Here is a 44,466-nt window from a genome sequence, read left to right on the forward strand (position 1 = left end):
CCTCACCGCGGATGCGCGACCTCAGCAGGCGGGGGTCAGCAGATGGCGGGGGTCAGCGGGCCCAGAGCGCCCGGGCGCCGGAGTCGCCGGTCCGCACCGTCCAGAACGTGGCAGCGGCGCTGGCGAGGATGGACACGATCACCGCGACCGGACCCAGGGAGCGGTGCCGGCGGGTGACCGCGACCGCGGTCGAGGCCACCAGCATCACCAGGGCGAACAGGGGCAGGAGAGAGCCGATCTGGCCGTGCTCCAGGGCGATCTTGCCACCCAGGGTCTTCTGGAGGTCCTCGCCGCTCTGCTTGGCCAGGATGGTGGTGCCGAGGATGACCGCGTTGCCGGCGACGACCCACCAGGCGACCCTCTCGCGCAGGCTCTTGCGGACTCCGACCAGCACGGTCAGCACGGCCATCAGGGGCAGCAGGACGACGACGGCATGGATCACGAGCGGGTGCAGCGGGAGGCCGGTGATGGTCATCGGTCTGGCTCCTCGGTCAGCAGGGGATGGGCGTGGTCATCGGGGGAGACGACCGTCGCACCGAAGGGGTTCAGCGCGCGCTCACGCTCTCACCCGGTGCCGGGTCCGGGGCCGCCCGCGACGCCCGTGTCATCCTCCCGACCGTCTCCGCGGTCGACGCCGGAGCGGGCGCGCAGCAACCGTCGCAACGAGTCGAGGCGTGCGGGCCCGGCCGGCCCGGCGTTGCCCGCTCTGACGAATGCGTCCAGGGCACAGTCGGTTTCGTCGTGGGTGCACCCTCGCGGACACTGGTCCGTGCCCGGCTCGAGGTCGGGGAAGTGGACGATGATCCGCTCGAGGTCGACGTGGGCCAGCCCGAAGGAGCGGATCCCCGGGGTGTCGACCACCCACCCGGCGTCCTTCCCGGGGAGCCGCAACGCCACCGCCGAGGTCGACGTATGCCGCCCCCGCCCCGTCACGTCGTTGACGTCGCCGGTCGCCCGACGGGCGTCGGGGACGAGGCTGTTGACGAGCGTCGACTTGCCGACCCCGGAGTGCCCGACCAGGACGGAGATCCGCCCCGCCAGCCGGCCGCGCACCTCGTCCAGGCCGGCGAAGCCGCTGACCGCCGTCTCCTGCCCGGCGACCTGGTGGGAGGCCCCACCCCAGGAGGTGACGACGTAAGGCACCTCGAGCGGCGCATACGTCGTGAGGAAGGGCTGGGGGTCGACGAGGTCGGACTTGGTGAGCACCAGCAGCGGGGCGAGGTCGGCGTCGTATGCCGCGACGAGACACCGGTCGATGAGCCGGGGTCGGGGCTCGGGGTTGGCGAGCGAGGAGACGATGACGAGCTGGTCCGCGTTCGCCACGATGACGCGCTCGACGGGGTCGGTGTCGTCGGCCGAACGGCGCAGCACGGACCGCCGGGGTTCGAGGCGGACGATCCGGGCCAGGGCGTCGGCGCTACCGCTGGTGTCGCCGACGAGGGAGACGTCGTCCCCGACGACCACGCCCTTGCGGCCGAGGTCACGGGACTTCATCGCCGTGACGAGACGCTCCGGCCGGTCGCGACCACCGACCCCCGCCGCGACGAGGACGGTGTAGCGGCCCCGGTCGACGGCGACGACGAAGCCGAGCACCGCGTCGTCGTGGGCGGGTCGCTCCTTGGTGCGACGGCGTGAGCCCCGGGGGTTGGGGCGGACCCGGATGTCGGACTCGTCGAGGTCGTGCCAGCTCACGCGGGGGCCCTCGCGGCTGACCTCACTGAGACCTCACTGAGACCTCATCCGGACCTCATCCGACCCGTCATCACGTCGCCATCATCGCTGTCCACAGTCCGGTGAAGTCGGGCAGCGTCTTCGTCGTCGCCCCGATGTTCTCCACCGTGACCCCGGGGACCACCAGCCCGAGCAGCGCTCCCGCAGTAGCCATCCGGTGGTCGTGATAGGTGCGGAACCGCCCACCGTGCAGGCGGGCCGGCGAGATCCGCAGGCCGTCCTCGGTCTCGGTCGCCGCGCCACCCAGACGGTTGATCTCGGCCACCAGCGCGGCGAGGCGGTCGGTCTCGTGCCCACGGATGTGGGCGACCCCCCGGATCCAGGTGGGGGACTCCGCGAGCGCCGCCAGCGCCGCGACCACGGGGGTCAGTTCGCTGGCGTCGTGCAGGTCGATGTCGATACCGCCGATCGCGCCGTTGCCCCCGACCGTGAGCCCGGTCCGGTCGAAGGAGACGTCGGCCCCCATCGTGTCGAGGATGTCGCGCAAGGCGTCACCGGCCTGCGTCGTGTGCTGCGGCCAGTCCGGCACCCGGACCCGACCTCCGACCGCGAGGGCGGCGGCGAGGAACGGCCCGGCGTTGGAGAGGTCCGGCTCGATGAGCACGTCGAGCGAGCTGATCTCACCGGGCTCGACGCGCCAGGTGTTGGGCTCGGAGTCGTCGACGTCGACCCCGGCGTCGCGGAGGGTCTCGACGGTCATCGCGAGGTGCGGCTCACTCGGCACCGGCTTGCCGTCGTGGTGGACGGTGACGCCCTCGTCGTAGCGGGCGCCGGCGAGCAGCAGACCGGAGATGAACTGGGACGACGCCGACGCGTCGAGGGTCACCGCCCCCCCACGCACGGAGCCGACGCCGTCGACCGTGAGCGGGAGGGTGCCGCGCCCCCCGTCGTCGATCTGCGCGCCGAGGGTGCGCAGCGCGGAGAGCACCGGACCCATCGGGCGGACCCGCGCGCCCGCGTCGCCGTCGACGTGCACGGGTCCGTCGGCCAGCGCGGCGACCGGTGGCAGGAACCGCATGACCGTGCCCGCGAGGCCGACGTCGATGGTCGCGCCACCGCGCAGGACGGCTGCCGGCGTGACGATCCAGTCCATGTCGTCGGCGCCCGCCGCTCCGTCCGGACGGACGTCCTCGATCCCGGTCCCGAGGGCCCGGAGGGCCTGCGCCATGAGCAGCGTGTCCCGCGACCGCAGGGGGATCCGCAGGCGGGACCGGTCGTTGGCCAGCGCCGCGAGGACGAGGAACCGGTTGGTCAGCGACTTGCTGCCCGGCAGCACGACCACGGCGTCGAGGGGACCGGCGGCGACCGGCGCCGTCCAGTCGCCGGGATGCGGAGGCTCGTCGGCCGCGCTCGCGCCGCCGGGGTCATCCAGGGGTGCGCTCACGTCGGCCACGCTCAGCCCAGGGCGTCCTGGACGCTGAGGTGGGCCTGCTGGGTGGCGATCTTCGCCTCGCGCCTCGCCGTCTTCGCGGCGTGCCGCGCCTCGCGGCGGGTGACCTTGCCCGCGTTGCGGGCCCGCCAGGCCAGACCCGGCTTCCCCTCGGTGTCGACGGCCGCGAGCAGCGCCCCACCGATGAGGCCGACGTTCTTGAGGAACTGGGTGCGCTGCATCGCGCGTTCCTTGGCGTCGGTCTTCTCCCAGAACGCGTGCCCCGCCAGCGTCGTCGGGACGAGCGAACCGGCCACGAGGATGCCGCCCACCCTGGAGAGCCGACCCGTCGCGATCATGGCGCCTCCGAGGAGCTGCGCCGCGCCGTTGGCCCGGACCAGCATCTCCTTGTCGTCGGGCAGGCCGAGCGCCGGGATCATCCGGTCGAGGAACGGTGTGGCGGGGCCGACCTTGGAGGCCGGGTGCCGCAGCTGGTCGATCCCCCCGACGACGAAGATGGCAGCGAGCATGGGACGGGCGATGCGACGAACGATGGACATGGGTGGCGGATCTCCTCGGGTCTCGGTACTGCCACCACCGTAGTTGCTCGGCGGCCCCGGCAGCACCCGGGCGGACGGTGGGCCGCAGGCCGCCGGCATAGGTTGACGCGCATGTGTGGCCGGTATGCCGCGAGCAAGGACCACGCGGACCTCATCGACGAGCTCGACATCGAGCTCGACGCCACGGGCGAGCCGGGCCGCAGCATCCTGGTCAACCCTCAGCACCCGCCGCCCGGCCTGCCCGACTGGAACATGGCGCCCACGAAGCAGGCCCCGGTCGTGGTGACCAGGGTGCCCCGCGGGGCGGCGGACGGCACACCCGCCGCGCGCCAGCTCCGTCTGCTCACCTGGGGCCTCGTGCCGAGCTGGGCCAAGGACACCAGGACCGGTCTGCGGATGATCAACGCGCGCGCCGAGTCGGTGCTCGAGAAACCGGGGTTCGCCCGTGCGGCAGCCTCGCGCCGGTGCCTCGTGCCGGCCGAGGGCTGGTACGAGTGGCAGGTGTCGCCGACCGTGACGGACGCCAAGGGCAAGCCGCGCAAGCAGCCCTTCTACATGCACCGCCTCGACGGGGAGGTCGTCGCGCTGGCCGGCCTCTACGAGTTCTGGCGCGACAAGGAGGTCGCCGACCCCGACGACCCGCTCGCCTGGTTGACGACCTTCACGATCATCACCACCCGCGCGGAGCCGGGGCTCGACCGGATCCACGACCGCCAGCCCCTGGTGCTCGAGCGCGACGACTGGGCCCGGTGGCTCGACCCGGCGTCGAAGGACCTCGCCGTCGTCGGTGAGCTGCTCGCCTTCGAGCAGGCCGGCCGCTTCGACGCCTACCCGGTCTCCAGCGCCGTCAGCAGCTCCCGCAACAACGGCGAGCAGCTGCTGCTGCCGCTGGCCCGCGAGGAGCTGCGTGGCGTGGTCGACCCGGTGACCGGTGAGGTCGTCGGCGCGTGACCCCGGGAGCCGCGCCCTCGACGACGGTCGTCGACGTCGACACCCCCGCGGGTCCGGCCCGCGTCCACGTCACGCGACCCCGCGGCGCGCGCGGTCTGGCCGTCCTCGGGCACGGCGCGGGCGGGGGCCTGGGCTCGGTCGACCTCACGGCAGCCGCGACCGCGCTGACCGGGGCAGGCTGGGCGGTCGCGCTCGTCGAGCAGCCGTGGCTGGTGGCCGGCCGGCGGATCGCCGGACCGCCGAAAACCCTTGATGCGGCCTGGATCCCGGTCGTCAACGCGCTCCGCTGTCGTGGTGGGGCGCTCGCCACGGTCTGCGGGCCGCTGCTCCTCGCCGGACGCAGCGCCGGCGCCCGCGTCGCCTGCCGGACCGCCGACACCCTCGGCGCCGACGCCGTCCTCTGCCTCTCCTTCCCGCTGCATCCTCCCGGCCGGCCCGAGCGGCTGCGGGCCACCGAGCTCGCGCTGGTCACCGACGCCGACCGCGCGATCGCCGTCGTCCAGGGGGAGCGGGACCCCTTCGGCGGTCCGGGTGAGGTCGCGGCATACCTGCCCGGGCTCGGGACCGGCCGCCAGCACCTGTATGCCGTGCCGGGCACCCACGCGATCCCGCGGAGCAGCGCTGCGCTCGTCGGGTTGGTCGTCGTCGCCTTCGCCAGCACCGTCCTTGCCAGCACAGTCGGCTGACCTTCGCACCCCACCGGGAATGGCCCCTCGTCCGGTGACGTTGACGAGCGCGACAGGCGACCACCCGATCGGGCGGCTGCTCCCCAGCTCCAGGAGGCGTCACCCCGTGCTCATGCTCTCCGTGCCCGCGGTGGGAGGCCCCCTCAGTCCGGGCACCGGCCTGTCCGGGACAGCGGCCGCGAGACTAGGCTGGGGGACGATGACCGACGACACCCAGACCCCGCTGGAGAACCCCACCGAGGTCCAGCCCGACCCCAGCGAGGTCAGTGAGCAGCGGCTCGCCGACGACGTCGTCGACGTCGCCTCCGAGACCACGTCGGAGCGCCGCGCGAGGTTCGAGCGTGAGGCCATGCCGCTGCTGGACCAGATGTACTCCGCCGCGCTGCGCACGACGCGCAACCCGACCGACGCCGAGGACCTCGTCCAGGAGACCTACGCCAAGGCCTACAACGCCTTCCACCAGTACCGGCCTGGCACCAACCTCAAGGCCTGGATGTACCGCATCCTCACCAACACCTACATCAACACCTACCGCAAGAAGCAGCGCGAGCCACTGCAGTCGGACGCGTCCGACGTCGAGGACTACCAGCTCCATCGCGCCGAGTCCCACAGCTCGGCGGGCCTGCGGTCGGCCGAGGACGTGGCGCTCGAGCACCTGCCTGACAGCGACGTCAAGCGGGCCCTCCTCGAGATCCCGGAGGACTTCCGCCTCGCGGTCTACTTCGCCGACGTCGAGGGCTACGCCTACAAGGAGATCGCCGAGATCATGCAGACGCCGATCGGCACCGTGATGTCGCGTCTGCACCGGGGGCGCCGGCAGCTGCGTGAGCTGCTCAGTGAGTATGCCGCCGATCGCGGGTTCGTCCGCGCTGACGCGACCACGAGCACAGGAGCCGATCAATGACGCACGGCGACCACGCACGGCAGGACGGGATGATGAGCGACAGCGACTGCTCCGAGGCGTTGCTGCGCGTCTACGAGTACCTCGACGGCGAGATGAGCACCGACGACTGCCGCAAGATCCAGGCCCACCTCGACGACTGCGGCCCCTGCCTGAAGCAGTACAACCTCGACCAGGCGCTGAAGGCCGTCATCAAGCGGTCCTGCGCCTGCGAGGAGGCTCCGCTCGAGCTGCGCGCGACGATCCTCACGAGGATCACGATGATCCGGATCGGCTCGCCCGACTGACTGACTGACCGAGGTAACCCCGGCCTCGACTAAGGTGAGGGTCACCTGACCGGTCCGGTCGGACGACGTCGAGCGGAAGGGGTGCAGTGCGCTCGCCGTTCCCCCGATGGGTCGATCTGGCGCTCGTGCTCCTGTTCGTCCTCTTCGTCGCGCTGGTGCTCGGTCCGTCCCTCATCGGTCGCGACCTCGCCATCGACGTCAACCTGCTGACCGAGTTCCAGCCGTGGAAGGCCGTGAGCGGCGTCGCCGTCGGGGCCGTCAACACCTGCCGCTCGGACACCGTCGACACCGGGCTCCCGGTCATCAGCGAGATCCGGCGCATCCTCTACTCAGGGCACTACCCGACCTGGGTGCAGTACAACGTCGGCGGCGCCCCCATCGCCTCACCCAACAACGGCCAGTTCTCACCCCTGGCGCTGCCGTACTACCTCGTCCCGCTCTCGCTGGCCCCGGCATTCGTCAAGCTGGCCCAGTTCGCCGCCGTGCTCGTGGGCATGGTGGCCTTCCTGCGGCGACTCGGCCTCAGCATCGCCTCGGGGGTCCTCGGCGCCATCGTCTACTGCGCTTCCGGCTTCATGATCTCGTGGTCCAACTGGCCGCAGACCCTCGTTGCGGCGCTCATCCCGGCGCTCTTCTGGTCCGTCGAGCGCTTGGCGCAGGAGCGACGGGCCCGGGATGCCGTGCCGCTCGCCCTCGTGGTCGCCAGCATGGTTCTCGGCGGCTTCCCCGCCGTGACGGGGATGGCGCTCTACCTCGCGGCGCCCTACTTCCTGGTGAGGGTGATCACCCTCCATCGCGGCCACGTTCGCGAGATCGGCCGCCGACTCGCGCTGGCCGTCACGGGCCTGGCTGTCGGCACCCTGCTCACGGCATTCCAGCTGGTGCCGTTCGCCAAGCAGCTCGCCGACACCGACCTGTCCTACCGCCAGGTGGTCAAGGGAGAGTCCGCTCCCCTCGACACGCTCCTCACCCTGGTCTCGCCGGACGCCTTCGGGACGTGCGTCGGCGGCGAGGTCCGCGGCGTCCACAACCCGATCGAGACCATCGCCTTCGTGGGTGCGGCCGCCGTCGTCCTGTCGGTGGTGGCCGTCCTCTGGTCCGGGAGGCGGGGCCGGACGGACGACCGCGCCGCCGGGGTCGCCGGGTTCTTCGTGATCGCCGCTGCCACCGTCGTCGTCGTCGGGTGGCTGGGCGGTCCCCTCCTCGCCGCTCTCCAGGTCCTCCCGGTCTTCTCCAACAACTCGATCTGGCGGATCCGCTCGATCCTCGGTTTCGTGCTGGCCGTCCTCGCCGCATTCGGCTTCGAGCGCCTCGTCCGCCAGGTCAGCCGGGCACGGACCGGCGGCAGCGACCCGGGCCCGCCGGGCCCGCCGGGCCCGCCGGGCACGTCCGACGACGAACGGATCGACGCCGACCACCCGTCCCCGCGCCCGGTTGGCAGCAGGTGGCTGCGCATCCTCGGACGGGTCGTCGTCCTGGCCGCCTTCCTGGGCCTCGGGGTCGCCATCGTCCTGATGGCCCGCCACGAGTCCGTCGAGGAGGGCTTCTACCCCATCGTGCGGGACCGGATCATGGTCGCGGCCGCACTGATGGGGGCCACCACGGTGCTGGTGCTCATCGTCCGCCTCGCCCCGCGAGTCGTCGCGATCGTGGCCGTCCTCGGCGTGGCCGGTCTGGTGGTCGGTCAGTCCAGCAGCTTCGGCGCCGAGGACATCGGGGGGAGCGACGTCAAGAACTTCTACCCTGTCACCCCGACGCACGTCTTCCTGCAGAAGAACCTCGGGGAGGACCGGTTTGCCTCGTCCAACCTCCTGGCGCTGCCGCCGACGGCCACCTACTACGACATCCGGACGCCGACCGGGCACCAGTTCAGCACGCCCGAGTGGTTGGACCTGCTCACGGCCGTCGACCCCAAGGTCGCCGCCAGCCCCACCTTCTCCGACTTCACGTCGGCGTCGCTGCCGCTGGCGAAGGTCGGTCGGCAGCCGCTCCTCGACCGGCTGTCCGTCAAGTACTGGCTGAGCCCGGACGACGCGGTCTCCGGTGCGGTCGACCTCGCTCCGGCCGGGGACGGCACGGCCCCGGTCGACGCCACCCACCCGGCGACCTGCACCCTACCGGGTGGTCCGGTGCGCGGGCTGGTGGTCCTCACCACCGGGCCGCTGGTCGCCAGCGCCGGACGCGGCGCGTCCCTCTCGGTGTCGGTCCGCACGGCCGACGGGAAGACGGTGACCGGTGGCCGTTACCTCGGCCCCGGACTGCCCCTCCCCACACAGATCTCCATCGCCTTCCCCGGCGAGGACCTCGCTGCTGCCGGCCCCCTGACGGTCACCGTGCGAGCGGACGGCGTCTCGAAGCCGGTCCCGTTGGCCACCGTAGGGGGCGCCCTCTCGTGCGGGTCGGTCGCCGCCGCCGACGACGGGCTCAGGCTCGTCGACTCCGAGGCGGGAGCGCTGGTCTGGGAACGCCTGTCGAGCCTCCCTCGCATCCGCTGGGCGGAAACCACCGTCGTCGTGCCCGACCCCGCGCAGCAGGTCTCCCGGTTGGCGGCCGGCATGAGCCCCGACACGATCGTCGTGGCCTCCGGGACCGCTGCCGGACCCGCGACCCCGAGCGCCACGGCGACCCCCGTCACCGTCGACGAGGACGACGGGCCCACCATCCGGGCAACCGTGACCGCGGCCGCCGCCGGTCATCTCGTGGTCGCCGACTCGCTGCGGCAGCCCGGCTGGACCGCCTCCCTCGACGGGCACTCGGTGCCACTGGTCGCAGCCGACCACGCCTTCGGCGCGGTGGCCGTCCCGGCCGGCACGCACACCGTCGAGCTGCAGTACGAGCCCCCGGGGCTGGACCTCGGGGTCCTGCTCAGCCTCGTCGGGCTGCTCAGCCTCGTCGGGCTGCTGCTGGCCGATTCTGCCCGGCGCTGGCAGCAGCGTCGACGTGCTGGCCGGCCCCGCCCCCTCGTCCCCGACGGACGCCCGACGAGCTAGGCGCGGGAGGACCGAGAGAGCCGACGACCATCCGGTCGTCGGCTCCGTCGTTGCTGCTTCGGGGGCGCGGGCTCGGCGCGATGCCATGGTGCCTGCACCGGTGGTGCCGCGTGTTGCGACGTGATCAGGCGTTGGGCTTGCGGCCGTGGTTGGCGGCGTTGCCCTTGCGTGAACGGCGCTTGCGGGCGCGCTTGCTCATCATGTGCTCCAGTCGATCGGGATTGTCAACGGAAAGCATCCCACACCGGCCGAGGGCGCCGAAACGGCGCAATCAGGGTCCAACCGGGTCCAATGTCAAAGAGTTACAGCCGGCTTGTGTCAATTCTTGTTAAAGAAACTGCTGGTGCGAACCCTCTCCCCCCATCGTGCGTCGGCGCTGTGTGAGTCTGAAAAACGTGGCCGTGGCCCATCGCGACGGCCACGTCCCAAGAAGTCACCCCTGTTGCCCCGGCTCCCGAAAGCCAGGGCAGAAAAGAGACACACCGAAATGATGCTTCGTGCCACGGATTGCCCGTCCATCCTGACGCCCGCCAGCGACGTACCCACCCGGTCCTGGTCCTGGAACCCGAAGATCCCCTGACCCCACCCTCCCTCCAGCAGCACGACCTGTCGTCGCGGCACCCGAGAGCCGCGACAGAAAAGAGCACCCAGCCATGAAGCACTTCACCAAGGTCTTCGAGTCCATGCTGACGAACCCGACCACCCCCACGTGGACGACGACGCCGCCCACCCCCGGTCCCACCCAGTCCTGGTCCTGGAACCCCAAGATCCCCTGATCCCGACGGCTCGGTGGTCCTGCGCGCCCACGAAACGGGCGTGCAGGACTTACCGTTAGCGCATGAGCGACCACGGGAGCGGCAGGCTTCCCTTGCCGCGGCCGCCGCTGGCCCTCTCGCTGGGGACCTACATCGGTGGCACCGTGCTGTTCGCCATCGCCCTGGTGGTCCTCAGCTCGGTCCACCTGGGGCCACCGCGCGATCTCGTGGCCCTCGTCGTCCTGTGCGGCATGGGCCTGCTCAGTCAGGTCCTCGCGGAACCCAACGTCGGGTCCAGGGTCGCGTTCTCCTTCCTCAGCATCATCCTGCTCGCGAGCATCCCCATCGTCGGACCGGTCGGGTGCGCGGTCGTGGCCGGTGTCGCCATGGGCCTGCAGCCCGGTCACGTCTTTCCTCGGGTACGCCTGTTCAACACGGCGATGCATGTCGTGGTCGGCGCCCTCGGGGGTCTGCTCTACCTCGCCTGCGGTGGGGCTCACGATCTGCACACCGTGAACGGCGCCGGACCCCTGCTGCTCCAGGTCGGCCTCCCGCTGCTCGTCGCCGACGCGGCCCAGATGCTCGTCAACGCGGCCCTGCTCGCGGGCATCATGCACGTCGACAGCGGGGTGCCGTGGCGGGTCATCTTCGTCCGGATGGCCACCAACTCCGGCGTCGCCTACCTCGGCTACGGCGTCATCGGCTTTCTCTTCGTGACCCTGTGGGTCCCGGCCGACGTCGGCCCGTTCAGTGCCCTCCTCATCCTCGCGCCGCTCTTCGTGGCCCGATGGGCCTTCGTGCAGTACGGCGATGAGCAACGCTCGCACGAGAGTGCCCTCAGTGCCCTCGTCAGTGCCGTGGAGACCAAGGACCCCTACGCGGCGGGCCACAGCGCACGGATGGCGATCCTGTGCCAGTGGATCGCCGAACCGCTCTCGCTCGGCGCCCAGGAGGTCCAGGCCCTGTGGTTCGCCGCGATGCTGCACGACGTGGGCAAGGTCGGGCTACCGACGAGGATCGTGCGCCGCCCGGGGGAGATGTCACGGGGCGACCTCGCCGTCCTCGAGAAGCACCCCGACCGCGGCGCCGACCTCGTGTCGGGGATCGACTTCCTCGCCGACTCCCTCGAGGGCATCCGGCATCACCACGAGCGCTACGACGGGCGCGGCTACCCCACCGGCCTCGTGGGGGAGGCCATCCCCCTCGCGGCGCGGATCATCGCCGTCGCCGACGCCTTCGACTCGCTGACCATGCCCCGGCCCCACCGCCCGGCTCTCGACATCGCCGAGGCGCTCGCCGAGATGGAGCGGCGGTCCGCGATCCAGTTCGACCCCCGGGTCGTCGAGGCGCTGCGACGGGCGACCGAGCGGCACGACTGGACGCCCGGCGACGTCGACGCCGACACCCTCGCCGCGATGACGGGGTACTTCGACCACGACGACCCCGAGGCCTCCGACCTCGCGGCCCGGCTCCGGACGCTGGAGGATCCCTCCGCCGACTCCGAACCCGTCGCGCCTCAGCTGCCGCAGCTGCCGCAGCTACGGCAGCTGAGGTGAAGCCGGTCCTGCGGTTCGGGCGGCGGCTGCGGGTGGAGGCGGTGCTCGCGACGATCGGCGCGCTCGTCGCCGTCTTCGCGCTGATGCGGGTGCTGGTCGACCCCTTCTGGCTTGCCTCTCCGGCCGGGCAGGCGACCGGGCCCCCCCTCGATCTCGAGCTCGGGGTGCTGCTCGCCTTCGTCGTGACGATCGCCGTGGGTGAGCTCAACCGGATCACCCTGCCGGGGGCGCGCGAGAGCGCCCCGATGTCCCTTGCCGCCGCCTTCGCCCTGGCAATGACCTCGGGAGTCGGATCGGCCCAGCCGTTACGGTTCGACGCCTGGGTCGCCATCGTCGCCACCGCCCTGGCCATGCTGATCGGCACCGGGGTGTCGGCCCTCGTCCATCGCCCGACCCGGCCCGACGACCTCGCCGCACGCTTCCTCTGCGCCGCCGTCCTCGCGGTCCTCTTCCGGCAGGTGCCCCTCTCGGGCGGGAGCACGCTGCTCACGCTCCAGACCACGTGGACCCAGCAACGGTGGCTGTCGGCGATCAGCATGCTCCTCGCGTCGGCCGTCGCCCTGGTCGTCCAGAGCCTCATCACCGCGACCGGCACCGCGCTACGCGAACACCTGTCCTGGCGCCAGTCCGTCGTCGACGAGCTCCGTCGGGCGGCCGGGCTGAGCACGGCTCTCGCCGCCTCCGGCGCCCTCATCGCCCTCGCGGAGCACCCGCTGGGGATCGTCGCGATCCCGGTCTTCCTCGTTCCCCTGGTGCTGACGCAGTTCGCCGTGCGTCGCTTCGCCAGTGTGCGGCAGACCTACGGCCAGACGATCCGCACCCTGTCCCGCCTGACCGAGATCGGCGGCTACACCCCCACCGACCACCCCACCCGCGTGGCCGACCTCAGCGTCGGGATGGCCAAGGTCATCGGGATGTCGGAGCGGGACACCCTCGAGCTGGAGTATGCCGCCCTGCTCCACGACATCGGGCAGGTCGCCCTCCGGACGCCCATCCCCGGGGGGGCGACGATGCTGGCTGCGCCGACCGACCAGGACCGCATCGCCCGTGACGGGGCCGAGATCGTCCGGCAGACCGGGGTGCTCGACGACGTCGCGACCATCCTCGAGGCCCAGGCGAAGCCCTACCGCCACGTCCGCGAGCTCGGTGAACCGATCCCGATCTCGAGCCGCATCATCAAGGTGGCCAACGCCTACGACGACCTCGTGGGCGACAAGCCCACGCCGGCCAGCCAGGCGAGCGCCATCGAACGGATCCACCTCGGCCTCGGCTACGAGTACGACCCTGCGGTCGTCGACGCGCTGTCGCGGGTGCTCGCGCGGCGCGAGGGGCGCGAGGGGCGCGAGGGGCGCGAGGGGCGCGAGGGGCGCGAGGGCCGGACCTGATGCACGGCAACGACGGGCACACGCGGCGCGCACGGGCACACACGGCGCGCACGGGCACGCACGTCACGCACGGGCACGCATAGCACGCGTGGCACGTGATGGCGGGTGACGGCTGCCAGAGCGTGGACTGGCAATGTGCGACCAGTTGCGGAGCAAGAGGCAGGACTCCGATCCCATGACGCTGAAAGGATAAATTGGTCACGGGTCTGAAACCAGCGCAGACATCCCCCGGCCGCCCTGGCCGGGAAATGGTGGCCTCGGCCGGTGAGAGGACGACGGCCCCCACGGCGTCACGACGAGGGGCTAGCGGGCCTGGATCACGATCCCCCCTACAGGGTGCGGGCCCTTGCTCCCCCTGGTCTCGGTGTGGCGGCGGCACCCACAGCACCCCGTTCTTGTGGGAACGGAGGTGCTGCTGTCGACGATCTCGCCATGAGCGCGCCAACTCATCGCAACGGCGCTGCTCGTCCTGGCTCTCGTGGAAAGACGTCGGAGAGAGGAAGAAACGACTGCTGCCAACGGTCATTGACCAGGCCCCCAGAAATCCGCGTTTCCGGCAGGTTTGACCACTGACCGCATACGGGGTGGCCGTTTGCCCACGTCGGCATGGCAGGCCAGGGCGACCTCTGGGTGGAGGTGGCGGGAAATGGTCGCCCTCCCGTGCTGTGTCCAGCACCGCCGAGCCGAGCAACCGACCCCGCCACCGCCTCGAGTGAACCACCCCCGTCGAGACTCTCCACCGGCTACTGTCGAACTCTCCAGTCCAAGAGCCCCTTGCGTCGAACTCCCTGATCCCAAGCGGTGTGTGCCTGGAGAAATCCTGATAGTCGGTTACGGCTCGGGCCATCGGCTCAGCACTCAAGGGGTACCAACCGTGAAGACCTTCCGCCATCCGGGCGCCGCAGCAGTCGTCCTGTCCGTCCTCGCTCTCACAGCGTGCAGCCATTCTCCTGGCGCCACCGTGCCGCCCGGCTCCGCGGAGACCCCCCCTTCGTCGGCGACCACCATCGCGCCCACCATCGACGCGGCGGCCTCGTCGTACGCCGCTGTCGTCGCCGTGGCTGCTGCCCAGGCCCAGGCCCTGGCCCAGACCCAGGCTCAGTTCCAGGCTCAGGCCCTGGCCCAGGCTCATACCCAGGCCCAAGCCGCCGCATCTGCCAAGGCCGCAGCCCAGGCAGCAGCGAAGGCCAAGGCGTTGGCGACGGCCCAAGCCGCACAGGCCGCGAAGAAGGCGGTCACCGAGGCCCAGAGCACGGCCGCCGCCCAGGCCCGATTGGCAGCGGCCGCCGCGAAGAAGGCTGCGGCCAAGGCGAAGCTCCCCACAGGAAAGACGCCCGCAGCCGTCGGGGCTTAATGCCACAAACCAGCACACCCAGCCCCTACTGGCAGCTGGCAGGGACTCCCGGATCACATCTCGACGACGACGCCTACGCTGAACGGCGTCGCGCGATCCGGAACCACGTCGACGCGATGGCGGCCGCCGCAAAGGTTCTCAGCCGAGAACTCTCACACGTCGTCGCGATGGCCGTTGGTGACTTTGTGCATGTGAGAACCGATGGCAACGCGATCACGTCGATCCATGGGCTGGCATCTGATTGCCGGGGGAGCGTCTGTCAAGTACAGACCGTCCCGGGCCATTCATCCGCAGCGATCACGCTGCGTGGGTAAGGCCACCTCTGACCGGGAGACGACGACCGCACCCGGTCCAGTATCGACGCGATGTTTCTGCGCGATGCGGACCAGGTGCGGACTGAGCCGAGCGGCTGAGTCGATCCATGCAGGACGGAGGCCCCGGAGGGGTCAGGCCGCCTGCTTGGTCTCCCAGAAGATGCCCGAGATCTCCTCGATCTTGGCCAGCAGCTGGTCGGCGACCGCCTCGTCCCAGGACGCCTTCGTGCCACCGGCACCGGCGAGCTTGGTCGCCTCGTTGAAGAGCCCGTGGAGCTGGGGGTACTTCTCGAAGTGCGGGGGCTTGAAGTAGTCGGTCCACAGCACCCACAGGTGGTGCTTGACCAGGTCGGAGCGCTCCTCCTTGACGATGAGCGCGCGGGCCTTGAAGTCGGGGTCGGCATTGTCCTTGACCTTGGTCATGCAGGCCTTGACCGACTGGGCCTCGAGCTTGGCCTGCGCCGGGTCGTAGATGCCGCACGGCAGGTCGCAGTGGGCGCTGACGTCGATGGAGCGGACAAAGAAACGCGAGGACATGGTGATCCCTTCGGGGTGTAGGGGGGCAGCGGAAAGTCGTCGCTGTCCCGCCCAACCTACCCCCGCGTCCCGAGGCGCCTACCCCCGCGTCCGACGACGCACACCCGGTGGTCGAAGTCGCCGGAGTCGGTTGGGTATCCGGGCGACGACGACGCCCTTGACGTGCTGGCGGGAGATCGGGCCCACCAGCCAGGAGTCCACGCCCTCGGCCGGGTTGTCCCGCTCCACCCACCAGCTCGTGGGGTCACCGGGGGCGTGCCCCGTGACCCGCTTGATCGCCAGGGGCCGTGGTCCGGCCTCGGAGTCGGGGAGACGGACCACGGCCAGCCTCCCGGTCACCGGACGGATGCCGTAGACGACCACCACCCGGTCGCCCTCGTGGAGGGTGGGCTCCATCGAGCGGCCCCGCACGCACGCGATCCCGATCGCCGGCCACCTCATCCTGTCATCCTCGCACCATCCGCGGTCCCGCCCCCGACTGGTGCGCGCGACCCGGGTCACGCGGGCGTGGCGGGACGCGGCAGGGTCTGGCATCATTGGCCTCAGCGGGACATCACCCGCAGTTGTTGTGCGTTGACGTGGCCACCACCTCGGCCTGCGAAGTTGCAGACATCCATGCCGTGTGGTCCAGCAAGTGCCGCTCCGCCTTCTCGTCCCGATCACGGCCCTCCGGCCTCGCGACGACCTGCCCCGAAGGGGATCTCTCCTCCCATGTCCGCCATCCCGACCGCCATCTCCTCACCCGATCCCGCTCTGATGGACTCCGCGCTGGACCACTCCGCACTGGACCATTCCGCGCTGGACGACCCCGCCCTGGACGACCCCTCCCCGGGCGCGTTCTTCGACCCCGCCGACCCGGTCTTCCGGGCCCACGAGGGCGGCAAGATCGCCACCCGTCCCACGCAGCCGCTGCGCGACGCCGCCGACCTCTCGCTGCTCTACACCCCCGGAGTGGCCCGGGTCTGCCTCGCCATCGCGGCCGACCCCAAGCTCGCCGCGACGTATACCTCGCGGCGCAACACGGTCGCGGTCATCACCGACGGCACCGCGGTCCTCGGACTCGGGGACATCGGGCCGCTGGCGGCCATGCCGGTGATGGAGGGCAAGGCCATCCTCTTCAAGCACTTCGCCGACGTCGACGCCGTGCCGCTGTGCCTCGAGACGGGCTCCGCCGACGAGCTCGTCGAGGCGATCACCCGGGTGGCCCCGACCTATGGCGGCATCAACCTCGAGGACATCTCGGCGCCGCGCTGCTTCGAGATCGAGCGTCGGCTGCAGGAACGCCTGGACATCCCCGTCTTCCACGACGACCAGCACGGCACGGCGATCGTCACTCTGGCTGCGCTGGTCAACGCCGCAGCCGTCGTCGGGCGGACCCTGGAGTCGCTGTCCGTCGTCGTCTCCGGGGCCGGGGCCGCGGGCGTCGCGGTCACCAAGATCCTCCTCGCTGCCGGGGTGAGTGACATCGTCGTGATCGACTCGCAGGGCGCCATCCACCGCGGCCGGGTCGGGCTGGTGCCCCACAAGGCCGAGCTCGCGGAGCTGACCAACGGGCGCGGGGTCACGGCAGGCCTCGAGGAGGCGCTGTGTGGGGCCGACGTCTTCGTCGGGGTCTCGGGCGGCACCGTCCCCGAGTCGGCGCTCGCAGGGATGTCGGCGGACGCCGTGATCCTGGCGCTGGCTAACCCCGACCCCGAGGTCCACCCCGACGTCGCCCACCGTTACGCCCGGGTCGTCGCGACCGGCCGCTCGGACTTCCCCAACCAGATCAACAACGTCCTGGCCTTCCCGGGCATCTTCCGCGGGGCGCTGGACTCCGGGGCGACCCGGATCACCGAGGCGATGAAGCTCGCGGCGGCATACACGATCGCCGCTCTGGTCGAGCACCCGACCGCCCACGAGATCGTGCCCAGCGTCTTCGACCCCCGGGTCGCCCCCGCGGTCGCTGCCGCCGTCGCCGGCAACGTCTGACCCCCCCAGCACCCAGCCCCCCGGCCCCCGGCGCGCCGGTCGTCCCTCCCCATCGTGCGCTTGTTGCTCGTGATGCACCGTTCAGGTCCGAGATGTCGCGCGAAACGGTGCTTCTGAAGCAGGAAGCGTGGGGGGAGGGGCCGCCGTGGCCGCGTGGGATCGGCGGTCGGGGGATCAGGGCAGGGTGCGGCCCTCGCCGATCAGGCCCTTCATGTAGACGCCGTAGCCGCTCTTGACCAGCGGCTCGGCGAGGGCGTCGAACTGCGCGTCGCTGAGCCAGCCGTTGCGCCACGAGACCTCCTCGACGCAGCCGATCTTGTGTCCCTGCCGGGCCTCGACGACGTGCACGAACTGGCTCGCCTCGAGCAGCCCCTGGAAGGTGCCGGTGTCGAACCACGCGGTGCCGCGCGGCAGCACGCTCACCGTGAGGTCACCACGCTGGAGGTAGGCGTCGTTGACGCCGGTGATCTCGAGCTCACCCCGGGAGCTCGGCCGCAGGTTGCGGGCGATGTCGATGACGTCGTTGTCGTAGAAGTAGAGACCGGGCACGGCGTAGTTGGACTTGGGGACGGCCGGCTTCTCCTCGATCGAGCGCACCGTGCCGTCGGGGTCGAACTCCACGACCCCGTAGGCCGATGGCTCGGTGACGTGGTAGGCGAACACGTGACCTCCGGTGAGGTCGGTGTTCTCGCGCAGCGAGGTCCCGAGACCCACGCCGTAGAAGATGTTGTCGCCGAGGACCAGCGCCACCGTGTCGGGCCCGATGAAGTCGGCGCCGATGAGGAAGGCCTGGGCGAGCCCGTCGGGGCTGGGCTGCACGGCATACGACAGCTCGATGCCCCACTCCCGCCCGTCGCCGAGCAGGCGCTGGAACTGCTCGACGTCCTGCGGGGTGGTGATGATCAGGACCTGCCGGATCCCGGCCATCATCAGGGTCGAGAGGGGGTAGTAGATCATCGGCTTGTCGTAGACCGGCATGATCTGCTTGCTGATCCCGCGGGTGATGGGGTGCAGCCGTGTGCCCGAGCCGCCGGCGAGGATGATTCCCTTCATGGGCGCCGACCCTACCGGGCGACCCGGCGTGGTGACCGACGCCCGCGCTGCTCCGATAGCCTCGCCGGTATGAAGATTCTGGTCACCGGTGGAGCCGGGATGCTGGGTCACGACCTCGATGCGACGCTCACCGCCGCGGGCCACGAGGTCACGCTGGCCCCCCGCTCGGCGCTCGACGTCACCTCGCTGCCGGCCTGCGACGGTGCCGTCCACGGGCACGACGTCGTCGTCAACGCCGCCGCCTGGACCAAGGTCGACGACGCCGAGACGCACGAGGCGGCCGCCTTCGACGTCAACGCGACCGGCGCCGCCAACCTCGCCCTCGCGAGCCGCCGGGCGGGTGCCCGCCTGGTCCAGGTGTCGACCGACTACGTCTTCGCGGGCGACGCGACCAGCCCGTATGCCGAGGACTCGCCACTCGCGCCCCGCTCGGCCTACGGACGCACCAAGGCGGCCGGTGAGTGGGCGGTGCGCAGCATCTGCCCCGACAGCTACCTCGTCCGGACGGCGTGGCTCTACGGCGCGCACGGCCCCAACTTCGTCGCGACGATGGCCCGGCTCGCCGCCGAACGCGACACCGTCTCCGTCGTCGACGACCAGCGGGGTCAACCCACCTGGACCCACGACCTCGCGGCGGCGATCACCGTGCTGATCGGCTCCGACGCGCCCTTCGGCACCTACCACGGCACCTCGACCGGTGAGGCGACGTGGTTCGACCTCGCTCGCGGCGTCTTCGAGGTGCTCGGCCTCGACCCGGCGCGGGTGCTGCCCACGACGACCGACGCGTTCCCCCGGCCGGCTCCCCGGCCGGCCTACTCCGTCCTCGGGCACGACTCCTGGGCCGCGGTCGATGGTGGTCTGCTGCCCGACTGGCGCGAGTCCCTCGATCGCTCGGTCCCGCTGATGTCCAAGAGCGCCGCGTGAGCGCCCGACCCGGCACGCATCACACGGACGCGGCGGCGGTCCCCGGGCCCCGGACCTGGGACGACGCGGCCCCGATCCGGACCGGCCTCGTCTCGGTGGTCGTCGTCAACTACAAGGGCGCCGACGACACCATCACCTGCCTCGAGGGACTCGCGTCGCTCGACTGGCCGGCCGCCGACCTCGAGCTGATCTGCATCGAGAACGAGTCGGGCGACGGCTCGGCCGACCGGATCCGTGCCGCGCTGCCGGGGGTCACCCTCATCGAGTCGGGGGCCAACCTCGGCTTCGCCGGCGGCTGCAACCTCGGCGCCCGCGCCGCCCACGGGGAGTTCGTCGCCTTCCTCAACAACGACGCCCGACCGGACGCCCGCTGGGTGGCCGCGGCGGTCGAGGTCTTCCACGCCGACCGTGAGGTCGGAGCCGTCGCGTCCAAGGTGCTCGACTGGGACGGCCGGCTGGTCGACTTCGCCGACGCCTCGCTGACCTGGTGGGGAGGCGGCTACAAGCGCGAGGCCGAGCACGTCGACGACCCGGAGTACGACCGGCCCAAGGACGTCCTGTTCGGCACGGGCGCGGCGATGTTCGTGCGGGCCGCGGTCTACCGCGACCTCGGCGGCTTCGACGAGCGGTTCTTCATGTTCTACGAGGACGTCGACTTCGGCTGGCGGCTCAACGCGCTCGGGCACCGGTTCCGCTTCGTGCCGGCCTCGCTGGCCTACCACCGCCACCACGCGACGATGAAGAAGTTCGGCAGCTACCGCGAGAGCTACCTCCTCGAGCGCAACGCGATGCTGTCGATGTACAAGAACTACGAGGACGAGACGCTGCTCCGCACGCTGCCGGCCGCGTTCGCGCTCTCGGTGCGTCGGTCGGTGGCCCGGACCGGCCTCGACGCCCGGATGCTCGACCTGCAGGTCCGTCCCGGCGGCGACGAGGAGGAGGACGTCACCGTCCCCAAGATGGCGTTGACGGGGCCGCTGGCGATCGACTACTTCGTCGAGCAGCTACCCAGCCTGATGCCCGACCGGCGCGACATCCAGGCCCGCCGCCGCCGCTCCGACCTCGACCTGTTCCCCTTGTTCCGTCAGGCGATCGAGCCGGCATACCCCTTCCCGTCCTACCTCGCTGCGCACCAGGACCTGCTCGAGGCCTTCGGCATCGAGGAGGTCTTCAGCCGTCGGCGCCGGGTCGCGGTCGTGACCGGTGAGCCTCTGGGGGGGAAGATGGCCGGACCCGCCATCCGGGCCTTCGAGATCTCCCGCCTGCTCGGGGTGGAGCACGACGTCCGGCTCGTCACCACCGCCAGTCGCTGCACCCTCGACGGGGACGGCTTCGAGACGGGCACCGTCAACCGCCAGCAGCTGCACGGCCTCGTCGAGTGGGCCGACGTGCTGATCTTCCAGGGGCTGCTGCTGTCCTTCCACACCTGGATCGCCGACGCCGACGTCATCCTCGTCGCCGACGTCTACGACCCGTTCCACCTCGAGACCCTCGAGCAGGAACGCGCCCGCTCCGACGAGGAGCGGATGACGATCTCGCGCGACACCGTCGACGCCCTCAACCGCCAGCTCGCGCGGGCCGACTTCCTGCTCTGCGCGTCCGAGAAGCAGCGCGACTTCTGGCTCGGGCAGCTCGCGGGAATGGGCCGGATCAACCCCTACACCTACGACGAGGACGAGAGCCTGCGCGGCCTGATCGACGTCGCCCCCTTCGGCCTGCAGGAGGGGAGACCGGTCCAGACGCGGCACGCCCTCAAGGGCACCTTCCCGGGGATCGGGACGGACGACAAGGTCGTGATCTGGGGCGGCGGGGTCTACAACTGGTTCGACCCCCTCACCCTGATCCACGCCATCGACAAAGCCCGGCAGAAGGTCCCCGAGATCCGCCTGGTCTTCCTCGGGATGAAGCACCCCAACCCCGGGGTCCCCGAGATGGACATGGCCCACCGCACCCGGGCGCTCGCGGCCGACCTCGGGCTCGAGGGCACCCACGTCTTCTTCAACGAGCAGTGGGTCGCCTACGACGACCGCCAGAACTACCTCCTGGACGCCGACCTCGGCGTCAGCTGCCACTTCGACCACGTCGAGACCGAGTTCAGCTTCCGGACCCGCATCCTGGACTACCTCTGGGCCGGCCTGCCCATCGTCTGTACCGACGGCGACGCCTTCGGCGACCTCGTCGAGCGCGAGTCGCTCGGGGTGGCCGTGCCGCCGGAGGACGTCGACGCCCTGGCCGACGCCCTGGTCCTGCTGCTCACCGACACCGGGGCGGCCGCTGCGGCCTCGGCGCGGGCTCGCGAGATCTCCCAGCAGTTCACCTGGAGCCGGTCCCTGGCGCCGCTCGCGGCCTTCGTGCGTTCCCCACGCCGCGCCCCGGACGTCGTGGCCGAGCGCGGCGAGCTGTCGCTGCGGTCCGGCCGGGCGTTCCGGGCCGCGCTGCCCAAGGGACGGACCCGCGACGACATGTCCCTGGCGCGGCGCTACTTCGAGGAGGGCGGCGTGACCGAGGTCGCGCGGCGCGCGTCGGGCCGGGTCATCCGGATCATCCGGAGGGGCTGACTCAGCCGGAGGGGCTGACCAGCAGCCGGGCCACCTCGCGCCGGCGGGCGCGCATCGCGGGGGGCATGCCGCGCCGCTGCGCGACGGTGCGCGGCGCCATCCGGAGGAACCCGGCAAACGCGCGCAGGCGGGTCATCCCCACCGCACGCTCCGGGCCGCCACGGGCGATCCGGACCGCCGACATCACCGGGTGCCGCAGTACGACGGGCAGGACGGCGCCCCAGGGCGCGTCCTTGAGGAGCGTGGTCAGGCGGTTGCGCTCGTTGTAGTAGCGGAACCGCGGGCTGCCGATGCCCGACGAGGCACCGTGCTCGTGGTGGACGACGGCCCCGTGGACGTAGCGCACGTCCCAGCCGCCGAGGCGCAGCCGCCACGACAGGTCGGTGTCCTCGTAGTAGAGGAAGTATGCCGCGTCGAAGCCGCCCACCGCCCGGACGGCGGACGCCCGGAGCAGCACCGCGGCCCCACAGAAGCCGAAGACCTCGGCGGGGGGGCCGGGGGCGTCGGCCGGCACGAGGTAGTCGCGGTCGGCGCCGTTGCCGTCGCGGTGGACGACAACGCCGGTCGAGTTGACCCGGGCCGTCCCCTCGACGTCGGCCGCGAGCAGCACCCGCGCGGTCCAGGCCGCCGTCTGGGGGTGGTCGTGCCGCTCGGCGAGCATCCGCTCGAGGAAGTCGGGGGCGACGACGGCGTCGTTGTTGACGAGCACCACCCACTCGGACGCGATCTGCGCGAGGGCGGCCGAGCAGCCGCCCGCGAAACCGGTGTTCGTCGGCAGGACCTGCAGCGTCGCCTCCGGGAAGTCGCGCGCGACGGCCTCCGCCGTGCCGTCGTGCGAGGCGTTGTCGACGACGTGCAGGCGGACCCGCGCCGCCGGGGTCGTCTGGGCGGCGAGGGCGGTCAGGCAGCGGAGCACGAGGTCGCGGGCCTCCCAGGTGATGACGACGACCGTGACTTCGCGCTGCTCGCGCGGCGGGTCGTCGGTCAAGCGTCGACGCTCTGGACGGACGTCCGACCGATGGCCGCCAGCTCGTCGCGGGTGAGGAAGCGGGCCTCGCCGTCCGTCGTGAGGGACTGCGTGGCCCGGACCCGGAAGCCCGGGAGGTTGGCGCTGGCGATGAGGACGTCGCCGTGCCGGATGGTGAGGGTGAGGGTGACGTCACCGAGGATCTCGGGGAGCGCGCGCAGCCGCCACCTCAGCGACGAGGTCGTGCCCGCCCGGATCTCCTCCGCCGGGACGTGGAACGGCTGCGGGTCGACGATCACGACCACCTCGCCGGAGCCGGCCATCAGCTGGAGCTCGGCGACGACGTCGTTGCCGTCCAGGGTGTCGGTGTTGATCCAGTCGATGTCGGCCATCAGCATCGCCTCGCCACCCGTGGTGAAGCTCTCGGGGGTCTCGTTGGTGCTCGGGTCGACCACGGCCACCGCGGCGATCTTCGCGTAGCCCGCGTCGACCCGGTTGACCCGGTCGACGCCCATGAGCTCGTTGAGCCGGTCCGTGCCCTCACGGGTCGAGCCGTCGAAGATGACCCGGCCGTGCCCGAGCACGACGGCCCGGGTGCAGAGCGCCTCGATGAGCCCGGAGGAGTGCGAGACGAAGAGGATCGTCTTGCCCTGCCGCTGGAAGTCCTGGATGCGGTCGAGGCACTTCTTCTGGAAGGCCGCGTCGCCGACGGCGAGCACCTCGTCGACGATGAGGATGTCCGGATCGACGTGCACGGCGACCGAGAAGCCCAGCCGGACATACATCCCCGAGGAGTAGTGCTTCACCGGGTTGTCGATGAACTCGCCCAGCTCGCTGAAGGCCACGATCTCGTAGAAGAGGGCGTCGGTGTCGGCCTTCGGGACCCCGAGGAGGGCCGAGTTGAGGTAGACGTTCTCGCGCCCGGTGAGCTCGCCGTCGAAACCGGCCCCCAGCTCGAGCAGCGAGGCCACCCGGCCGTGGATCTCCACGGATCCCTCGGTCTCGCGCAGGATGCCGGAGAGCACCTTGAGCAGGGTCGACTTGCCGGAGCCGTTGGGGCCCATCAGCCCGACCGTCTCGCCGCGGCGGACCTCGATGTCGACGTCTCGCAGGGCCCAGAAGTCGTCGCGGCTGCCCTGCTCGCGCCGGACGACGCGCTCCTTGAGACTGGTCGCGCGACGGTGGAAACGGGTGAACCGCTTGCCGACGCCCTGGGCGCGGATGAGGACGGGAGCGTCATCGCTCAGCGGGGTGGAGGTCACGTCAGAGATCCTCGGCGAAGTCGGCGGACTGGCGACGGAACTGCATCGCCCCGATGGCGAGGACGACCAGGGACACGACGAAGCCGAGCCCGAGGACCTTGAGGTAGAACCACACCGAGTCGCTGGCCAGGATGAGCTTGCCGTCCGTGCCGTAGAGCTGGCCGTAGAAGGCGCGTTGGAAGGTAGCGGTCACCCCGGCCATCGGGTTGAGGTAGTAGACGTCGAGCTTGAGGCCGCTGCCGAGCCGGTCACGCACCAGGCTCGGGGTGTAGATGACGCCCGAGGCCCAGACCCAGGCGAACATGAGGATCTCGAGGATGTGCTGGGTGTCCTTGTAGCGCACGGTCGTCGCCGCGACCAACAGCGAGAGACCGAGGGTCAGCGTGACGACGACGACGAGCGCGGGGACGAGCAGGAGCAGCTCGGGCCGGATCGGGGCCAACCCCGCGACGCTCATCGCGACGATGAGCACGAGGTACTGGAGAGCGACCTGGACCCCGGCGAACCCGATCGAGGACAGCGGCAGGGCGATGTGCGGGAAGGGCACCTTCTTCACCAGGCCCGCGTTGCCGGTGATCGACGTCGCGGCTCCCATGACGCTCATCTGGAAGAAGTTCCAGATGAGCAGGCCCGACAGCAGGAAGAAGCCGAAGAAGCTCACGGTGTTCTTGAAGACGACCGTGAAGACGATGGTGTAGACCACCAGCATCAGCAGCGGGTTGGCGAGGGACCAGGCGAAACCGAGGGTCGACCCCTGGTACTTGATCTTCAGGTCCTTGCGGACGAGCTGCTTGATCAGCTGTGTCCGGAGCCGCGACTGGTCGGACCGTCGCCGGCTGACGACACTCATGGAGATCCTCTCGAGGGGGAGCCCTCACGATACCGGCTGGACCGGTGCCCTTCGGCATCTGCGACATCCACGGCCTGGCCCGCCCGCCGGCTCTCCACGATCCGACGTGACACCATGCCGCCATGGTGGCCGAGCTGTCCGAGCTGTCCGAGCTGTCCGTCGTGGTCGTGGGCACCCAGCTGTCGGCGCCGGTGCCCGGAGGCACCGGCCGCTACACGAGCGAGCTGCTGCGCACGCTGGCCGCCACCCAGCCCTCGCACGCCCGGTTCAAGGTCTTCCCCGTCGCGAGCAGCAGGCTGCCCTACCGCCTCCTGGCCCGGCTGTGGGACCGGGGCCTCCCGCCACGGGCCCCGGACGCCGAGGTCATCCACGCGCCGACCCTGCTGTTCCCCCCGGTGCGCCGCGAGTCCGCGCTCGTCGTGACCATCCACGACGTCGTCCCGTGGACCCACCCGGAGACGCTCACTCCCCGCGGGGTGGCCTTCCACCGACGGATGGCCCAGCGGGCCGCGCGCCGGGCCGACCTCGTCCTCACCCCGACCGAGGCGGTGGCCGAGCAGGTGCGCCGGCTCGTCTCACCCACCGCCCCGGTGCGCACCGTGCCCCCGCCGGTCTGGCCCCTCGACGTTCCGGCGGACGCGGCGGCATACCGGCTGGCCGTCGGGGTGGCCGAGCCCTACCTGCTCTTCGTCGGCACGGCCGAGCCGCGCAAGGGCCTCGACGTCCTCGTCGCGGCGCTCCGGGAGGCCGGGCCGCGGGTGCCGGACCTCGTCGTCGTGGGTCCGAGGGGCTGGGGCGACATCCGGGTGGACGACCTCGCGGCGCGGGCCGGGGTCGCGTCCCGCGTCCGCGTACTGGGGCGGGTGGACGAGGCCACGCTGGCAGCCCTGTATGCCGCCGCTGCGGCTGTCGCCGTCCCCAGCCTCGCCGAGGGCTTCGGCCTGCCGGTGCTCGAGGCCATGACCCTGGGCGTGCCGGTCGTCACGAGCGACGACCCCGCGCTGCTCGAGGTGGGGGCGGGCGTCCCGCTGGTCGCCCCGGTGGGCGACGTCCACACTCTGGCGGAGCAGCTCGCCGAAGCCGTCGCGCCGGGCCGGCGGGAGGCCCTGGCGGCTGCGGGACGCCGCCGCGCGCAGGACTTCTCGGCCGCACGGACCGGCGAGCTGCTCTGGGAGACCTACGCGCACGTCGCCGGTGACCGCCGTCCCCGAGGGTCTCGGGGTGGGACTCAGAGCACGGGCAGGTAGTCGTCCCGTCCGGGTCGGCCCCAGCGCGCCATGGTGTCGAGGTGCTCCCAGGACTCGATGGTGCGCGGACGGGTCCGCGACTCGAAGTGGTAGAGCTCGCAGCCGGCGACCCAGACGATGCGCAGCCCGGCGTGCCGGACCTTGTAGGACAGGTCGACGTCGTTGAAGTTGACCGGCAGGGACTCGCTCAGGCCGCCGATCTCGTCGAAGACGCTGCGGCGCAACGCCGAGCAGGCCGCCGTCACCCCGGACACCTCGCGGCTGATGGCGAGGTCGCCCAGCCGGCCGGGGTCGGTGCCCGGGACGCCGAGATAGGGGTGGGTGAACTGTCCCTCGGTGTAGCGGTGACCGGCGTGCTGGATGGTGCCGTCGCCGAAGTAGAGCTTCGCGCCGGTCATGCCGACGTCCGGCTCGTCCAGCGGCCCGACGAGCTGCTCGAGCCACCCGTCGCTGATGACGTGGACGTCGTCGTTGAGCAGGACCACCCGGGACCCGCGCGAGTGGACCACCCCGACGTTGATCTTCTCGCTGAAGTTGAAGGCGCGGTGATAGGGCACGAGGACCAGCCGTGACCCGGCGATCCGCCGCAGGTCGTCGAGCACGTCGGCGGGAGTGGGGTCGTCGTAGACGACGACCACCTCGAGGTCGGCGTGGGAGGTGTGCTCCAGGGCCGTCCGCACGGTCTCGGTGACGAACGTCCGGCGCTCACCCCAGACGATCCCGTCCTGTCCCCGGGTCGGGATGACGATGCTGACCGAGGTCCCGGGGGCGAGCCGACGGTCGACGAGGTAGTGGCCGAGCGCGAGCGGTGAGGTCCGGGCCCGCCCGTCGATCCCCCGCCGCTCGAGGCTCTCCTGGACGGCCCTCATCCCGGCCGTCGCGGCATAGGGCTTGGCCTGCGCGTTGCCAGCGGTCGACCCGGGCACCACCCGCCAGTGGTAGAGGATCTCGGGGATGTGCACGATCCGGCGGGCCCGCTCGGTGACCCGCAGGACGAGGTCGTGGTCCTGCGAGCCGTCGAAGCCGGTCCGGAAGCCCCCCAGGTCGACCATCAGCGTGCGCCGGACCACGGAGAGGTGGCAGGTATACATCTGGCCGAGCAGCCGCTCCGGCGACCACCCGGGCTTGAAGAACTCGTCGTAGTGAGTGCCCTCGTCGTCGACCTTGTCCTCGTCGGTGTAGAGGTAGTCGACGTCGTCGGTGCGCAGGACCATCTGCGCCACCTTCGCCAGGGCCTCCTCGTGGAGCAGGTCGTCGTGGTCGAGCAGGACCACGAACTCCCCGGTGGCCACGGCGAGCGCGTCGTTGGAGGCGGCCACGATGTGACCGTTGGTCTCGCGCTCGACGAGCCGGATCCGCCTGTCCTGGGCGGCCGCTCGGCGGATCGTCTCGCGGACCTGGGGCGATGGGGAGCAGTCGTCGACGAGGATCCACTCCCAGTCGGGGAAGGTCTGCGCCCGAACCGACGCGATGGTGTCGGAGAGGACGTCGAGGCCGGGCTCGTAGACCGGCGTGATGATCGAGAAGAGCGGCGCGGTCGACCCGGCGGTCACCGGCGGACCTGCCGCTTCACCGCGGCCATCGGGGACATCAGCGTGCCCCCGACGCGCCACCGCAGCGAGGCGCGGACGGCCTCCAGCTCATCGGCATACTCCCGGAGCGTGTCCAGCAGCTGATGCACCTCCTGCTTGAGCGCGCCGTTCTCCGCCGCGACCCGGGCGAGCTCGGCGCGGGCCGTGCCCACCGTCGCCTCGGCGCCGATGGCGTGGTCGCGCAGGATGAGCAGCTGGTGGCGCAGGTCCGCCACGACGGCGCCGTCCTCGAGCTCGCCGAGCTGGCGGTGCATGTCGAGCAGGGTGTCGCGCTTGACCGCGACCTCCTGCCGCAAGGGATACATCGCGGCCTCGTAGCGGTGGACGACGTCCCGGGTCCGGAGCGGCGCCTTCTCGACGTAGACGGCCCACGGAGAGAGGAAGGACAGGTCGACGTCGGTGCGGCGGTAGAACCCGCGAGCCGCGAACTCGGCGGCCCAGTCGGCCACGGGGTGGACGTTGACGTGGGTCGGCTCGTCGAAGTCGCCGGGGGTGGAGGAGAGGACCACGCGGTCGGTCGCGGCGCAGATGTTCTCGATCGTCGTCGCCGCGTCGGGCGGCGACAGGTGCTCGAGCACCTCGATGCAGGTCACGAGGTCGTAGCGACGTCCGAAGGGGACGGTGGCGCTGGCCACCCTCACCCGGTCGCGCACCTCGGGGTCGGCCTCGGCGATGGCCGTCTCCGACAGGTCGAAACCCTCGGCGTCGGTGCTCCCGGCGACGAGGAAGCCCTGGACGAGCAGACCCTTGGCGCACCCCACGTCGAGCACCGACCCGACCGGACCCGTGGCGGCGATCACCCGGGCGGCGACGCCGGTGAAGAAGGCGCGCCAGCCGGGGCTGCTCCAGGCGTAGGGCTCCTCGCTGTCGGAGTAGTGACGGTAGTAGTGCTCGCTGTAGTCGGTGGCGGTGGTGCCGCCCACCGACGAGCCGGTTGTCGCCGTCGTCTCGCTCACGGAGGTCAAGGTCCTTTGGGGTGTCGGTCAGGTGCTTCGGATCAGGCAGGAGTGTATCGGGACCCGTCCCAGCGCCCGGGTCGTCAGCCGGGTGACGAGCGGCGCAGCCGCCTCCTGAGGGCGACGACCGGGGCGGCCACCATCCCGCCGACCATCCAGCGTCGGGAGGCCAGCACGTCGTGGTGGGCCGTGCGCAGTCGGTGCAGCTCGTCGTCGCGTGCGGCCACGTCCTCGCGGAGGCTCGCGGCCTCCTCGCGGAGCCTCGACGCCACCTCCTGCAGCTCCTCGAGCGTGAGGTTCAGGTCCGCGAGGTGCGGCCGTGGGGCCTCGCCGACGGCATTCGGGAAGCCCTCTCGGGGCAACGCCGTCCTTGCTCGCTCGATGCCTGCGCGCCGCCGCTCCTCTCGCGCGGCGGGATCGCCATCGGTGGTGAGCCGCTCGAGGACGACATGGAACTCGAGCTCGTTGCGTCGCGTCGGCACGATGTCGACGATGGTGAAGTCGATCATCCCCAGCAGCCCGAGCTCGTCGATCTGCTCGACGAAGGAGGAGGGGGTGAAGGTCCACACGTGGGAGTCGATGTATTCGCCCTCGGTCGCGCGCTGGGCCATCTCGCGTGCGTCCTCGAGCGAGTAGGTCCGGGCCTCGGTGGTGGGGACCTGACCCTCCCAGGCCCGGTCCGCACCGAAGGCGACGTGGCTACGGAAGTGGTCGAAGGCGGCCCGGGGGGACGGCACGACATCGGCTGACGCGTGGGCGGCCAGGACCTGACCGGTCGTGGTGCCCGGACGGAGGATGTCGAAGCTGAAGCGGCGGTCCGGGACGGTGAGCACGACGTGCCCCCCGCCGCGCAGGACAGAGGCGAGCTCGGCGAACCAGCTGACGAGGTCGGGGATGTGCTCGACGACGTGGGCGGCGACGACCCAGTCGAAGGGTGCGCCGGGGGCGACGGCCTCGCTCAGCGTGCGGATCCCGTCGGGACCCTTGAGCCAGTAGTGGATCTCGGGGATCTCGTCGCAGTCGACGGCCGGATCGCCCTCGAAGTGGGCCACCAGCTCGTCCCGGTCGATGATGTCGACGAACTGGACGTCGGCGCTCGCCGGGTCGGCGATCGGCGAGGCCAGGGGACCGATCTCGAGCCCGTGGCCGGCGCTGAAGTCGAAGATCGGCAGGTAGGTCAGACGCCGGAGCTGGACGGCCGTCAGGACCGGCGCCGCCCCCGGGGTCGTCGTGGCGGTCGTGCTCCCGTCGGGTGTCATCGGGTCCTTAGGTCTGCGGTCGTCACTGCCGGTTGTCGCGGCGACCGTCAGGGTGGTCTGCGGTCGCCGGCGCCGAGGGAGGGCGTCGGCGAATATACCGCCAGCCGGGGCGCCCGTGGGGCGGCAGCCGCGGGTGGACGCGCCGCCGCAGGACACCCCGGCGCGGTCGCGCCCTTGCCTCCCGGCCGACGGCGGCCCGATAGGCTCGGCGCTCCGCGCTCCCGCCGGGCACACCGGCGGTCCGGTGGACGAACCCTGCCCCACGCACACCGCCCTTGCGACACCCCGCGACACCCGGAGACCCCGCCGCCCTCATGACCACCGTCCTCGTCGACGCCACCGCCCTTCCCGCCGACCGCGGAGGCGTCGGACGTTACGTCGACGAGCTCGTGACCCGCCTCCCCGGGCTCGGCGCGCAGGTCCACGTCACGGCGCAGGCGCGCGACCGGGCCCGGTATGCCGCGGTGCTGGGTCCCGAGCACGTCCACCTCGCGCCGGGCTGGGCGTCCGGCACCCCGGCCCGACTCGCGTGGGAGCAGGTGGGGCTGCCCGGCGTCGTCCGCCGCCTGCGGCCCGACGTCCTCCACTCCCCGCACTACACGATGCCGCTGGCCATGCGGCTGGGGGCGCGACTCCACCGGCCGCTCGCCCGGCTGGTCAGGGGGAGCGCGGCGACCCCGACGGCGCAGGTCGTCACGCTGCACGACGCGACCTTCTTCTCGCTGCCCGAGATGCACCTGGCGGCGAAGCGCCGCTTCTTCACCACCTGGACCCGCGTCTCCGCCCGCGAGGCCGACGCGCTCATCGTGCCCAGCATCGCGACCAGGGAGGAGGTCGTCGCCCACACCGGCGTCGACCCGGCCCGCATCGGCGTCGTCCCGCACGGTGTCGACCACGACCGGTTCCGACCGCCGACGCACGCCGAGGTGTCGGCCGTGCGGCGGTGGCTGGACCTGCCCGAGGACACGCCCTACGTCGCCTTCCTGGGCACCCTCGAGCCGCGCAAGAACGTCCCGGCGCTCGTGAAGGCCTGGGTCGCCAGCTCACGCGGTCGGGACGACGCGCCCGTGCTCGTCCTCGCCGGCGGGCGGGGCTGGGACGACGGCATCGACGCCGCGCTCGCGGCCGTCCCGGCCGGGCTCCGTTTCGTGCGAACGGGATTCGTCCCCGACGGCCTCGTGCCGGCGCTGCTCGGGGGGGCCGAGGTCGTGGCCTACCCGGCGTTCGGCGAGGGCTTCGGGCTGCCCGTCCTCGAAGCGATGGCGTGCGGGGCCGCGGTCCTCACGACCCGTCGGCTCTCCCTGCCGGAGGTCGGCGGCGAGGCCGTCGCCTACGCCGAGACCCCCGACGCGGTGGACGTCTCGGCGGCACTGTCCGCCCTCCTCGACGACCCTGAACGGCGAGAGCTGCTGAGCAGGAAGGGAATCGCCCGGGCCGCGACCTACACGTGGGAGGCCACGGCGCGCGGCCACCTCGAGATCTACGAGGCGGTGGTGTCCAGGTGAGCGGTGTCCAGGGGAGCGGCGACCCCGTGAGCGGCGACCCGGTGAGCGATGGGGTGAGGCCCGTGCTGCGGGTCGTCGTGGTGACGTGGTTCGCCGGTGACTTCCTGCCCCACTTCGTGGAGTCCCTCGGGCCGGCGAGCACCGCCGCCGTCGCGGTCACCGTCGTGGACAACGGCTCGACCGACGGGACGGTGGAGTGGGCCCGGGCCCAGCCGGACCTCACGCTGGTGGAGACCGGCCGCAACCTCGGCTACGGCGGCGGGGCCAACGTCGGTGTGCGCGCGTCGGACGAGCCGTGGGTCCTCATCGCCAACTCCGACCTGACCATCGATCCCGGGGCCCTCGACGAGCTGTTCCGGGTCGCGGGCCGGTGGCCGCGCGCCGGCGTGCTCGGGCCCCGCATCCTCACGCCCGACGGCCGGCTCTACCCCTCCGCCCGCGAGCTCCCGTCGCTGGGCCGGGGCATCGGGCACGCGCTCTTCGGGTGGCTGTGGCCGACCAACCCGTGGACGGCGTCCTACCGCCGCGAGCGCGGCGATCCGCGCGAGGAGACCACCGGCTGGCTCTCGGGTGCGTGCCTGCTCGTGCGCCGGGAGGCCTTCGAGGCGGTTGGGGGGTTCGACGAGAGCTACTTCATGTACTTCGAGGACACCGACCTGTGCGAGCGGATCGGCCGGGCCGGCTGGGACAACGTCTACGCGCCCTCCGCGGTCGTCCGCCACCACGGGGGGGCATCGACCTCGCTCGACCTGGTCGGCTCGTCGAAGGCGCACCACGACAGCGCCTACCGCTACCTCAGCCGCCGGTATGCCGGTCCGAGGTGGGCGCCCGTGCGGCTCGCCCTGCGCGTCGGCCTCTGGGCCCGCTTCCAGCTCTCCCGGCGGGTCACCCGGGTCGTGCACGGGGCCGAACCCACCCGAGACGGCCGATCCCCCACTCCCTGACACCACGGGACTCGACCGGTCGCGCGTCCGCCGCTCGAGGCACGAGCGGCGCGGTACTCTCCTCGACGACAGCCCGTGCTTCGGCGGAGGGGCCGACCAAGCGCGTCCAGGGTGCCATCGGGCGCGACGCGAGCGACGAGGTGAGCATGGACCAGTTCGTACCCCCGGAGGGCGTGACGGCGTCGGGCGACTCGGCGCTGCAGACCCAGACCCTCGAGTCGGTCGCCTCGGCCGTGAACTACCACCGGTGGCTGACCGCGCTGGCCCAGCCCCATCTCGGCGACTCCCCGCTCGAGCTCGGCAGCGGGTTGGGCGACTACGCACAGACCTGGCTCGACCAGGGCCTCCCGTCCATCACCGTGACCGAGGTCGACGCGAGTCGCCTCGCGGTCCTCTCGGCCCGGTTTGCCGACGACCCGCGCGTCACGGTCTCCTCGATCGACGTCTTCCGGCCGCCGAGCGGTCGCCACAGCGCCTACGTCGCGTTCAACGTCCTGGAGCACATCGACGCGGACGTCGAGGCCCTCCGCGCAGCCCACACGCTGGTCCGCCCGGGTGGCGCCGTCGTGATGTTCGTGCCGGCCTTCGAGTTCGCGATGAGCCGCTTCGACCGCTCCGTCGGTCACGTCCGCCGCTACACCACCACAACCCTGACGCAGGCCTTCACGAGTGCCGGGCTCGAGGACGTCCACGCGACCTACGTCAACATGCCCGGGCTCGCCGCGTGGTTCGTCGGGATGCGCCTGCTCCGGATGACCCCCGGTGAGGGTCCACTGCTCTCGGTGTGGGACCGCGCCGTGGTCCCCCTGGCGAGGCGGTGGGAGAAGACGCACCGGGCCCCCTTCGGCCAGTCCGTGTTCGCCGTCGGCCGGGTCCCGGTCGGATGAGTCGCCGGGTCACCCCACGGTCCACGAGGAGGGGTCTCCCCCCATCGTGCTGATCGTGCGGCGGCTGGGCGGGTCGAGCAGACGGCGGGTCGTGTCCAGGGTCGGTTGCGGGATCGTCGTCCTGCTCGCGTCCCTGACGAGCGTCGTCCTGCGTCGGTCCGTGCCCATCCCCTACGGCCTCTCGGCGCTGGACGACGTGCTGTTCCTGCGCAGTGCGGGCTCGATCGCCAACGGGGACTGGCTCGGTCCCTACGACAGCCTGACCCTGTCGAAGGGCCCGGCCTACCCCGTGTTCATCGCGCTCATGCACGACCTCGGGTGGGAGCTCAAGGTCGGCGAACAGCTGACCTACCTGCTCGCCGCAGCCGTTCTGGCGCTGGCCGTCTGGTTCACGACGGGACGGCTCGCCACGTCCACCGCGGCATACGTGATCGTCGCGCTCGACCCGGTGAGCTTCGACTCCCAGAGCGCGGAGCTCATCCGCGACAACTGGCAGGGCTCGCTCGGGCTCCTCTTCGTCGCAGCGGTCTTCCTCGCCCTCCAGCTCGCCCTGACGAGGCGGCGGTGGTGGGCCTGGGCCGGCGCCGCGGTCCTCGCCGGGGTCTCCGGAGGCGTCTACTGGCTGTGCCGGGAGGAGGGTGCCGCGATCCTGCCCGGCATCGCGGTCATCGTCGTGGGGACGCCGTTGCTGTGGGCCCGCGCCGAGGGTCACCGGGTGCGGCTGAGGACGATGGCACGGTATGGCTGCGCACTGGCGCTCGTCGGCGGCACGTTCGCCGCGCCGCTCCTCGTGGTGCGCGCCCTCAACGCGGAGCACTACGGCGTGGCGATCACCGTCGAGACGGCGGAGGGGTCCTACCCGGCTGCCTACGCGGACTGGACGAGGGTCGGTGGTGGCTCGACGACGCACTACGTCCCGCTCACCACGGCCCAGCGCCTCGCCGTCTACCGGGTCAGCCCCGCCGCCCGCGAGATCGAGTCCTTCCTCGAACGGCCGGCCAACCCGGCTTTCGCCCCCAAGGTCCTGAGCGGGGCTCAGACGGTCTGGGCGATCCGCGACGCGGCGGCCCACGCCGGCAAGTTCTCGTCCGCGGCGGAGGCGCAGGACTACTTCGCCCGGCTCGACGCCGAGATCAACGCGGGGTGCGACAGCGGGGTGCTGGCCTGCGCGCCACGCCTCCCGGCGTCGCTGCAGTCGCTGCAGCGGGCTCCGCTGGGGACGGTGACCCGGGTCGCCGCCACCATGACCTCCTCGGTGCTCACCGGAAAGGGTCTGCTCGACCAGGGGACGACACGTGGGGCCAGCCGTCAGGTCACCCGCGCCGGCGTCGCGGCGCTCGTGGCCGGAGTGCCCGCCGACGAGGCGGCCGCCTCCTCCCAGCAGGCGCGGTTCCGCGCGACGACCTGGCGTCTCGACGTCCTGGGCGCCGTCTACGGGCCGTTGCTCGTCGTGCTCGCGGTCATCGCGGTCGTCGCCGGCCTGCGGGGCTGGTGGCGGCTGCGCTGGCCGCGCTCACCCCTGCTCGTCCTCGGGCTGGCGCTGGCGGTCGGTCTCGCCGTGCGGACGGTGCTGCTGGCGGTCATCACGGCAGCGGACTACAACGCCTCGATCGCCCGCTACCAGCTGGCCGGCCGGTTCCTCTTCGTCGGCGCTGTCGTCGTGGGCTGCGCCGCCGCGGTGGAGATGATCGCGGACCGGCGCCGACAGGAGCCGCCCGACCCGGTCAGGGCCTCCCGATCGTCGTCAGGCTCATCGTGAAGCTGACGAGGATCAGCTCGAACCCGCAGACGATCAGCACCATGCCCCAGATCGGCAGGCGCATCGTGCTGGTCGGGTCCAGCGCGCCGAAACCGACACTTCCCCAGTGCGCGATGGCCACGACGAAGGCCGCGGTCCCGGTCAGGACGCTGAGCAGGCCGACCCCGAGGCCGTGCTCCAGGGTGACTCGCTGGAGGGCCCGTTCGAGACCGGCCTGGGACGGCAGCAGATCGAGGTGCGTGGCGTAGGAGCGGGAGACGATGGCCAGCCCGAGGGTCTGGGCGCCGACCATGAAGGCGGTCCCGCAGGCCAGCATCGTGTGGACGCTGAACGACACGCCGCCCACGGTCAGGGTGCCGAAGGAGAGCCAGACCAGCCCCAGAGCGCCGAGCACGAGCAGGACCAGCCCGGGATAGACCATGAGCCAGCGGGGGCTGAAGGCCAGCAGGAAGCGCAGGTGGCGCCAGCCGTCCCGCCAGGTGCGCAGGTGCGGTGCGCGGGTCCGGCCGTCCGGACGGAGGGTGGTCGGCACCTCGACGATCGTCAGCCGTGCCAACGAGGCCCGCACGACCATCTCGCTGGCGAACTCCATACCGTCCGTCCGGGGGCCGAGCGCGAGGACGGCGTCCCGCCGGAACGCCCTCATCCCGCAGTGGAAGTCGCCGACGGGGATGTGGAAGAACAGCCTCCCGATCCGGGAGAGCACGGGGTTGCCCAGGTAGCGGTGCAGTGCGGGCATCGCGCCGGGCTCGATGCCGCCCAGGAACCGGTTGCCCATGACGAGGTCGGCGCCCGCGCGCAGGGCCTCCACGAAGGCGCCGATGTCGTCCAGCGCGTAGCTGTCGTCGGCGTCGGCCATCAAAACGAACTCGCCCCGGGCCTCCTCGATCCCCCCACGCAGGGCGGCCCCGTAGCCCCGTGTCGAGACGGGGACCACCCGGGCGCCCTCGTCGCAGGCGATCTGCTGGGAACCGTCCGTCGAGCCGTTGTCGGCCACGATGATTTCGCCCCCGATGCCGAGGCGGCTCAAGGAGCGACGCGCCTTGCGGATGCACACGGCGAGCGTCTCGGCCTCGTTGAGGCAGGGAAGCACGATGGTCAGCTCGCAGACCGGGGCCTGCTGCCCCCCTCCGGCGGCCTCGACGCGCGCAATCTCCGGGGAATCCACCGTCACAGCCTAGTGGCTCGGTGGTCCCTCGGTCGGGAGGAAGGGCGGGAGGAAGGGCGGGCGGAGGGAGGTGCCCTCAGGCGTGCGGTCGGCCGAGGGCGCGGTAGACCCACCCCGCCGCGCGCCACACCGCGGGATCGAGGGAGTTGCGCCCGTCGATGATGCTCGGGGAGGCGACCAGTGCGGTCAGTCGTGCAGGGTCGAGGTCCCGGTAGTCGGACCACTCCGTCAGGTGCAGCACGACGTCGGCGCCCGTCAGCGCGTCCTCGACCGCTTCGGCGTAGGTCAGCGTCGGACGGGCGAGGCGAGCGGCCGGGATGGCCTTGGGGTCGTGGATGACGACCGTCGCCCCGGCCTGCTGGGCCGCCGCGGCGATGTCGAGCGCGGGGGAGTTGCGCACGTCATCGCTGTCGGGCTTGAAGGCGGCGCCCAGGACGGCCACCCTCTTGTGGCGCAGGGTCCCGCCGCACTGCTCCCGGGCCATGTCGACCATGCGGACCCGTCGCCGGTCGTTGATGGCGTCGACCTCGCGCAGGAACGTCAGCGCCTGGTCGGCGCCGAGCTCCCCCGCGCGGGCCATGAAGGCGCGGATGTCCTTGGGCAGGCAGCCCCCGCCGAAGCCGATCCCGGCCCCGAGGAACTTCCGGCCGATCCGGTCGTCCATCCCGATGGCGTCGGCGAGGTGCACGACGTCGGCGCCCGCAGCCTCACAGACCTCGGCCATGGCGTTGATGAAGGAGATCTTCGTGGCGAGGAAGGCGTTGGCCGCCACCTTGACCAGCTCGGCGGTCGGCAGGTCGACGACGAGCCGGGGTGTCCCGGCGGCGAGGGGCACGGCATACACCTCGTCGAGGAGGGCGATGTCGGCCTCCTTCGCGTCGCCCTCGACACCGTAGACGAGCCGGTCCGGCGACATCGTGTCCTTGATGGCGAACCCCTCCCGCAGGAACTCGGGGTTCCAGGCCAGCCGGGCCGCGGCACCGGCCAACCGCCGGCCCGTCAGCTCGCGCAGCAGCTCGGTCAGGGCGTGGGCCGTCCCGACCGGCACCGTCGACTTGCCGACCACGAGCGAACCGGCGCGCAGGTGCGGGGCGATCGCCTCGAGCGCGGCGAAGACGTAGCGGGTGTCGGCGGCATACTCACCGCGTCGCTGGGGCGTGCCGACGCAGATGAAGTGGACGTCGCAGTCCGCCACCGCCGACACGTCGGTCGTGAAGGTGAGCCGACCGGTCGCCAGGGTCGCCGCGAGGAGCTCGTCGAGTCCCGGTTCGAAGAGCGGGGCCCGGCCCGCGGCCAGGCCCGCGACCTTGTCGGCGTCGGTGTCGACCGCGACCACCGTGTGACCCATCTGGGTCATGCAGGCCGCGTGGACCGCCCCGAGGTAGCCGGTGCCGATGACAGAGAGGGTGTGCGTCACGGGGAGGATCCTACGAGTGGGGCGGCACCGGCTCGCCGATCCGGCTCTGGACTAGGGTGCGACACGCCGCGACACGTATCCTCGAGGTGCCCTCCAGAAAGGTCGCTCCGTGAAGCTGGTCGTCCAGGTCCCCTGCCTCAACGAGGAGGAGACGCTCGCCCTCGTGCTGTCGACGATCCCGAAGGCGATCCCCGGCATCGACGAGATCATCGTGCTCATCATCGACGACGGGTCCACCGACCGCACGGTCGAGGTGGCGCGCGAGCACGGCGTGACGGAGTTCGTCCGGCACGCCCGCAACCGGGGCCTCGGGCGGTCCTTCCATGACGGGGTGCAGCGCGCGCTGGAGCTCGGGGCCGACATCGTCGTGAACACCGACGGCGACAACCAGTACCCCCAGGAGCGCATCAGCGACCTCGTCCAGCCGATCGTGAGCGGCACGGCCGACATCGTCATCGCCGACCGGCAGGTGCACCTCGTCGAGCACTTTTCGCGGACGAAGATCGCCCTCCAGAAGTTCGGCAGCAGCGTGGTGAACCGCGCGGCCGGCACCGACCTGCCCGATGCGGCCAGCGGGTTCCGCGCCTACTCGCGCGAGTCCCTCATGCTGCTCAACACCATCACCCGCTTCAGCTACTGCATGGAGACGATCATCCAGGCGGGCGTGAAGAAGCTGAGGATCGTCAGCATCCCGGTCGTGACCAACCCCAAGACGCGGGAGTCCCGGCTGTTCAGGTCGACCAGGGAGCACGTCGCCAAGTCCGCCATGGCGATCATCCGGGCCTACATCATGTACAAGCCCTACGCGATCTTCGGAGCCCTCGCCGCGATCTTCTTCGTCCTCGGCATCGCGCCCTTCGTCCGGTATGCCGTGCTGCAGTTCACCGACCGCGGTGGCAACCACCTGCAGTCGCTGCTGCTCGGGGTGGCCGGCATCCTCATCGCCTTCCTCTCGGTCATGCTCGGGATCATCTCCGACCTGATCCGCACCAACCGGATGCTCATCGAGGACGGCCTCGAATACACCAAGAAGATGCGGTTCGGGATGGCGGGCACCGTGACGCCCGCGATCCATGCCGTGATTCCGGCGGGGCCGGCCATGACCGTGCTGCCCGACCTCGTCGCCGAGCCGGACCGCCTGCCTGACGGTGCTGTGGGTGTGCGTGCTCGCGCCTGACCCGGGTCGTAGGGTGAGGAGATGCTCGCTGCCTACGCTGCCAGGATCAGTCCCGACGACCCGCTGAGCGCCCTCGAGGTGGCTGAGCGTCCGGAGCCGGAGGCGCGACCCGGGTGGACCACGGTCTCGCTCAAGGCTGCTGGGCTCAACCACCACGACGTGTGGTCGCTCAAGGGTGTCGGCCTCCCGGTCGAGAGGACCCCGATGATCCTCGGCTGCGACGGCGCGGGGGTCGACCCCGACGGCAACGAGGTCATCGTGCACGCCGTCGTCACCAGCGACGGCTGGAGGGGCGACGAGACGATGGACCCCAGGCGCTCGCTGCTCTCCGAGATCCACGACGGCACGATCGCGCAGCAGGTCGCTGTGCCGACCTCCAACCTCGTGCCGAAGCCCGAGGGGATGTCCTGGGAGACCGCCGCCTGCCTCTCGACGGCGTGGCTCACGGCATACCGGATGCTGTTCACCAACGCGGGCGTCTCGCCGGGCTCGACCGTGCTCGTCCAGGGCGCCGGCGGGGGGGTCGCGACGGCCCTGGTCCAGCTCGGCTCGGCCGCCGGCTACCGGATGTGGGTCACCTCGCGTGACGAGGCCAAGGGCGCCAAGGCGCTCGAGATCGGCGCCGATCGCGCCTTCGCGTCGGGGGCGCGGCTGCCCGAGCGGGTCGACGCGGTCATGGAGACCGTCGGCGCGGCGACGTGGTCGCACTCGGTCAACGCGCTCAACCCCGGCGGCACCATCGTCATCTCCGGCGCCACCTCGGGTGATGCGCCCGCGAAGGCCGAGCTGACCAAGATCTTCTTCAAGCAGCTGCGGGTCATCGGCTCCACCATGGGCACGCGGCACGAGCTCGAGCGGCTGGCGACCTTCGTGACCGAGCAGGGCATCACGCCGGTCATCGACAGCACCATGCCCCTTGCGGACGCGCGGGACGGCTTCGCCAAGATGGCGGCCGGCGAGGTCTTCGGCAAGATCGTCTTCACCGTCTGACGCGGGTCAGTGCCGGCTGACCGCGCCGGCCCAGACCCAGGTCTCGAAGAGGTGCGGGGGGACGCCCCACCGCACCCGGACGGCCCGGGTGGTCCACGCGACCGCCTGGCCCTCGACGAGCTCCTCGACGCCGTCCTCCCAGACCACCCAGGCGGAGACCGTGATCTGGGTGGGCGCGGGCGTGATCGCCGCGGCGGCATACTGCTCGGGGACGAGGCTGCGCGGCTGCCGGAGCGCGCGGCGCGGCAGGTCGGTCACCCGGACAGGATATCGAACACCTGTTCGATCCGTGCGTCACCCGTTCAGCCGATCCGCGGCTCCGTCGGCGGCGCCAGAAGGGCGCGCAACCGCTCGACGTCGATAGCCGGGTCGAACGCGGCCACCCGCGAGAGCGGGACCGAGCGGAGCATCGCATGGTGGCCGGGGTCGAGGGTGTCGTCGGCCAGCATGGTGGCGATCGGCCCGCCGGGACGCGCCAGCAGCGGCCCGGCCTCGGGGTGCTCCAGGGCCTCACCCACGGTCGACAGGGGCGTAAGGACCGGAGGGTGACCGTCGACCGGCACCGTGATCGTCGTCGTGAGCCGGAGGTCCCGGGAGGAGGCGCCGACCTCGATCACGGCCTCGCCCGCCTCGACGCGCCACCGGTGCTCGCGGGCCGACCAGTAGGCGAAGGAGCGCGCGTCGAGGGGGATCGTCACGCGCTCGCCGGCGCCGGGCTCGAGCGACAGCTTGGCGAAGCCGCCGAGCACGTGGCGAGGGCGCCCGACGGTGCCGTGCGCGCGGACGTAGACCTGCACGACCTCGGCGCCGGCGACGGGTCCGGTGTTGGTCACGGTCACCGCCACCAGTGTGGTGGTGCCGTCCAGGTGGACCTCGAGGTCGGTGTGCTCGAAGGTCGTGTAGCTGAGCCCGTGCCCGAACGGGTAGGCCACCGGGACGTGGAGCGTGTCGTAGTAGCGGTAGCCGACGTAGAGGCCCTCGCCATAGGTGACGGTCCCCTCGGCGCCGGGGAAGTGGAGGTAGGCGGGGGAGTCCTCGAGCCGGAGCGGGATGGTCTCGGTGAGCCGGCCGGACGGGTTGGTCCGTCCGAAGAGCAGGTCCGCGACGGCCAGCCCGCCCGCCTGACCGGGCAGCCACAGCTCGAGGACGGCGCTCGCGCGGTCCTGCCACTCCGCGACCGAGACCACGCCGCCGTTGGCGAGCACCACGACGAGCCGGTCGGTGACGGCGGCCACCCGGTCGAGCAGCCGCAGCTGGTCGACCGGCAGCACGATGTCGGTGCGGTCGAAGCCCTCGGACTCCGCCTCGTCCGGGAGTCCGAGAAAGAGCACCGTGACGTCGGCCCGGGCCGCGAGGGCGACGGTGTCGGTGTCGGTGTCGGTGTCGGTGTCGGCACCGTCATCGGGCACCGTCTCGACGATGACCGCGGCGCCCACGAGGGCCCGGATCGCGTCGAGGGGCCCGTCGACCCGGGTCGGGGTGACGCGCGAGCTGCCGGACCCCTGGTAGCGCGGCACAGCGGCGAACGGCCCGATCAGCGCGATGGTCTGCGGCGCCGTCGGTGAGAGGGGGAGCAGGCCGTCGTCGTTCTTGAGCAGGACGGCTCCGTCGGCCGCCGCTGCCCGGGCCAGCTGGTGGTGGGCGTCGAGGGCGACCGGGGTCGAGGTCGGGTGCCGGGACTCGGCGCGGGTGCGGTCGACCAGGGCCAGCAACCGCCCGGCGGCCCGGTCGACCACCTCCTCGTCGAGCGTCCCGGCCAGGACCGCGTCGACGACAGCCGCGTCCGTGTGCGTCGGGGGCATCTCGAGGTCGAGCCCGGCCGTCAGAGCCCGGACGCGGTCGTCGACGGCACCCCAGTCCGACATCACCAACCCGTCAAAACCCCACTCCTGCCTCAGGATCCGCGTCAGCAGCTCGTGGTGCTCACTGGCATACGTACCGTTGACGCGGTTGTAGGCACACATCACCGTCCACGGTGCGGCGTGCGTGACGACGTGCTCGAAGGCCGCGAGATAGATCTCGCGCAGGGTGCGCTCGTCGATGTCGGCACTGACCCGGAGGCGGTCGGTCTCCTGGTTGTTGGCCGCGGAGTGCTTGAGCGAGGCCCCCACGCCGATCGACTGGATGCCGCGGACGAGGGCGGCACCGATCCGGCCGGCGAGGACGGGGTCCTCGGAGAGGTACTCGAAGTTGCGGCCGCACAGGAGCGACCGCTTGATGTTGACGCCCGGCCCGAGGACCACGGCGACCTGCTCGGCGCGCGCCTCCCGGCCGATCGCCGCCCCGACGCGCTCCACGAGCGCGGGGTTCCACGTCGACCCCAGGGTCACGGCAGGCGGGAAGCAGGTGGCGCGTATGCCGTTGTCGAGGGCGAGGGGGTCGCTCCCCTCGACCTGCTTCCGCAGGCCGTGCGGTCCGTCGGTCAGCAGCAGCCGCGGGACCAGGTCGTCGTTGCCCTCCGCGGTCCTGATGCCCTGGGTGTGCCACATCCCGCTTCCCGAGGTCAGGGAAGCCTTCTGCGGCAACGACATCCGGGCCAGCCGGGGGTCAGCGGGCAAAGCCGCCCCTGGACACGAGCTCGGTGGGGAGCAGGATCGTCCGGGCCGCGGAGGTGTCTCCGTCGAGCCGCGCGAAGGCCCGCTCGGCGGCGATGCGACCGAGCTCGGCGGCGTCGTAGTTCACGATCCGCACGGGCATCGGCAGCAGCCGGGAGGTCTCGAAGTCGTCGAATCCGACGACCGCGACGTCGCTGCGCCGGCGCCAGACCTGGTCGACGGCACCGATGAGGCTGCGGTTGTTGCCGCACAGCACGGCCGTGGGTGGGCGGCGGAGGTCGAGCATCGTCGCCACGGCCGCGGCCGCGTCGTCGGGGGTGTGGAGGCGATGCCCCACGAGCGCCGGGTCCAGGGCGACCCCCGCCCGCTCGAGGGCCACCTGCACCCCGGCGTGCCGTTCGCGCATCGTGTAGATCTCGAGGGAGTCGAGCAGGACGGCGATGCGGGTGTGTCCCGCGGCGAGCAGCTCGTCCACCGCCGCGGCCGCTCCGCCCGCGTTGTCGAGCAGGACGGCGTCGGCGCGCAGCCCGCCGCCGGGACGGTCGACGAAGACCACCGGGGTCCCCATCTTGACCTCTGTCCGGAGGTAGCGGTGGTTGTCGCCCGACGGGACGATGACCAGCCCGCTGACCCGGCGCTGGAAGAGGTCGAGCACGGTGGCCTTCTCGAGGTCGGGGCTCTCCTCCGAGCTCGCGGTGATGAGGTGGAAGTCGCGGGCGCGGGCCGCCGATGCGATGGCGGCGGCGATGGGGGTGTAGAACGCGTTCTGGAGGTCTGCGGTGATCAGCCCGATGGTGCGCGTCTCGGTGCCGGTCCGGAGGGTGGCCGCGACGTCGTTGCGCCGGTAGCCCAGGCGGCGGATCGAGACGAGGACCCGGTCGGTCATCGCGGGGTCGACCGTCGTCATCCGGTTGACCACGCGGGAGACGGTCTTGAGGCTGACGTCCGCGTCGCGGGCCACGTCGTTCATGGTCGGCCGCTTGGGCTGCTGGGCGGCCATGGTGTCCTCCTGTCGCGTCCGGGTGCCGGGGCCGCCGCGGCCGACCCGGGCGCCGACTCGGACACTATCCAATCGGGCGCCGTCGGACCCACTCACCGCGCGAGCGGAGGGCGGCATACGAGGATCTCGCCGGCGCCGCGGACGAGGAGCGGACCGGCCGCCCATGGGACGACCGTCGTGCTCCCGGCGGGAAGGTCCATCGGGTCGGCGGACTCGCTGCGGACGGCGCCGGACCGGAGGGAGATCGTCCCGGACAGGACGGCCATGACCAGCAAGCCCCGGTCGAGCGATAGGGGTGACGACACGGCGTGTCGCTCGGCGCGGAAGTAGGGCGCGGACCGTGCCGGGAGGAGGCCGAGGGACGGGTCGGACCGGGTGAGGTCGTCCACCGCGGCCGGGTCGAGGACCGTGTCGTCGACGGCCTCGAGAGCGGTGCGGAAGCCCAGGCCGAGGTGTCCGTCAGTGGCGCCCGCGAGGTCGAACCCGCGCCACTCGCAGAGGATCGACAGGTCCTCCGGCTGCTGGAGCTCGACGAGGAGCAGGCCGGCGCCGATGGCGTGCAGGGTCCCGGCCGGGACGTAGACGGTGTCGCCCGGATGGACCACCCGTCGGTGCAGCAGGTCGAGCAGCGCCTCGACGTCCTGCTGGTCGACGAGGTCGAGCAGCGCGGTCCTCGTGACCGGACGGCGCAGCCCGAGGAAGACCTCACCACCGACGAGGATGTGCCACGCCTCGACCTTGCCGTGCGCCCGGCCGAGGTGCCGGGCCGCGAACTCGCCGTCGGGATGGGCGTGGACGGGCAGCCGCTGTCCGGCGTGCAGGAGCTTGACGAGGAGCATCGTGTCGGCCCCGAAGGCCGCAAGGTGGTGGGGGCCCAGCCAGTCGGTCGGGGAGTCCTCGACGTGGGCGCGCAGGGTGCGGCCGTCGGGCAGGGTGCTCAGTCCGAGTGATGTCTCACCGAAGGGGGCGGTGGTCGAGGCGACCCAGTCCTCGGGCACGTGCTGCCGACTTGGTGACGGCGCCGCCGGTGGCGACGCGGCCGCCGGCAG

38 protein-coding genes are annotated in these 44,466 nt (G+C 71.8%); 19 read left to right on the top strand and 19 right to left on the bottom strand.

All coding sequences use genetic code 11. The features are described 5' to 3' along the window. Nucleotides 1-52 precede the first annotated feature (52 nt). The 4 genes from Q0R63_RS00030 to Q0R63_RS00045 all read right to left on the bottom strand — a co-directional run bounded on the left by Q0R63_RS00030 (nt 53) and on the right by Q0R63_RS00045 (nt 3,660). On the bottom strand, nt 53-475 hold the full coding sequence (locus Q0R63_RS00030) for a DUF2231 domain-containing protein (protein WP_295692169.1): 423 nt from the start codon (nt 473-475) through the stop codon (nt 53-55). 89 nt (nt 476-564) lie between these two features. After that, nucleotides 565-1,692: a ribosome small subunit-dependent GTPase A gene (gene rsgA, locus Q0R63_RS00035; protein WP_295692172.1), complete on the bottom strand. Its 1,128-nt coding sequence runs from the start codon at nt 1,690-1,692 to the stop codon at nt 565-567. Nucleotides 1,693-1,762: 70 nt separating this feature from the next. Then, on the bottom strand, nt 1,763-3,115 hold the full coding sequence (gene aroA, locus Q0R63_RS00040; protein WP_295692174.1) for a 3-phosphoshikimate 1-carboxyvinyltransferase: 1,353 nt from the start codon (nt 3,113-3,115) through the stop codon (nt 1,763-1,765). An 11-nt stretch (nt 3,116-3,126) separates the two neighbouring features. Then, complete coding sequence (locus Q0R63_RS00045; RefSeq protein WP_295692177.1) at nt 3,127-3,660, bottom strand: DoxX family protein; 534 nt, start codon at nt 3,658-3,660, stop codon at nt 3,127-3,129. 111 nt (nt 3,661-3,771) lie between these two features. Here Q0R63_RS00045 and Q0R63_RS00050 point away from each other — a divergent pair, with 111 nt between their 5' ends. From Q0R63_RS00050 to Q0R63_RS00090, 9 genes are all read left to right on the top strand, one after another. After that, nucleotides 3,772-4,611, top strand: coding sequence for an SOS response-associated peptidase (locus Q0R63_RS00050; RefSeq protein ID WP_295692180.1), 840 nt, complete (start codon nt 3,772-3,774; stop codon nt 4,609-4,611). Continuing rightward, nucleotides 4,608-5,297 (top strand): alpha/beta family hydrolase, encoded by a 690-nt coding sequence (locus tag Q0R63_RS00055; RefSeq protein ID WP_295692183.1) that lies wholly within the window; start codon nt 4,608-4,610, stop codon nt 5,295-5,297. Before Q0R63_RS00050 ends, Q0R63_RS00055 begins: the two co-directional genes overlap by 4 nt. A 199-nt stretch (nt 5,298-5,496) precedes the next feature. Beyond that, nucleotides 5,497-6,201 carry a sigma-70 family RNA polymerase sigma factor gene (locus Q0R63_RS00060; RefSeq protein ID WP_295692186.1) on the top strand — a complete coding sequence of 235 codons (705 nt, stop codon included), beginning with the start codon at nt 5,497-5,499 and terminating at the stop codon, nt 6,199-6,201. Continuing rightward, nucleotides 6,198-6,485, top strand: coding sequence for a mycothiol system anti-sigma-R factor (rsrA, locus tag Q0R63_RS00065; RefSeq protein WP_295692188.1), 288 nt, complete (start codon nt 6,198-6,200; stop codon nt 6,483-6,485). The genes Q0R63_RS00060 and rsrA overlap by 4 nt, the downstream gene beginning before the upstream one ends. Before the next feature lie 86 nt (nt 6,486-6,571). Beyond that, nucleotides 6,572-9,475 (top strand): YfhO family protein, encoded by a 2,904-nt coding sequence (locus tag Q0R63_RS00070; RefSeq protein ID WP_295692191.1) that lies wholly within the window; start codon nt 6,572-6,574, stop codon nt 9,473-9,475. 653 nt (nt 9,476-10,128) lie between these two features. Further along, entirely contained in the window at nt 10,129-10,251 is a 123-nt protein-coding gene (locus tag Q0R63_RS00075) for a hypothetical protein (protein ID WP_295692194.1), read from the top strand. Between the two features lie 62 nt (nt 10,252-10,313). After that, the gene (locus Q0R63_RS00080) at nt 10,314-11,786 is read left to right on the top strand and encodes an HD-GYP domain-containing protein (protein ID WP_295692197.1); all 1,473 of its coding nucleotides are present in this window, start codon (nt 10,314-10,316) and stop codon (nt 11,784-11,786) included. After that, nucleotides 11,783-13,171 carry an HD domain-containing phosphohydrolase gene (locus Q0R63_RS00085; protein WP_295692200.1) on the top strand — a complete coding sequence of 463 codons (1,389 nt, stop codon included), beginning with the start codon at nt 11,783-11,785 and terminating at the stop codon, nt 13,169-13,171. Before Q0R63_RS00080 ends, Q0R63_RS00085 begins: the two co-directional genes overlap by 4 nt. 874 nt (nt 13,172-14,045) lie before the next feature. Next, on the top strand, nt 14,046-14,525 hold the full coding sequence (locus Q0R63_RS00090) for a hypothetical protein (RefSeq protein ID WP_295692203.1): 480 nt from the start codon (nt 14,046-14,048) through the stop codon (nt 14,523-14,525). A gap of 446 nt (nt 14,526-14,971) precedes the next feature. Here Q0R63_RS00090 and sodN read toward each other — a convergent pair whose 3' ends face one another. Together sodN and Q0R63_RS00100 are read right to left on the bottom strand one after the other, a co-directional pair. Continuing rightward, on the bottom strand, nt 14,972-15,376 hold the full coding sequence (gene sodN, locus Q0R63_RS00095; RefSeq protein WP_295692207.1) for a superoxide dismutase, Ni: 405 nt from the start codon (nt 15,374-15,376) through the stop codon (nt 14,972-14,974). A gap of 78 nt (nt 15,377-15,454) precedes the next feature. Then, nucleotides 15,455-15,817 carry a S26 family signal peptidase gene (locus Q0R63_RS00100; protein WP_295692209.1) on the bottom strand — a complete coding sequence of 121 codons (363 nt, stop codon included), beginning with the start codon at nt 15,815-15,817 and terminating at the stop codon, nt 15,455-15,457. 270 nt (nt 15,818-16,087) lie between these two features. Here Q0R63_RS00100 and Q0R63_RS00105 point away from each other — a divergent pair, with 270 nt between their 5' ends. After that, the gene (locus tag Q0R63_RS00105; RefSeq protein ID WP_295692211.1) at nt 16,088-17,347 is read left to right on the top strand and encodes an NADP-dependent malic enzyme; all 1,260 of its coding nucleotides are present in this window, start codon (nt 16,088-16,090) and stop codon (nt 17,345-17,347) included. 174 nt (nt 17,348-17,521) lie between these two features. Here the strand turns inward: Q0R63_RS00105 and rfbA are convergent, their stop codons facing one another. Beyond that, nucleotides 17,522-18,400, bottom strand: coding sequence for a glucose-1-phosphate thymidylyltransferase RfbA (gene rfbA / locus Q0R63_RS00110; protein WP_295692214.1), 879 nt, complete (start codon nt 18,398-18,400; stop codon nt 17,522-17,524). 69 nt (nt 18,401-18,469) lie between these two features. Between rfbA and rfbD the strand changes: the two genes are divergently transcribed. Both rfbD and Q0R63_RS00120 read left to right on the top strand, forming a co-directional pair. Then, nucleotides 18,470-19,324, top strand: a complete 855-nt coding sequence (rfbD, locus tag Q0R63_RS00115; RefSeq protein WP_295692216.1) for a dTDP-4-dehydrorhamnose reductase — start codon at nt 18,470-18,472, stop codon at nt 19,322-19,324. After that, entirely contained in the window at nt 19,321-21,882 is a 2,562-nt protein-coding gene (locus tag Q0R63_RS00120) for a glycosyltransferase (protein WP_295692218.1), read from the top strand. Before rfbD ends, Q0R63_RS00120 begins: the two co-directional genes overlap by 4 nt. 1 nt (nt 21,883) lies before the next feature. On the opposite strand, the gene Q0R63_RS00125 is transcribed toward Q0R63_RS00120, so the two are convergent. The 3 genes from Q0R63_RS00125 to Q0R63_RS00135 are packed head-to-tail and all read right to left on the bottom strand — an operon-like array spanning nt 21,884 to nt 24,961. After that, nucleotides 21,884-22,870, bottom strand: coding sequence for a glycosyltransferase family 2 protein (locus Q0R63_RS00125; protein WP_295692221.1), 987 nt, complete (start codon nt 22,868-22,870; stop codon nt 21,884-21,886). After that, entirely contained in the window at nt 22,867-24,111 is a 1,245-nt protein-coding gene (locus Q0R63_RS00130) for an ABC transporter ATP-binding protein (protein WP_295692224.1), read from the bottom strand. Before Q0R63_RS00130 ends, Q0R63_RS00125 begins: the two co-directional genes overlap by 4 nt. Before the next feature lies 1 nt (nt 24,112). Beyond that, nucleotides 24,113-24,961, bottom strand: a complete 849-nt coding sequence (locus Q0R63_RS00135) for an ABC transporter permease (protein ID WP_295692227.1) — start codon at nt 24,959-24,961, stop codon at nt 24,113-24,115. 122 nt (nt 24,962-25,083) lie between these two features. Between Q0R63_RS00135 and Q0R63_RS00140 the strand changes: the two genes are divergently transcribed. After that, entirely contained in the window at nt 25,084-26,208 is a 1,125-nt protein-coding gene (locus tag Q0R63_RS00140) for a glycosyltransferase (protein ID WP_295692229.1), read from the top strand. Here the strand turns inward: Q0R63_RS00140 and Q0R63_RS00145 are convergent. From Q0R63_RS00145 to Q0R63_RS00155, 3 genes are all read right to left on the bottom strand, one after another. Continuing rightward, nucleotides 26,190-27,761 carry a glycosyltransferase gene (locus Q0R63_RS00145; protein WP_295692231.1) on the bottom strand — a complete coding sequence of 524 codons (1,572 nt, stop codon included), beginning with the start codon at nt 27,759-27,761 and terminating at the stop codon, nt 26,190-26,192. The genes Q0R63_RS00140 and Q0R63_RS00145 overlap by 19 nt on opposite strands. Then, nucleotides 27,758-28,756, bottom strand: coding sequence for a class I SAM-dependent methyltransferase (locus Q0R63_RS00150; RefSeq protein WP_295692233.1), 999 nt, complete (start codon nt 28,754-28,756; stop codon nt 27,758-27,760). The genes Q0R63_RS00145 and Q0R63_RS00150 overlap by 4 nt, the downstream gene beginning before the upstream one ends. 83 nt (nt 28,757-28,839) lie before the next feature. Continuing rightward, entirely contained in the window at nt 28,840-30,015 is a 1,176-nt protein-coding gene (locus Q0R63_RS00155; protein ID WP_295692236.1) for a methyltransferase domain-containing protein, read from the bottom strand. Between the two features lie 314 nt (nt 30,016-30,329). Between Q0R63_RS00155 and Q0R63_RS00160 the strand changes: the two genes are divergently transcribed. The 4 genes from Q0R63_RS00160 (at nt 30,330) to Q0R63_RS00175 (ending at nt 35,110) form a co-directional block, all read left to right on the top strand. Continuing rightward, on the top strand, nt 30,330-31,520 hold the full coding sequence (locus Q0R63_RS00160) for a glycosyltransferase family 1 protein (RefSeq protein WP_295692238.1): 1,191 nt from the start codon (nt 30,330-30,332) through the stop codon (nt 31,518-31,520). Further along, on the top strand, nt 31,517-32,464 hold the full coding sequence (locus tag Q0R63_RS00165; RefSeq protein WP_295692241.1) for a glycosyltransferase family 2 protein: 948 nt from the start codon (nt 31,517-31,519) through the stop codon (nt 32,462-32,464). Before Q0R63_RS00160 ends, Q0R63_RS00165 begins: the two co-directional genes overlap by 4 nt. 146 nt (nt 32,465-32,610) lie before the next feature. After that, a complete protein-coding gene (locus Q0R63_RS00170) occupies nt 32,611-33,351 on the top strand; it encodes a class I SAM-dependent methyltransferase (RefSeq protein WP_295692243.1) in 741 nt (246 codons plus the stop codon). Nucleotides 33,352-33,442: 91 nt separating this feature from the next. Next, entirely contained in the window at nt 33,443-35,110 is a 1,668-nt protein-coding gene (locus Q0R63_RS00175; protein ID WP_295692245.1) for a hypothetical protein, read from the top strand. On the opposite strand, the gene Q0R63_RS00180 is transcribed toward Q0R63_RS00175, so the two are convergent. Together Q0R63_RS00180 and Q0R63_RS00185 are read right to left on the bottom strand one after the other, a co-directional pair. After that, complete coding sequence (locus tag Q0R63_RS00180; RefSeq protein WP_295692247.1) at nt 35,076-36,278, bottom strand: glycosyltransferase family 2 protein; 1,203 nt, start codon at nt 36,276-36,278, stop codon at nt 35,076-35,078. The two genes, Q0R63_RS00175 and Q0R63_RS00180, sit on opposite strands and share 35 nt — an antisense overlap. A 76-nt stretch (nt 36,279-36,354) precedes the next feature. After that, nucleotides 36,355-37,695: a UDP-glucose/GDP-mannose dehydrogenase family protein gene (locus Q0R63_RS00185; RefSeq protein WP_295692250.1), complete on the bottom strand. Its 1,341-nt coding sequence runs from the start codon at nt 37,693-37,695 to the stop codon at nt 36,355-36,357. A gap of 109 nt (nt 37,696-37,804) precedes the next feature. Between Q0R63_RS00185 and Q0R63_RS00190 the strand changes: the two genes are divergently transcribed. Together Q0R63_RS00190 and Q0R63_RS00195 are read left to right on the top strand one after the other, a co-directional pair. Beyond that, on the top strand, nt 37,805-38,872 hold the full coding sequence (locus tag Q0R63_RS00190; RefSeq protein WP_295692252.1) for a glycosyltransferase family 2 protein: 1,068 nt from the start codon (nt 37,805-37,807) through the stop codon (nt 38,870-38,872). Between the two features lie 21 nt (nt 38,873-38,893). Then, nucleotides 38,894-39,862, top strand: a complete 969-nt coding sequence (locus Q0R63_RS00195; protein ID WP_295692255.1) for a zinc-binding dehydrogenase — start codon at nt 38,894-38,896, stop codon at nt 39,860-39,862. Nucleotides 39,863-39,868: 6 nt separating this feature from the next. Here Q0R63_RS00195 and Q0R63_RS00200 read toward each other — a convergent pair whose 3' ends face one another. The 4 genes from Q0R63_RS00200 to Q0R63_RS00215 form a co-directional block, all read right to left on the bottom strand. Continuing rightward, nucleotides 39,869-40,120, bottom strand: coding sequence for a hypothetical protein (locus Q0R63_RS00200; protein ID WP_295692258.1), 252 nt, complete (start codon nt 40,118-40,120; stop codon nt 39,869-39,871). 44 nt (nt 40,121-40,164) lie between these two features. Then, entirely contained in the window at nt 40,165-42,420 is a 2,256-nt protein-coding gene (locus Q0R63_RS00205; protein WP_295692260.1) for a glycoside hydrolase family 3 C-terminal domain-containing protein, read from the bottom strand. Further along, nucleotides 42,410-43,417, bottom strand: coding sequence for a LacI family DNA-binding transcriptional regulator (locus Q0R63_RS00210; protein WP_295692263.1), 1,008 nt, complete (start codon nt 43,415-43,417; stop codon nt 42,410-42,412). Before Q0R63_RS00210 ends, Q0R63_RS00205 begins: the two co-directional genes overlap by 11 nt. Before the next feature lie 92 nt (nt 43,418-43,509). Continuing rightward, nucleotides 43,510-44,466 (bottom strand): class I mannose-6-phosphate isomerase (locus Q0R63_RS00215; protein WP_295692266.1); only part of this gene is annotated, 957 nt, incomplete at its 5' end.

The organism is Lapillicoccus sp., from assembly GCF_025353065.1.
In the GTDB taxonomy this organism is placed as follows: domain Bacteria; phylum Actinomycetota; class Actinomycetes; order Actinomycetales; family Dermatophilaceae; genus Lapillicoccus.

Excerpts from the sequence above, each read along its gene's own strand:
- Q0R63_RS00050 (WP_295692180.1), top strand. The coding sequence starts at position 3,772 with ATGTGTGGCCGGTATGCCGCGAGCAAGGACCACGCGGACCTCATCGAC.
- Q0R63_RS00060 (WP_295692186.1), top strand. The coding sequence starts at position 5,497 with ATGACCGACGACACCCAGACCCCGCTGGAGAACCCCACCGAGGTCCAG.
- Q0R63_RS00100 (WP_295692209.1), bottom strand. The coding sequence starts at position 15,817 with ATGAGGTGGCCGGCGATCGGGATCGCGTGCGTGCGGGGCCGCTCGATG.
- Q0R63_RS00140 (WP_295692229.1), top strand. The coding sequence starts at position 25,084 with ATGGTGGCCGAGCTGTCCGAGCTGTCCGAGCTGTCCGTCGTGGTCGTG.
- Q0R63_RS00135 (WP_295692227.1), bottom strand. The coding sequence starts at position 24,961 with ATGAGTGTCGTCAGCCGGCGACGGTCCGACCAGTCGCGGCTCCGGACA.
- Q0R63_RS00105 (WP_295692211.1), top strand. The coding sequence starts at position 16,088 with ATGTCCGCCATCCCGACCGCCATCTCCTCACCCGATCCCGCTCTGATG.
- rfbD (WP_295692216.1), top strand. The coding sequence starts at position 18,470 with ATGAAGATTCTGGTCACCGGTGGAGCCGGGATGCTGGGTCACGACCTC.
- Q0R63_RS00210 (WP_295692263.1), bottom strand. The coding sequence starts at position 43,417 with ATGGCCGCCCAGCAGCCCAAGCGGCCGACCATGAACGACGTGGCCCGC.
- rfbA (WP_295692214.1), bottom strand. The coding sequence starts at position 18,400 with ATGAAGGGAATCATCCTCGCCGGCGGCTCGGGCACACGGCTGCACCCC.
- rsrA (WP_295692188.1), top strand. The coding sequence starts at position 6,198 with ATGACGCACGGCGACCACGCACGGCAGGACGGGATGATGAGCGACAGC.
- Q0R63_RS00195 (WP_295692255.1), top strand. The coding sequence starts at position 38,894 with ATGCTCGCTGCCTACGCTGCCAGGATCAGTCCCGACGACCCGCTGAGC.
- sodN (WP_295692207.1), bottom strand. The coding sequence starts at position 15,376 with ATGTCCTCGCGTTTCTTTGTCCGCTCCATCGACGTCAGCGCCCACTGC.
- Q0R63_RS00030 (WP_295692169.1), bottom strand. The coding sequence starts at position 475 with ATGACCATCACCGGCCTCCCGCTGCACCCGCTCGTGATCCATGCCGTC.
- Q0R63_RS00155 (WP_295692236.1), bottom strand. The coding sequence starts at position 30,015 with ATGACACCCGACGGGAGCACGACCGCCACGACGACCCCGGGGGCGGCG.
- Q0R63_RS00045 (WP_295692177.1), bottom strand. The coding sequence starts at position 3,660 with ATGTCCATCGTTCGTCGCATCGCCCGTCCCATGCTCGCTGCCATCTTC.
- Q0R63_RS00075 (WP_295692194.1), top strand. The coding sequence starts at position 10,129 with ATGAAGCACTTCACCAAGGTCTTCGAGTCCATGCTGACGAACCCGACC.
- Q0R63_RS00080 (WP_295692197.1), top strand. The coding sequence starts at position 10,314 with ATGAGCGACCACGGGAGCGGCAGGCTTCCCTTGCCGCGGCCGCCGCTG.
- Q0R63_RS00170 (WP_295692243.1), top strand. The coding sequence starts at position 32,611 with ATGGACCAGTTCGTACCCCCGGAGGGCGTGACGGCGTCGGGCGACTCG.
- Q0R63_RS00160 (WP_295692238.1), top strand. The coding sequence starts at position 30,330 with ATGACCACCGTCCTCGTCGACGCCACCGCCCTTCCCGCCGACCGCGGA.